The organism is Pseudomonas lactucae, assembly GCF_016937615.1.
GTDB lineage: Bacteria > Pseudomonadota > Gammaproteobacteria > Pseudomonadales > Pseudomonadaceae > Aquipseudomonas > Aquipseudomonas lactucae.
Genome location: NZ_JAFHKI010000083.1, coordinates 1 through 46512, shown reverse-complemented (window position 1 = coordinate 46512; position 46512 = coordinate 1). Strand labels below are relative to the sequence as shown.

At 58.0% G+C, this 46512-nt stretch carries 37 protein-coding genes, 1 tRNA gene and 8 pseudogenes; 14 read left to right on the top strand and 32 right to left on the bottom strand.

What is annotated here, in order from left to right; genetic code table 11:
• Positions 1-49: 49 nt before the first annotated feature.
• Positions 50-817, bottom strand: coding sequence for a sulfite exporter TauE/SafE family protein (locus tag JWR98_RS16280; protein ID WP_078734562.1), 768 nt, complete (start codon positions 815-817; stop codon positions 50-52).
• Positions 818-916: 99 nt separating this feature from the next.
• Between JWR98_RS16280 and JWR98_RS16275 the strand changes: the two genes are divergently transcribed.
• The 4 genes and pseudogenes from JWR98_RS16275 (at position 917) to leuA (ending at position 6022) form a co-directional block, all read left to right on the top strand.
• The gene (locus JWR98_RS16275) at positions 917-1807 is read left to right on the top strand and encodes a LysR family transcriptional regulator (protein ID WP_078734563.1); all 891 of its coding nucleotides are present in this window, start codon (positions 917-919) and stop codon (positions 1805-1807) included.
• A gap of 10 nt (positions 1808-1817) precedes the next feature.
• Positions 1818-3196, top strand: a pseudogene (xseA, locus tag JWR98_RS16270) (exodeoxyribonuclease VII large subunit).
• A gap of 3 nt (positions 3197-3199) precedes the next feature.
• Positions 3200-4020, top strand: a pseudogene (locus JWR98_RS16265) (peptidoglycan DD-metalloendopeptidase family protein).
• Between the two features lie 323 nt (positions 4021-4343).
• Positions 4344-6022, top strand: a pseudogene (gene leuA / locus JWR98_RS16260) (2-isopropylmalate synthase).
• Positions 6023-6156: 134 nt separating this feature from the next.
• Here leuA and JWR98_RS16255 read toward each other — a convergent pair.
• The 21 genes and pseudogenes from JWR98_RS16255 to trmJ form a co-directional block, all read right to left on the bottom strand.
• Positions 6157-6987, bottom strand: coding sequence for an amidohydrolase (locus JWR98_RS16255; RefSeq protein WP_078734567.1), 831 nt, complete (start codon positions 6985-6987; stop codon positions 6157-6159).
• Complete coding sequence (locus JWR98_RS16250) at positions 6975-8123, bottom strand: pyridoxal phosphate-dependent aminotransferase (protein ID WP_205490542.1); 1149 nt, start codon at positions 8121-8123, stop codon at positions 6975-6977. Before JWR98_RS16250 ends, JWR98_RS16255 begins: the two co-directional genes overlap by 13 nt.
• 196 nt (positions 8124-8319) lie before the next feature.
• Positions 8320-9789: a ribosome biogenesis GTPase Der gene (gene der, locus JWR98_RS16245; protein ID WP_003175948.1), complete on the bottom strand. Its 1470-nt coding sequence runs from the start codon at positions 9787-9789 to the stop codon at positions 8320-8322.
• A gap of 134 nt (positions 9790-9923) precedes the next feature.
• Entirely contained in the window at positions 9924-11075 is a 1152-nt protein-coding gene (gene bamB, locus JWR98_RS16240; RefSeq protein WP_078734569.1) for an outer membrane protein assembly factor BamB, read from the bottom strand.
• The gene (locus JWR98_RS16235; protein ID WP_078734570.1) at positions 11068-11709 is read right to left on the bottom strand and encodes a YfgM family protein; all 642 of its coding nucleotides are present in this window, start codon (positions 11707-11709) and stop codon (positions 11068-11070) included. The genes bamB and JWR98_RS16235 overlap by 8 nt, the downstream gene beginning before the upstream one ends.
• Before the next feature lie 41 nt (positions 11710-11750).
• Positions 11751-13039 (bottom strand): annotated as a pseudogene (gene hisS / locus JWR98_RS16230) (histidine--tRNA ligase).
• A 21-nt stretch (positions 13040-13060) separates the two neighbouring features.
• A complete protein-coding gene (gene ispG, locus JWR98_RS16225; RefSeq protein WP_003175952.1) occupies positions 13061-14170 on the bottom strand; it encodes a flavodoxin-dependent (E)-4-hydroxy-3-methylbut-2-enyl-diphosphate synthase in 1110 nt (369 codons plus the stop codon).
• A 2-nt stretch (positions 14171-14172) separates the two neighbouring features.
• Positions 14173-15153 (bottom strand): RodZ domain-containing protein, encoded by a 981-nt coding sequence (locus JWR98_RS16220; RefSeq protein ID WP_078734571.1) that lies wholly within the window; start codon positions 15151-15153, stop codon positions 14173-14175.
• Positions 15153-15911, bottom strand: a complete 759-nt coding sequence (gene pilW, locus JWR98_RS16215; protein ID WP_078734572.1) for a type IV pilus biogenesis/stability protein PilW — start codon at positions 15909-15911, stop codon at positions 15153-15155. The genes JWR98_RS16220 and pilW overlap by 1 nt, the downstream gene beginning before the upstream one ends.
• Before the next feature lie 25 nt (positions 15912-15936).
• A pseudogene (rlmN, locus tag JWR98_RS16210) lies at positions 15937-17072 on the bottom strand (dual-specificity RNA methyltransferase RlmN); the annotation flags it as partial.
• 29 nt (positions 17073-17101) lie between these two features.
• A complete protein-coding gene (ndk, locus tag JWR98_RS16205; protein WP_003175956.1) occupies positions 17102-17527 on the bottom strand; it encodes a nucleoside-diphosphate kinase in 426 nt (141 codons plus the stop codon).
• Between the two features lie 88 nt (positions 17528-17615).
• A complete protein-coding gene (iscX, locus tag JWR98_RS16200) occupies positions 17616-17816 on the bottom strand; it encodes a Fe-S cluster assembly protein IscX (RefSeq protein WP_078734574.1) in 201 nt (66 codons plus the stop codon).
• Positions 17817-17829: 13 nt separating this feature from the next.
• On the bottom strand, positions 17830-18171 hold the full coding sequence (gene fdx, locus JWR98_RS16195) for an ISC system 2Fe-2S type ferredoxin (protein ID WP_003175958.1): 342 nt from the start codon (positions 18169-18171) through the stop codon (positions 17830-17832).
• 3 nt (positions 18172-18174) lie between these two features.
• On the bottom strand, positions 18175-20037 hold the full coding sequence (hscA, locus tag JWR98_RS16190; protein WP_205490540.1) for a Fe-S protein assembly chaperone HscA: 1863 nt from the start codon (positions 20035-20037) through the stop codon (positions 18175-18177).
• A 53-nt stretch (positions 20038-20090) separates the two neighbouring features.
• Positions 20091-20612, bottom strand: a complete 522-nt coding sequence (hscB, locus tag JWR98_RS16185; protein ID WP_205490538.1) for a co-chaperone HscB — start codon at positions 20610-20612, stop codon at positions 20091-20093.
• A gap of 8 nt (positions 20613-20620) precedes the next feature.
• Entirely contained in the window at positions 20621-20944 is a 324-nt protein-coding gene (gene iscA, locus JWR98_RS16180) for an iron-sulfur cluster assembly protein IscA (RefSeq protein ID WP_003175963.1), read from the bottom strand.
• 28 nt (positions 20945-20972) lie between these two features.
• On the bottom strand, positions 20973-21359 hold the full coding sequence (gene iscU, locus JWR98_RS16175) for a Fe-S cluster assembly scaffold IscU (RefSeq protein ID WP_003175965.1): 387 nt from the start codon (positions 21357-21359) through the stop codon (positions 20973-20975).
• A 99-nt stretch (positions 21360-21458) separates the two neighbouring features.
• The gene (locus JWR98_RS16170; protein WP_078734577.1) at positions 21459-22673 is read right to left on the bottom strand and encodes an IscS subfamily cysteine desulfurase; all 1215 of its coding nucleotides are present in this window, start codon (positions 22671-22673) and stop codon (positions 21459-21461) included.
• 50 nt (positions 22674-22723) lie between these two features.
• Positions 22724-23215: a Fe-S cluster assembly transcriptional regulator IscR gene (iscR, locus tag JWR98_RS16165; RefSeq protein WP_042945252.1), complete on the bottom strand. Its 492-nt coding sequence runs from the start codon at positions 23213-23215 to the stop codon at positions 22724-22726.
• Between the two features lie 306 nt (positions 23216-23521).
• The gene (gene cysE, locus JWR98_RS16160) at positions 23522-24304 is read right to left on the bottom strand and encodes a serine O-acetyltransferase (protein WP_205490537.1); all 783 of its coding nucleotides are present in this window, start codon (positions 24302-24304) and stop codon (positions 23522-23524) included.
• A 2-nt stretch (positions 24305-24306) separates the two neighbouring features.
• Positions 24307-25077 carry a tRNA (cytosine(32)/uridine(32)-2'-O)-methyltransferase TrmJ gene (gene trmJ / locus JWR98_RS16155; RefSeq protein WP_205490536.1) on the bottom strand — a complete coding sequence of 257 codons (771 nt, stop codon included), beginning with the start codon at positions 25075-25077 and terminating at the stop codon, positions 24307-24309.
• A 145-nt stretch (positions 25078-25222) separates the two neighbouring features.
• Between trmJ and suhB the strand changes: the two genes are divergently transcribed.
• Positions 25223-26038, top strand: coding sequence for a type III secretion system regulator SuhB (gene suhB, locus JWR98_RS16150; RefSeq protein WP_003175971.1), 816 nt, complete (start codon positions 25223-25225; stop codon positions 26036-26038).
• A 207-nt stretch (positions 26039-26245) separates the two neighbouring features.
• Here suhB and JWR98_RS16145 read toward each other — a convergent pair whose 3' ends face one another.
• The 6 genes from JWR98_RS16145 to queA all read right to left on the bottom strand — a co-directional run bounded on the left by JWR98_RS16145 (position 26246) and on the right by queA (position 32320).
• Entirely contained in the window at positions 26246-26788 is a 543-nt protein-coding gene (locus JWR98_RS16145; protein ID WP_078734580.1) for a glycine zipper 2TM domain-containing protein, read from the bottom strand.
• Between the two features lie 124 nt (positions 26789-26912).
• Positions 26913-27827 carry a protein translocase subunit SecF gene (gene secF, locus JWR98_RS16140; RefSeq protein WP_078734581.1) on the bottom strand — a complete coding sequence of 305 codons (915 nt, stop codon included), beginning with the start codon at positions 27825-27827 and terminating at the stop codon, positions 26913-26915.
• 9 nt (positions 27828-27836) lie between these two features.
• Positions 27837-29705 (bottom strand): protein translocase subunit SecD, encoded by a 1869-nt coding sequence (gene secD, locus JWR98_RS16135; RefSeq protein ID WP_078734582.1) that lies wholly within the window; start codon positions 29703-29705, stop codon positions 27837-27839.
• A gap of 62 nt (positions 29706-29767) precedes the next feature.
• Positions 29768-30106, bottom strand: a complete 339-nt coding sequence (yajC, locus tag JWR98_RS16130) for a preprotein translocase subunit YajC (protein WP_003175975.1) — start codon at positions 30104-30106, stop codon at positions 29768-29770.
• A 43-nt stretch (positions 30107-30149) separates the two neighbouring features.
• Positions 30150-31265 (bottom strand): tRNA guanosine(34) transglycosylase Tgt, encoded by a 1116-nt coding sequence (gene tgt / locus JWR98_RS16125; protein ID WP_003175976.1) that lies wholly within the window; start codon positions 31263-31265, stop codon positions 30150-30152.
• Positions 31266-31270: 5 nt separating this feature from the next.
• A complete protein-coding gene (queA, locus tag JWR98_RS16120; protein ID WP_078734583.1) occupies positions 31271-32320 on the bottom strand; it encodes a tRNA preQ1(34) S-adenosylmethionine ribosyltransferase-isomerase QueA in 1050 nt (349 codons plus the stop codon).
• Positions 32321-32428: 108 nt separating this feature from the next.
• Here queA and JWR98_RS16115 point away from each other — a divergent pair.
• Positions 32429-32512, top strand: a tRNA-Leu gene (locus JWR98_RS16115).
• A 163-nt stretch (positions 32513-32675) separates the two neighbouring features.
• Positions 32676-34013: a tyrosine-type recombinase/integrase gene (locus JWR98_RS16110; protein WP_225908736.1), complete on the top strand. Its 1338-nt coding sequence runs from the start codon at positions 32676-32678 to the stop codon at positions 34011-34013.
• Between the two features lie 1507 nt (positions 34014-35520).
• On the opposite strand, the gene JWR98_RS29480 is transcribed toward JWR98_RS16110, so the two are convergent.
• The 4 genes and pseudogenes from JWR98_RS29480 to JWR98_RS16095 all read right to left on the bottom strand — a co-directional run bounded on the left by JWR98_RS29480 (position 35521) and on the right by JWR98_RS16095 (position 38871).
• Positions 35521-35877 (bottom strand): TonB-dependent receptor domain-containing protein, encoded by a 357-nt coding sequence (locus tag JWR98_RS29480; protein ID WP_341869739.1) that lies wholly within the window; start codon positions 35875-35877, stop codon positions 35521-35523.
• Positions 35784-36941, bottom strand: a pseudogene (locus JWR98_RS29990) (TonB-dependent siderophore receptor). Before JWR98_RS29990 ends, JWR98_RS29480 begins: the two are co-directional and overlap by 94 nt.
• Before the next feature lie 657 nt (positions 36942-37598).
• Positions 37599-37793: a low molecular weight phosphatase family protein gene (locus JWR98_RS29985; protein ID WP_341869737.1), complete on the bottom strand. Its 195-nt coding sequence runs from the start codon at positions 37791-37793 to the stop codon at positions 37599-37601.
• A gap of 307 nt (positions 37794-38100) precedes the next feature.
• A complete protein-coding gene (locus JWR98_RS16095) occupies positions 38101-38871 on the bottom strand; it encodes a helix-turn-helix transcriptional regulator (protein WP_205490535.1) in 771 nt (256 codons plus the stop codon).
• Between the two features lie 414 nt (positions 38872-39285).
• On the opposite strand from JWR98_RS16095, the gene JWR98_RS16090 reads away from it, so the two are divergent.
• From JWR98_RS16090 to JWR98_RS16065, 7 genes and pseudogenes are all read left to right on the top strand, one after another.
• Entirely contained in the window at positions 39286-40530 is a 1245-nt protein-coding gene (locus JWR98_RS16090) for an OprD family porin (protein WP_205490534.1), read from the top strand.
• Between the two features lie 33 nt (positions 40531-40563).
• Complete coding sequence (locus JWR98_RS16085; protein WP_205490533.1) at positions 40564-41865, top strand: MFS transporter; 1302 nt, start codon at positions 40564-40566, stop codon at positions 41863-41865.
• A gap of 297 nt (positions 41866-42162) precedes the next feature.
• Positions 42163-43131, top strand: coding sequence for a PDR/VanB family oxidoreductase (locus JWR98_RS16080; protein ID WP_205490532.1), 969 nt, complete (start codon positions 42163-42165; stop codon positions 43129-43131).
• Positions 43132-43156: 25 nt separating this feature from the next.
• On the top strand, positions 43157-44266 hold the full coding sequence (locus tag JWR98_RS16075) for an aromatic ring-hydroxylating oxygenase subunit alpha (protein WP_205490531.1): 1110 nt from the start codon (positions 43157-43159) through the stop codon (positions 44264-44266).
• A gap of 159 nt (positions 44267-44425) precedes the next feature.
• A pseudogene (locus JWR98_RS29470) lies at positions 44426-44647 on the top strand (GFA family protein); the annotation flags it as partial.
• A gap of 977 nt (positions 44648-45624) precedes the next feature.
• A pseudogene (locus JWR98_RS30255) lies at positions 45625-45774 on the top strand (transposase); the annotation flags it as partial.
• A gap of 206 nt (positions 45775-45980) precedes the next feature.
• Complete coding sequence (locus tag JWR98_RS16065) at positions 45981-46418, top strand: GNAT family N-acetyltransferase (protein ID WP_205490527.1); 438 nt, start codon at positions 45981-45983, stop codon at positions 46416-46418.
• Positions 46419-46512: the final 94 nt, after the last annotated feature.

Genomic DNA, 46512 nt, shown 5'->3' with positions numbered 1-46512 from the left:
CCCCGATGGCGCCCTAGAGGCTGGCAGCTTAATCCCTGCCTCACACAGGTCAAGTGCTCAAGTACCGCCCGATCAACGCAATGCCACTGGCCAACACCAACCACGTCACCAAGCGCACAAATGCTTCACGGGACAGGCGCATCGTCAACCTGCGCCCACACCACAAGCCCAGGGCCATCGCCGGCAGCAGGCACAGCGCCAGCATCAACAGTGGCAAATCAGCATACACCCCGGCAATCAGGAACAAACTCAGACGCACCACCGTGCTGCAACTGATCAGCGCACTTTGCGTGGCCCGCGCCGCGTCCTTGGGCAGACGACTGTTCAGGTAGATCGCATATAAAAAGCCACCACTGCCGAACAGCGCCCCAAACAGCCCGCCGACGGTGCCCATGGGGATTGACCAGCCTTTGGCGAGCTGCGAAGGACGGGCTTTTACTGCCAGGCTGTAAACCGCGTAGGCACTGATAAACAGGCCCATCAATAACAGCAACAGGTCCGAATGCAGGTTGAGCAAAAACACCACACCCAGCGTGCAGCCGATGGCCATGCACGGCAGCAGTCGCAGCAGTTCCGGTTTGTTCACATCCCGTCGTGTTTGCAGCAGGCCGCCAAAGGCTGCGACAAAATCCAGCAACACCAGCAACGGAATGATCTTCGACAATGGCATGAACAGAATCAGCACAGGCCCGGCTACCAACGCCGTACCGAAGCCGGCGATGCCGAACACGATGTACGCCACCACCACACCCACGCCGATCACCAGCCAATCCACAACGCCAAATGACCACTGGCTCATCAGTTCAATCGGGCTCATGAACGTTTCCTTGTAAAAGACAGCGTTCACTTTAGCCATCGACGAGAGATGCGACTAATATCTTCAAAGCCCTACACCTATCTCAAAAAGGCATGACGCGTGATTTCCACTCGCCAACTGCGCTACTTCGTTGAAATCGCCGACAGTGGCAGCTTCAGCGCCGCCGCGGAACGTTTGTTCGTGGCGCAATCGGCCTTGAGCCGGCAGATCAAGGAACTGGAAGCCCGGTTGCAAACCCCGCTGTTCGAGCGCACGGCGCGCCAACCGAGGCTGACAGCCGCCGGCGAAGCCTTTTATCCGCGCGCGCGCAACCTGCTGAGTGAATTGCTCAAGGCCAGTGAAATGGCCACCCAAGTCGGTCATGGCCAGCTCGGTACGCTGCGCTTGAGCCATTCGAGCACCGTGCCGATGAGTGGCCGCTTGCTGCAAGGTATCAGCACGTGGCTGGAGTGCTGCCCAGGGGTGTCGGTGGATATTGCCAAACTGTCTTCCGAAGACCAGTTGGAGGAAATCGCCGAGGGACGCCTGGACGTCGGGCTATTGCGCTTGCCGGTGTTGTGCCAGCGCGAAGGGGTAAGCGTGCGGCCTTTATATAGCGAACCCATGTTGCTGGCGGTGCCGTCGAATCATCCGCTGTCACGCCGTGATACGCCCGTCGAGCTGGAGCAGCTTAAGGATGAGGCGTTTATCTCGATCCCTCATCCACAGCGTGGCGGCCTGAGTTATCTGTCGGCCGAACTGTGCATGCGCGCGGGATTTTTCCCCAAGGCGGCGCGCGTCATGTCGCGCAAGACCACGCAGCTGCAATTGATCCAGGCCGGCTTCGGTATAGCTTTGTTACCAAAATCCATGCAGGACATCGCGCCTGCCAACGTGCGCTTTTTACCCCTGGCCAACCCGGACTGCCTGAGCAGCGTGGCGTTGGCCTGCCAACAGGCGCCGCAACCGCTGGTGGCGCAATTCTGCCAAACCTTGCACGAATGCCTATAAACTGCCGCCCATGATTAAAGACCCTTTTGCCCGCCTGGGCCTGGACCGCGAAGTCCTGACTGTCAGCCAGCTCAACGGCCGCGCGCGGGTGTTGCTGGAAGACGTGTTCACCAATATCTGGGTCGAAGGCGAGATCTCCAACCTCGCCCGCCCGGCCTCCGGCCATGTGTATTTCACCCTCAAGGACAGCGGTGCGCAGGTGCGCTGCGCGCTGTTTCGCAATAACGCCGCGCGGGTGCGCCAGGCGCTGAAGGACGGCCTGGCGGTGAAGGTGCGCGGCAAGGTCTCGTTGTTCGAAGGCCGGGGTGATTACCAACTGATCCTCGATACCGTGGAGCCGGCCGGTGACGGCGCGCTGCGCCTGGCCTTCGATGCGCTGAAGGAAAAGCTCAGCGCCGAAGGCCTGTTCAGCGCCGAACGCAAGGTGCCGCTACCGGCGCACCCTCGGCGCATTGGCATTATCAGTTCGCCGACGGCGCGGTGATCCGCGACATCATCAGCGTGTTCCGCCGCCGCGCGCCGAACATTGAACTGACCCTGATCCCGACCGCCGTGCAAGGCCGCGAAGCGATCCCACAGATCGTGCGAGCGTTGAAACTCGCCGATGCCCGAGGTTTTGACGCGCTGATCCTGGCCCGTGGCGGTGGCTCGCTGGAAGACCTCTGGTGTTTCAACGAAGAAGCCGTGGCGCGGGCGGTGGATGCATGCGTGACACCCATCGTCAGTGCCGTCGGCCATGAAACCGATGTGTCCATCAGCGACTTTGTCGCGGACGTGCGCGCCCCTACTCCCTCCGCCGCTGCTGAACTGCTGGCACCGGACGCCAGTCATCTGGTGCGCCAAGTTGAAAACCTGCAGCGCCGCCTGGTGATGCTGATGCGCAACCGACTGAGCCACAGTCGTCTGCGCCTGGAAGGCATGGCCCGGCGCCTGCGCCACCCCGGCGAGCGTCTGCGCCAGCAGGCCCAGCGCCTGGATGACCTGGACATGCGCTTGCGCCGCGCCTTCGAGCGCAGCCTCAATACCCGTCGCGAACGCCTGATCCGCCTGGAAACGCGCCTAGCCGGCCAACATCCGGGGCGTCAACTCGCGCTGCTGCGCCAACGCCTGGACAGCCTTGCCGAACGCCTGCCCCGCGCCATGCGTGAAGGTCTCAAGGCACGGCGCCTGCAATTGCAGAGCCAGGTGCAGACGTTGCAGGTGGTGAGCCCGCTGGCAACCTTGGGGCGTGGCTACAGCATCCTGCTGGATGAACGTGGCCAGGCCATTCGCAACGCCGCGCAAACCCACACCGGCCAGCGTCTGACAGCGCGCCTCGGTGAAGGCCAATTGCAGGTGCGGGTGGAAGACAACCACCTCACACCCGTCACCCTTTCGTTACTGGATTGATCGATGCCTCGTTTCTTAAGCTTGTGGATGCTGCTGTGCCTGGCCTTTAACGCTCACGCCGACAGCTACGTCAGTCGCACCTTGAATAAACCGGTGCCAGGCGGTGTGGCGGTGGTCGAACTCGGCCCTTCGGCCACGGCGCCCAAAGCCTCCTACCAAGGCAAACCGGTGCTGGTGGTCAAGGAGCAGGACAACTGGCTGGCCATTGTCGGCATTCCGTTGAGCGTCAAGCCCGGTAATGAACGCATCAGCAGCGGTGGCCATACATTGCCGTTTATCGTCGGCTACAAGAAATACCCCGAGCAGCGCATCACCTTGAAAAACAAAAGCCAGGTCAACCCCGAGCCCGCGCAACTCAAGCGCATCGAGGCCGAGCTGGCGGTTCAGATCAAGGCCTACCGCAGCTTCAGCCCCAACCTGCCGAGCAATCTGGTGCTGGACAAACCGGTGAACGGGCCACTGTCGAGCAAGTTCGGCGTACGTCGCTTCTTCAACGGCGAGGAACGCAATCCGCACTCAGGCCTGGATTTTGCCGTACCGGCCGGTACGCCGATCAAGACCCCGGCGAACGGCAAGGTCATTCTGGTCGGCAACTACTTCTTCAACGGCAACACCGTGTTTGTCGACCATGGCCAGGGCTTTATCAGCATGTTCTGCCATATGTCGAAGATCGACGTGAAGGTGGGCCAGCAACTGGTGCGCGGCGCAGTCGTGGGCAAGGTCGGCGCGACAGGCCGCGCCACCGGGCCGCATATGCACTGGAATGTCAGCCTGAACGATGCACGGGTCGACCGGCGATTTTCATCGGCGCCTTCCAGCCTTGAATGACGCGATTGCGCGCCTGATAACGGGCGCGCAATTTAATCTAGCCTGAGCACTATTCCCAACCATAAAATCCCGTTTCATACGCAGATAAAAGAACTTCTCTCAATTTTTAGCGACTGCTTGCCATCTTTCACCCCTGAGGTTAGGGTTGGACTTATGAAAACCTCTCACACCCTCATTCAGCTCCGCCAGCACCGCAGCCTGTGCCTCGTCAGCGCACGACTGCCAGGCTGAATCGATCTGCCTCGTCTTCAAGCTTTATCCCCAAAACAGTTCTACGGCAGGCCGCCTTTTCTCGGCCCCTACAACAAAGGATTTCCCGATGAGCATGCTCAAAGACCCGTCTTCGAAGTACCGCGCGTTCCCGACCATCGATATCCCGGACCGCACCTGGCCATCCAAAACCATCACCACCGCGCCGATCTGGTGCAGTTCCGACCTGCGTGATGGCAACCAGTCGCTGATCGAACCGATGGACGCGGCGAAAAAGCTGCGTTTCTGGAAGACCCTGGTTGCCGTCGGGGTCAAGGAAATCGAAGCCTCGTTCCCCGCTGCGTCGCAAACCGACTTCGACTTCGTGCGGACCCTGATCGAAGACAACCACATCCCCGAGGACACCACCATCCAGGTGCTGACCCAGGGCCGTGAAGACTTGATCGCGCGTACGTTCGAATCCCTGCGCGGCGCCAAAAAAGCCATCGTGCACTTGTACAACGCCACGTCGCCGTCGTTCCGCCGGATTGTGTTCAACCAGGACAAGGATGGCATCAAGGCCATCGCGGTCAACGCCGCCAAGCTGTTCGTCAAATACGCCGCCCAGCAGCCGCAAACCCAGTGGACCTTCGAATACTCCCCGGAAACCTTCAGCGCCACTGAGCTGGAATTCGCCAAGGAAGTCTGTGATGCAGTGATCGAGGTGTGGAACCCGACGCCTGAGCACAAGATGATCCTCAACCTGCCGGCCACTGTCGAATGCGCCACGCCGAATATCTATGCCGACCAGATCGAGTGGTTTGGTCGCCATATCAACCGTCGTGACAGCGTGATCATCAGCTTGCACACCCACAACGACCGTGGCACCGGCGTCGCCGCCACCGAGCTGGGCCTGATGGCCGGCGCCGACCGTGTAGAAGGCTGCCTGTTCGGCAATGGCGAGCGCACCGGCAACGTCGATCTGGTGACCGTAGCACTGAACATGTACACCCAGGGCCTCGACCCGCAGCTGGATTTCTCCGACATCGATGGCGTGCGCAAAGTCGTTGAAGAGTGCAACCAGATCCAGGTGCACCCGCGTCACCCGTACGTGGGCGACCTGGTGCACACCGCGTTCTCCGGCTCCCACCAGGACGCTATCCGCAAAGGTTTCAGCCAGCAGAAAGACGATGCCCTGTGGGAAGTGCCGTACTTGCCGATCGACCCGGCCGACATCGGTCGCAGCTACGAGGCGGTGATTCGTGTGAACAGCCAATCGGGTAAAGGCGGTATCGCCTACCTGCTGGAGCAGGAATACGACATCAGCTTGCCGCGTCGCATGCAGATTGAGTTCAGCCAGGTGGTACAGGCCGAGACCGACCGCGTGGGCCTGGAGATGACCGCGCCGCAGATCTACGCGTTGCTGCAACGTGAGTACCTGCAAGCCAACACCCCGTACGCGCTGGTCAGCCATCGCCTGCAGGAAGAGAACGGCAACAGCTTTGTCGAGGTGGAAGTCTCAGGCAAGGGCCAGGGTGAGACCAACCTGCACTGGAAAGGCAAAGGCAACGGCGCGCTGGAAGCGCTGGTGGCTGGTTTGCCGATTGGCGTGGAGATCATGGACTACAACGAACACGCCATTGGCGCTGGCACTAACGCCAAGGCGCAGCTTATATCGAGCTGCGGGTGAACGGCGAACGTCCGGTACACGGCGTGGGCATTGATGAAAACATCACCACCGCCAGCTTCAAGGCGCTGTTCAGCGCGCTGAACCGTTCGTTGAGCCAGCAGGAAGCCAAAGCGGCGTAAGCTTTATCGCCGCAATGCAAAAGGCCCCTGGATGCGAATCCAGGGGCCTTTTTATTGAGTTTCAGATTTGGGTTGCCTGACAGGGCCTCATCGGGGGCAAGCCCCCTCCCACAATTTTTGAATGTACTCACAAATCAAAGTGTGGGAGGGGGCTTGCCCCCGATAGCGGTCTGTCGGACAAACTGAAAGCTATCGGCATCCAGGTTCGCCGGGAATCTGCTGCGATAGGCAGACAACTCGGCCGCATCCAGAATCACCTGGAACACCCCGTCCGCCTCTCCCGCGCTCAGCAAGGTTTCGCCCTGGAAATCCAGCACCTGGCTGTCGCCTGTATAGGCAAAGCCTTTGCCATCCGTGCCCACCCGATTCACCGCCGCCACATAACACAGGTTTTCAATCGCCCGCGCCGGCAACAAGCGGTTCCAATGCTGACGCCGCGCGCCCGGCCAGTTGGCGGTATACAACAGCAGGTCCGTATCCTGGGCATCGCGGCTCCACACCGGAAAACGCAGGTCGTAGCAAATCAGCGGCCGAACACGCCAGCCCTTCAACTCAAACTGCACCTGGCGCTCGCCGGGGGTGTAGTGATTATGTTCACCGGCCATACGAAACAGATGACGCTTGTCGTAATGCAGCACCTCGCCATCCGGCCGCGCCCACAGCAGTCGATTGCGATGGCTACCATCGGCGGCCTGGATAATCACACTGCCGGTAACCACCGCGTTGTACTTCGCCGCCTGAGCTTGCAGCCAATGATGGGTCGGGCCGCTCTCGGGCTCGGCCAGGGTGGCCGATTCCATGGAAAACCCGCTGGTGAACATCTCCGGCAGCACGATCAGGTCGGCGCCCCTGGCCTGCTCCAGCAATGCGGCGAAGTGTTCAAGGTTAGCCTGGCGGTCATGCCATGCCAGCGTGGTCTGGACCAGGGCGATTGTCAGGTTGGGCAATGCATTCAGATCACGCATAGTTTTTCAGCCGCTTGTCTCAGCGTCTCCTCGCGTTTGGCAAAGCACAGGCGCACCAGGCGCAAGCCTTGGGGTGGTTGCTGGTAGAAGACCGACACCGGAATGGTCGCCACGCCGTGCTCGCGGGTCATCCACAGTGACATGGCGACGTCGTCCAGATCGGGGCGGATCTGTGCGTAATCCACCAGTTGGAAGTAAGTACCGGCGACCCGAGTGAAACTCAAACGCGACGGCGCCAGCAGGTCACAGAACAGGTCGCGCTTGGCCTGGTAGAACGCCGGCAGTTCGTCGACGTGTTCCGGGTGTTCGGCCATGAAGTCGGCCAGCGCGAACTGCAACGGCGTCACACCACAGAAATTGACGTACTGGTGCACCTTGCGCAGCTCAACGGTGAGCGCTGGCGGCGCAACGACATAGCCGGTTTTCCAGCCGGTCACGTGATAGGTCTTGCCAAAGGAGCTGACGACGAATGCGCGTTGATACAGTTCTTCGTGAGCCAGCACGCTGACATGGGACACGCCATCGAAAACCAGGTGCTCGTAGACCTCGTCGCTGACCAGGTAGATATCACGGTCGCGTATCAGGTCGGCCAGTTGGTCCAGCTCGGCACGGCTGATCAGCGCGCCCGTGGGATTGTGCGGGGTGTTGAGGATGATCATGCGCGTGCGCGGCGACAGCGCGGCGTTGATCTTGTCGAAGTCCAGCGCAAAGCCCTGCAGGCTCAGTTGCACATGCACGCAACGACCGCCGGCCAGTTCCACCGAAGGCTCGTAACTGTCGTAGCAGGGGTCGAATACGATGACTTCATCGCCACTGCGAATCACCGCCTGGATTGCACAGAAGATCGCAGCGGTGGCGCCGGGTGTGATGGTCACTTCACTGTCGGCATTGATCGTGGCGCCGTAACTGCGCGCGATCTTCGCCGCCACTTGCTGACGCAGCGCCGGCAGGCCGGTCATCGGCGAATACTGGTTATGCCCGCTGGCAACGTGTCTCCCCACGGCATCGAGCAAACCCTGGGGGCCGTTGAAGTCGGGAAATCCCTGTGACAAGTTGAGCGCGCCGGTTTCGGCGGCGAGTTGCGACATGGTAGTAAAAATAGTCGTGCCGACATTTGGCAGCTTGCTGGTGATCATGGGAGCCCCCTTCGGGTGAGCTGCAAGTTGTAAGCTGCAAGCAACAAGCGGGTCAAGGGGCAAACCGCCAGGCACGAAAAAGGGCTCATTCAGAGCCCTTTTTTGTACCTGGCGGTTTGAGCTGCACGTTACAAGCCTCAAGCCACAAGTGGTCCAGCTTTTACTTGCCGCTTGCAGCTTTTCACTAGCCGCTGCTTCACTTTTTATCGCGGCGCTTCTTGTCGGCCTTCTTGTGGTGAGTCATCAAACGACGCTTCTTGTTCACCTGACGGTCCGTCAGTGTGTTCTTGTTGCCTTCGTATGGGTTCTCACCACCCTTGAACTCGATACGGATCGGTGTACCGACCAGTTTCAAGACACGGCGGTAGGTGTTTTCCAGGTAACGCACGTAGGACTTGGGCACCTTCTCGATCTGGTTACCGTGGATCACGATAATCGGCGGGTTGGCACCGCCCAAGTGGGCGTAACGCAGCTTGATCCGGCGGTTGTTGACCATCGGCGGCGCGTGCTCGCCCACTGCGTCTTCCAGGATCTGGGTAAGGCGGTTGGTCGGCCAACGGGTTACCGCGGACTTGAACGAGTTCTGTACGGAGGCATAGAGGTTGCCCACGCCCGTACCGTGCAGGGCCGAGATAAAGTGGATATCGGCGAACTCGACGAAGAACAGGCGACGCTGCAGCTCAATCTTGACGAAATCGCGCTCGCTCGGCGTCATGCCGTCCCACTTGTTGATCGCGATCACCAACGCCCGACCGGCTTCCAGGGCAAAGCCCAGCAGGTTGAGGTCGTGGTCCACCACGCCTTCGCGGGCGTCCATCACGAAGATCACCACGTTGGCGTCTTTGATCGCTTGCAGGGTTTTGACCACGGAGAACTTTTCAACTTCCTCGTGGATCTTGCCGCGCTTGCGCACACCGGCAGTGTCGATCAGCGTGTACTTCTCGTCGTTACGCTCGAACGGGATGTAGATACTGTCACGCGTGGTGCCGGGCTGGTCGTAGACGATGACGCGGTCTTCACCGAGCATGCGGTTGACCAGGGTCGACTTGCCGACGTTCGGGCGACCGATGATGGCGATCTTGATACCGTCTTTTTCGCTCGGGCCAGGAATGCGCTTGGCTTCCTCACCTTCGGCAACGATCTCTTCCTCGCCCTCTTCTTCCTCGGCGTCATCCTTCGGAAAGTCGCGCAGGGCGACTTCCAGCATCTGGGTGATGCCGCGACCGTGGGCACCGGCGATCGGGATCGCGTCGCCCAGGCCCATCGGGCTGAATTCGGCGCGGGCCTGCTCAGGATCGATGTTGTCGATCTTGTTCGCGATCAAATAGGAACGCTTGTTGCGCTTGCGCAGGTGCTCGCCAATCATCTGGTCGGCAGCGGTGTAGCCCGCGCGGGCGTCCACCAGGAACAACACGACGTCGGCTTCTTCAATGGCCAGCAGCGACTGCTCGGCCATTTTTTCGTCCATGCCATGCTCGTCACCGGAGATACCTCCGGTGTCGACAATAATGTAGGAGCGCCCCTGCCACTTTGCCTCACCGTATTGGCGATCACGGGTCAGACCGGACAAGTCGCCGACAATGGCGTCGCGAGTCCTGGTCAGGCGGTTGAACAAGGTGGACTTGCCGACGTTAGGTCGGCCCACCAGGGCGATTACGGGAACCATGCGGCTCTCCACTTCGTTATTTCAGAAAATACAAAAGCCGCTGCAAGGCAGCGGCTGGTGCTCGGGGCAGCATCGTCAGATGCCGCATGCCCCGCCGAAGCAGGGCCGCCTGGGTGTTACCCCAAGCATGGTTCTTACTTGATGGTCAGGGCTTCCAGCTTGCCGCTGTTGCCATACACATAAAGCATGTTACCCACCACCAGCGGACGCGCACGCAGGCCGTCGCTGTCGATACGCTCACGACCGACAAAGCGACCGTCCACCTGGCTCAGCAGGTGCAGGTAGCCTTCGAAGTCGCCGACCGCTACGTAGCTGGAGAACACTTCCGGTGCCGACAGCTGACGGCGGGCCAGGGAGTCGTTGCTCCACAACGCAGTGGTGGAACGCTCGTCGACACTTTCAACAGTGCCGGACGCCAGGCTTACGTAGACGCTGCCAAACCCTTGGGCGACACCGGCGTAGCTGGAAGCATCACGCTGCCAGTTGACGCGGCCACTTTGCAGGTCCAGCGCCGCAACGCGGCCCTGATAGGTCGCCACGTAGAGGGTTTCACCCGACAGCAGCAAGCCGCCGTCGATGTCCACCACGCGGTCCAGCTCGGAACGACCTTGCGGGATGGCCACACGGGTTTCCCAAACCGGCACGCCGTTACGGGTGTCCAGGGCGACCACTTTACCGGTCGACAGGCCTGCAACGGCCAGATTGTTGGTCACAACCGGACCACTGGTACCGCGCAAGGTCAACACTGCCGGGGTGCTGTCGTACAACCAGCGCTGTTCGCCAGTGCTGGCGTCCAGGCCGATGACGCGGTCATCCTGGGTTTGCACCACGACGATATCGCCGTTGGTGGCAGGCGGCGCGAGGACTTCACTGGTCACGCGAGCGCGCCATTTCTCTTCACCGGTGCTGGAATCCAGCGCCACGACTTCGCCTTTGAGCGTGCCGAGCAGGACCATGCCATAACCCACGCCGACAGCGCCGGAGACGGGCAATTCGAGGTCTTTCTTCCACTTGACGTCGCCGTTCATGCGATCCATGGAGATCACCACGCCGGTCACGTCAGCGGCCACAATGTTGTCACCGTCGATTGCCGGTACCAACATGTTGTAGGTTTCGCCCTGACCGTCACCGATGGAGCGGCTCCACTGCTTTTGCAAGACCACTTCTTCCTTGAAGCTGGTCAGCTCGGCCGGAGGCAGTTCTTTTTTACTGTTGCTGCTGCAACCCGCGGCCAGAACGGCCAGAGCCAGCAATGCTGCATGTTTCCAACGGATCACGTCACGCATCCCCTTTGGCCAAGTCGTCCAGCTTGATTTGTAAGCCACCGACTGCCGCTTCATCAGACAGCGCCGCCTTGGCTTTCTTATACGCAGCATTGGCTTCGTCGGTACGACCCAATTGGACCAACAGGTCCCCCTTGAGCTCTTCACGAGTGGCTACAAATGCTTTGTCCGCATCGCCGTCGAGCAGTTTGAGTGCTTCGTCAGCCTTGCTCTGTGCCGCCAATACCTGGGCCAGGCGCTGACGTGCGATTTCACCCAGGGTCGGGTTGGTCGGTTTGTCGACGATGGCTTTAAGTTCGACGGACGCGTCATCCAGCTTGCCGGAGTCGACCGCGACTTTCGCGACAAACAGGCTGCCGTACTGGGCGTAGGTGCTACCGCCAAAATCTTTTTTCAGTTCGCCTGCCAGATACGCAACCTTGGCCGCGTCGGGCTTGCCGTCAGGCGTCAGGGTGCTTTCCAGCAATTGCTGATAGAGGATCGAGGCGCCCTGGGACTGGTTGGCCTGATACTTGTGCCAGGCTTGCCAGCCGAACACCACCACTAAAGCCAGCAGGCCGCCGGTAACCAGGGGCTTGCCATTACGCTGCCACCAGTCTTTGAAATCGGCCAACTGCTCATCATCAGTACTCGACACCCCAATACTCCTTAATCGCTAAATTCGGCTGTTCGACAGCTTCAACCCTGCACGACGCAGGTGGCCAAGTGCGCAGCAAGCGCATCGAAGGCAATGTTCTGTTGCTCGCCCTGGCCACGCAGGGGTTTGAAACCTATCACTTGCCGGGCCAACTCGTCATCGCCGAGGATCAGTGCGTACAACGCACCGCTCTTGTCGGCTTTCTTGAACTGGCTCTTGAAGCTGCCGGCGCCGGCGTTGATCTGCAGGCGCAGGTTGGGCAGTTGGTCACGCACTTTCTCGCTCAGGGCCAAGGCAGCCAGTTCAGCCGCCTCGCCAAATGCGCAGAGATACACGTCCACCTGACGGGCAATTTCTTCCGGGACCTGCTCCAGGGTTTCGAGCAGCAGGATAAGCCGCTCGATGCCCATGGCGAAACCTACGCCCGTGGTCGGCTTGCCGCCCATTTGTTCGACCAGGCCGTCGTAACGGCGCCGGCACACACGGTGCCCTGGGCGCCGAGTTTGTCGGTGACCCACTCGAATACTGTCTTGCTGTAGTAGTCGAGGCCGCGTACCAGTTTCGGGTTGATCACGTACGGAATACCGGCGGCATCCAGGCGAGCCTTGAGGCCTTCGAAATGCGTACGGGACTCGTCGTCCAGGTAGTCGGCCATTTTCGGCGCGTCGACCAGTGCGGCCTGGGTATCGGCGTTCTTGGTGTCCAATACGCGCAATGGGTTGGTCTTCAGACGGCGCTGGCTGTCTTCGTCCAACATGTCCAGGCGTGCGGACAGGAATTCCACCAGGGCTTCGCGATAGCGCGCACGGGACTCGCTGGTGCCCAGGCTGTTGAGCTCAAGCTTGACCGCATCGCGGATACCCAGCATGCCCCACAGGCGCCAGGTCAGTACGATCAGCTCGGCATCGATGTCCGGACCATCGAGGTTGAACACTTCCAGGCCGATCTGGTGGAACTGGCGATAACGACCTTTTTGCGGGCGCTCATGGCGGAACATCGGGCCGATGTACCACAGCTTTTGTGGTTGACCGCCACCGGTGAGGCCATGCTCAAGCACGGCGCGCACGCACGCAGCGGTCCCTTCAGGACGCAGGGTCAGGGAGTCGCCGTTGCGGTCTTCAAAGGTGTACATCTCTTTTTCGACGATGTCGGTCACTTCACCGATGGAGCGCTTGAACAGTTCGGTGAACTCAACGATCGGCATGCGGATCTGCTTGTAACCGTAGTTATCCAGCAGGCGCGCAACAGTGCCCTCAACGTAGCGCCACAGGGGCGTCTGTTCAGGCAGGATGTCGTTCATGCCACGAATGGCTTGCAGAGACTTGCTCACATCAAATCCTTAAATTCGTTTTCAGCCGCGCGCGATCAGCGCTGCGTCAGCCGCGACCTTTTCGGCCGCTTTCTCGCGGATCAGCTTTTCCAGCTCATCCACCAGATTGTCATTCGTCAGCTTCTGCGACGGCTTGCCGTCGATGTAGATCAAGTTCGGTGTGCCGCCGGTCAAGCCCACGTGAGCCTCCTTGGCTTCGCCCGGCCCATTGACCACGCAGCCGATCACCGCGACATCCAGCGGCACCAGCAGGTCTTCGAGACGCAACTCCAGATCGTTCATGGTTTTCACCACGTCGAAGTTCTGCCGCGAGCAGCTCGGGCAGGCAATGAAGTTGATACCGCGGGAGCGCAAACGCAGGGATTTGAGAATGTCGTAGCCGACTTTCACCTCCTCTACCGGGTCTGCCGCCAACGAGATACGGATAGTATCGCCAATCCCTTCGGCGAGCAGCATACCGAGGCCCACCGCAGATTTCACTGTGCCTGAACGCAAACCGCCGGCTTCGGTGATCCCCAGGTGCAGTGGCTGCACGATTTCCTTGGCCAGCAGGCGGTAGGCCTCTACCGCCATGAACACGTCGGAGGCCTTTACGCTGACCTTGAAGTCCTGGAAATTCAGGCGTTCGAGGTGTTCGACATGGCGCAGCGCCGACTCGACCAGCGCCGCCGGTGTCGGCTCGCCGTACTTCTTCTGCAGGTCTTTTTCCAGGGAGCCGGCGTTGACACCGATGCGGATTGGAATACCGCGATCACGAGCGGCATCCACCACGGCGCGCACGCGGTCTTCGCGACCGATATTGCCCGGGTTGATCCGCAGGCAATCGACGCCCAGTTCGGCCACGCGCAGAGCGATCTTGTAGTCGAAGTGAATGTCGGCCACCAACGGCACCTTGACCAACTGCTTGATGCGGCCAAAGGCTTCGGCAGCGTCCATGTCCGGTACGGACACCCGCACGATGTCCACGCCGGCCGCTTCCAGGCGGTTGATCTGGGCGACGGTGGCGGCGACATCGTTGGTGTCGCTGTTGGTCATGCTCTGCACCGCGATGGGGGCGTCGCCACCCACCGGCACCGAGCCGACCCAGATCTTGCGCGATACGCGACGTTTGATTGGAGATTCGCCGTGCATGACTATTGTCCCAACTTGAGGCGAGCGGTTTCGCCACTGGTGAACGGCGCCACGTCCACAGGCTGGCCGTTGTAGGCCACTTGCGCGCCACGGGCAAAGCCCAGACGCAGCGTCAGAGGAGGCTTGCCGCCCTGGTCGAGTGTATCTCCCTTACGCTTCAGACCGCTAAACAGCACTTTGCCATTGCCATCGGTGAGTTGCGTCCAGCAGTCAGCGACGAAGGTAATTTGTACGCGGCCGTCACCGGCGATCAATGCCGGCGTGGTAGGCGGCGAAATGGCCGGCGCCGTCGGAGCGACAGGCGCAGGTGCCGCTGGAGCCGATGCGGCAGGCGTATGAACCGGGGCGGCCGAAACTGCCGGCGCGGCCGGAGCAGGCACAGCGGCGGTTGCGGCAGGCGCCGTTTCCAATGCTGGCTGCTCAGTGGCGAGCGGCGCTTCAGGCGTGGCCTGCCCTTCGGCAACCGCCTGGTCCTCCGGCTCATCCAACGGATGGATCTGGGTAGTGCCGTCGGCGCTTTCGACTTCGACGTGCTCCATGGCGTTACTGGTCAGGTCCTTGGTGCGCTGGGAGGCCTGGTCCTGCCACCAGACAAAACCGCCGCCGATCACGGCGATCAGCAGCAACAGGCTGACAATGCGCAAAATGGTGTGGGACACCCGCACAGGCTCTTCGATACGGCCCAGGCCGTGGACATTGCTGCCCTGGGAGTCGGTACCGGTGAACTGGTCGAATTCCTGGACCAAGACGGCCTGATCGATGCCCAGCAATTTGGCATAGGCGCGGATATAGCCACGGGCGAAGGTATGCCCAGGCAGCTTATCGAACGCGCCGGCTTCCAGGTTGGCCAGCGAGGTGGTGGTCAAATTGAGCTTGAGGGCCACTTCCGCCAGCGTCCAACCATTGCTTTCGCGTGCCTGGCGCAAGGTATCGCCTGGGTTTACGCGATTAGCTGCTACAACTTCCGGGTGCGCCGCTTTCATCATTGCTCCGACAGGTATTGCTGATATTCCGGCGTACCGGGATAGAGTCGTTCGAGTTGCTGGCCAAAACGTGCGGCCGTGTCGCGTTCTTCGTGAACCGTCGCCAGGCGCGCGCCGAGCAATAGACTACGTGCATTTTGCCCGCTGAGCAGGCTAAAACGCGCGTAATAGTCACGAGCCGGCACAAAATGCCTGTCTTCGTAAGACATCTCAGCCATTTCGAGCAATGCACGAGGCTGACGACCGTTCAAGTGCAGGGCTTTTGCCAGCTGTTGGCGGGCACTGTCGCGCTGGCCGAGACGCATCGAGGTCACACCCAGATTCTCAAACACCCGCGAACGCTCAGGATAGAGGGTATCGGCGCTGGCTCGCTGGAAATAAAGAGTCGCCTGGTCGTACCGTTTCTGCTCGAACAGAAAACTGCCGTAATTGTTCAGCAGACGCGGGTCGGCAGGCCGGGTAGACAGCGCCTTGTTGAAGTATTGCTCGGCCAGTGCCGGCTCCGCCTGGGCCTGAAACACCAGGGCGAGCGCGGCATTGGCGTCGGCATCGTCTGCGTCCAGCTCAAGCGCCTTTTTCAACGGCACCTTGGCCTGCTCGCTCATGCCTTGTCGCAAATAGCCCAAGCCCAACTGCACATAGGCGACTCGCGCTTCGTCACGGCCCTTGCCGGTTTGCAAAGGGCTGTCATGGCCCGATGAAACACAACCAGCCGCCAGGCCGGTAACAAGCAGAAGCAGCGCAAGGCGCAAGGGCATAGAGATCCTCTCTCAGATTCGATTCACAGCGATTTGCGGCAGATCGTCGGCGGCGTTCAATTCACGCACGGCGATATAACGTTCGCTACGACGGGTACGGTCCATTACTTGCCCAACCAGTTGGCCACAGGCGGCATCGATGTCCTCACCACGCGTGGTGCGTACGGTGACGTTGTAGCCGGCCTGGTGCAGTTGATCCTGGAAACGGCGAATGGCGTTGTTGCTCGGCCGCTCGTAGCCAGAATGGGGAAACGGGTTGAACGGAATCAGGTTGATCTTGCACGGGGTGTTCTTGAGCAACTCGATCATCTCGATCGCGTGTTCGACCTTGTCATTGATGTCCTTGAGCAGAGTGTACTCAATAGTCAGCACGCGTTTTTCACCCAAGGTAGCCATGTAACGCTGGCAAGATTCGAGCAGCATCTTAAGCGGATATTTCTTGTTGATCGGCACCAATTGGTTACGCAATGCGTCATTGGGTGCGTGCAGCGACAACGCCAGGGAGACGTCGATGTGCTTGGCAAGCTCATCGATCATCGGTACCACGCCGGAGGTCGACAGGGTCACGCGGCGCTTGGAGATGCCGTAGCCCAGGTCGTCCATCATCAAGTGCATGGCTGAAATGACGTTGTCGAAGTTCAGCAGCGGCTCACCCATGCCCATCATCACCACGTTGGTGATGGCACGGTCGACGGTCGCCGGGACGCTGCCAAAGGATTTGTTGGCAATCCACACCTGGCCGATGACTTCGGCGGCGGTGAGATTGCTGTTGAAGCCTTGCTTGCCGGTGGAGCAGAAACTGCAATCCAGGGCACAGCCTGCCTGGGACGAAACGCACAGAGTGCCGCGCTTGCCCTGGGGAATGTACACGGTCTCGACGCAGCTGCCGGACGCCACGCGCACCACCCACTTACGGGTGCCGTCGCTGGAGATGTCCTCGCTGACCACTTCGGGGCCACGGACTTCGGCAATGGTCTTGAGCTTGTCGCGCAGGGCCTTGCTGACGTTCGTCATGGCGTCGAAATCGTCGACGCCAAAGTGGTGAATCCATTTCATTACCTGACCGGCACGGAAACGCTTCTCCCCGATTGAGTCGAAGAATTTCTCCATTTCCGGCTGGGTCAGCCCCAGCAGGTTGGTTTTAACAGTCGATATAGTCATGGATTCACCCTCACTCTTTAAGCCGATGCTTAGCGAGCGGTTACTTCAGTAGCAGCGAAAAAGTACGAGATTTCGCGAGCAGCAGCGGCTTCGGAGTCCGAACCGTGAACAGCGTTGGCGTCGATGGACTCAGCGAAGTCAGCGCGGATGGTGCCGGCAGCCGCTTCTTTAGGGTTGGTAGCGCCCATCAGCTCACGGTTCAGAGCGATAGCGTTTTCGCCTTCCAGAACCTGAACAACAACAGGGCCGGAGATCATGAAGGCAACCAGGTCGCCGAAGAAGCCACGAGCGCTGTGCTCAGCGTAGAAGCCTTCAGCTTCAGCCTTGGACAGTTGCTTGAGTTTCGAAGCTACAACCTTCAGGCCGGCTTTTTCGAAACGAGTGGTGATCTCGCCGATGACGTTTTTTGCAACAGCGTCAGGCTTGATGATGGAGAAAGTACGTTGAACAGCCATGGTGTAACTCCAGAAACGGTAATTTACGAAAAATTAAACCCGCGAATTATACGCGGGTTCAGGGGTATTGCCTAACCTGCCAGATCGATCAGTCGATTTCTTCGATCCAGAGCTGTTGGACAGCCTCCAGGACCTTCTCGCCACAACGGCCAGAGGCACTGTCGAAATCGGGAAGCTCCATGATCCAGTGCTGGAGATCGACAAAGTTAACGGTCAACGGATTCACATCCGGCTTGGCTTCGGCCAACTCTTCTGCGATGCGTTGTACATCATTCCAACCATAGCTCATGACAGTGTCACCATCAGTGCGGCGCTTCGGCCGCATGGTTAAGCGAATATTTCGGAATTTCGACAGTAATGTCCTCGGTCCCGACCTTTGCCTGACAACTTAGACGCGAAGTCGCCTCTAGGCCCCAGGCGCGATCGAGAAAGTCTTCTTCCAGCTCGTCAGCCTCTTCAAGCGAGTTGAACCCCTCGCGAATGATGCAGTGACAAGTGGTGCAAGCACACACACCACCACAAGCACTCTCGATCTCAATGTGGTTGTCATGGGCAACTTCGAGGATGGACTTGCCGGTCTCAGCCTCAACAACCATACCGTCCGGGCAATGCTCGGCGTGTGGCAGAAAAATGACCTGCGGCATTAATTATTCCTCGATTTCATTCAGGTTGCGCCCGGCCAGTGCGGCTTTCACCGTCTGGTCCATGCGCCGGGCGGCAAAAGCGTCAGTGACCTGCGACAAGCGTTTGGTCTGCTGCTCGATGGCGTAACCATCGTTGCCCTTCATCAATTCAGCCAACTCCTGCATCTGCAGATCGATGACCCCGCGCTCTTCGGCGTCAAGCAGGCGCTCGCCATCAGCGTCAAGGGCACCCTGCACCGCTTCGAGCAGGCGCTGGGCATCCACTTGTTGCTCACGCAATACACGGGCGACCTTGTCGTCGCCGGCATGCTGGAAGGAGTCCTTGAGCATCTTGGCGATTTCACCATCGGTGAGGCCGTAGGACGGCTTGACCTGGATACTGGCCTCGACGCCCGAACCCAACTCACGCGCAGCCACGTTCAACAGGCCGTCGGCGTCAACCTGGAAGGTCACCCGAATCTTCGCGGCACCCGCAACCATCGCTGGGATACCGCGCAACTCAAAACGTGCCAGGGAGCGGCAGTCGCTGATCAGCTCACGTTCACCTTGCAGCACATGAATCATCATGGCCGTCTGGCCGTCTTTGTAAGTGGTGAAGTCTTGGGCACGGGCGACGGGGATGGTGGTGTTGCGCGGGATCACCTTCTCCATCAAGCCGCCCATGGTTTCCAGGCCCAGGGACAACGGAATCACGTCGAGCAGAAGCAGTTCGCCACCCTCGCGCTTGTTGCCCGCGAGAGTATCGGCCTGGATCGCGGCACCAATGGCGACTACTTGATCCGGGTCGATTTCGGTCAACGGCTGCCGGCCAAACGCTTCAGCGACGGCCTCCCGCACACGCGGAACGCGAGTGGAACCGCCGACCATGACGACAGCGCCGACGTCTTCCAACTCGATACCGGAGTCGCGCACCGCACGGCGGCAGGCTTTCAGACTGCGAGCAACCATGGGCTCGATCAGCGCATCGAAGGCTTCGCGGGTCAGCTGGGCCGACCAGGTGCCGTAGGAAACTTCAACGGATGCGGCATCCGTCAACGCTTCCTTGGCAGCGCAGGCGGCTTGCAGCAGGTTGCGCTGCGCGCCGGGGTCGAGGTCGGCCGACAGGCCGGCGCTGGTGATGATCCAGCCCGCGATAGCGTGATCGAAGTCATCGCCCCCCAGGGCGCTGTCGCCACCGGTGGCAAGCACCTCGAAGACGCCGCCGGTCAGGCGCAGGATCGAAATATCAAAGGTGCCGCCGCCCAGGTCGTAAATGGCGACCAGGCCTTCAGCATGCTGGTCCAGGCCGTAAGCCACGGCGGCAGCGGTCGGCTCATTAAGCAAACGCAGCACGTTCAGTCCGGCCAGCTTTGCCGCATCTTTGGTGGCTTGGCGCTGAGCGTCATCGAAATAGGCCGGAACCGTGATCACCGCACCGACCAGTTCGCCGCCCAAGGTGGTTTCCGCACGCTGGCGCAGCACCTTGAGGATATCGGCCGACACTTGCACCGGGCTTTTCGGGCCCTGGACGGTGTCGATGAACGGCATATGGGATTCACCGCCGATAAAGCGGTACGGCAACTGGTCACCCAACTGCTTGACGTCGGACAGACCGCGCCCCATCAAGCGCTTGACCGAGAGCACGGTATTAAAAGGATCGGCGGACGCCGCCAGCTTGGCCGATTCGCCGACTTCGGTGCGATCGGCGTGATAACGCACAGCAGACGGCAGGATAACCTGGCCGTCGGCGTCAGGCAGCGGCTCGGACAGGCCGCTGCGCACGGCAGCAACCAGGGAATTGGTGGTGCCCAGGTCAATCCCCACCGCCAGACGACGCTGATGCGGTTGAGGGCTTTGGCCGGGTTCGGCGATTTGCAGTAGAGCCATGGTAATCAGGTCTTATCTGTCTATCAGGCGTGCATCACGGGCAGCACACTGGGTTAATCGTCGAGGCGCTCTTCTAGCTGGCGCACTTCGTAGGTGAGCTTGTCAAGGAACTGCATGCGTCGCATCAGGCGTTCGGCCTGTTCGCGTTGCGCTGCATCGTCCCAACAGGCTGCGAAGCTTTCGTTGAGCTCATCCTGGGCGGTTTTCAGACGGCGCTTGAAGACCGCGACACCCGCCAGATCGGCTTCGTCCTGCAAGTCTTCAAGTTCTTCGCGCCATTGCATCTGCTGCATCAGGAAGTCCGGATCGTGCACCGTGACTTCAAGCGGCAGCTCACCACCCTTCATCGCGAGCAGGTAACGTGCGCGCTTCGGTGGGCTTTTGAGCGTCTGATAGGCTTCGTTGAGGCTGGCCGATTGCTCCAGCGCCAGGCGTTGCTCCCGCTCGGAAGCGTCAGCGAAGCGGTCCGGATGCACGCTACGCGCCAATTCACGGTAGCGCGTGGCAAGCTGATCGAGGTCCAGCCGAAAACTCGGTTGCAGCTCGAATAAAGCGAAATGACAAGGAGTACCCACAAATAGCCTCAGATGTTGAAGCTTTCGCCGCAGCCACATTCACCGCGTACGTTGGGGTTGTTGAACTTGAAGCCTTCGTTCAACCCTTCCTTGACGAAATCGAGCTCGGTGCCGTCCAGGTAGGTCAGGCTTTTCGGGTCGATGATCACTTTCTCACCGTGACTTTCGAACACCTGGTCCTCCGCAACCACCTCGTCGACAAACTCCAGCACGTAGGCAAGGCCGGAACAGCCTGTGGTGCGTACACCCAGACGAATCCCCTCACCTTTACCGCGCCCATTCAGGGAGCGGCGAATGTGCTGCGCAGCCGCTTCTGTCATGCTGATAGCCATCGTTGACTCCTTACTCGTCGCCAAATACTTAGATCAAGCCTTTCTTCTGCTTGTAGTCGCGAACGGCCGCCTTGATGGCGTCCTCTGCGAGTACGGAACAGTGAATTTTCACCGGCGGCAGGGCCAGCTCTTCGGCCAGCTGGGTGTTGCTGATAGTGACAGCCTCATCCAGGGTCTTGCCTTTCATCCACTCGGTCGCCAGGGAGCTGGAGGCGATGGCCGAACCGCAGCCGTAGGTCTTGAACTTGGCGTCTTCGATAACGCCAGCGTCGTTGACCTTGATCTGCAGGCGCATCACGTCGCCGCACGCCGGAGCGCCGACCATGCCGGTGCCGACATCAGGATCTTCCGCGTTCATCTTGCCGACGTTGCGCGGGTTTTCGTAGTGGTCGATGACCTTTTCGCTGTAAGCCATGGTACTGAATCCTCACTCATCAGGGCCGCTCTGGAACCCTGTAGAAACGCCTGCGTTTTCCGCCACGTTCCTACAGAGCCGGGGTGGCGGCTTCTATAGTTAGTGTGCCGCCCACTCGATCTTGGAAATGTCGACACCGTCTTTGTACATGTCCCACAGCGGCGACAGAACGCGCAGCTTGTTGACGGCTTCGCAGACTTTCTGCGCGGCATAATCGACTTGTTCTTCGGTGGTGAAGCGGCCGAATGTAAAGCGGATCGAGCTGTGAGCCAGTTCGTCGTTGCGGCCAAGGGCGCGCAGTACGTACGAAGGCTCAAGGGACGCCGAGGTACAGGCCGAACCGGACGAAACCGCCAAGTCCTTGAGCGCCATGATCAGCGACTCGCCTTCGACGTAGTTGAAGCTCAAATTCAGGTTGTGCGGTACACGGGCGGTCATGCTGCCGTTGATGTACAGCTCTTCAAGGTTCTCGACCTGCTTGTAAAAACGATCACTCAACGCCTTGATACGGATGTTTTCGGCAGCCATGTCTTCCTTGGCTACACGGAAGGCTTCGCCCATGCCCACGATCTGGTGGGTCGCCAGGGTGCCCGAACGCATGCCGCGCTCGTGACCGCCGCCGTGCATGGTGGCCTCGATACGTACGCGCGGCTTGCGGCTTACGTAGAGGGCGCCGATGCCTTTAGGGCCATAGGTCTTGTGGGCGGAGAATGACATCAGGTCGACTTTCAGCTTGGACAGGTCGATGTCGACCTTGCCGGTGGACTGAGCGGCGTCGACGTGCAGCAGAATGCCCTTGGAGCGTGTCAGTTCGCCGATCGCTTCGATGTCGTTGATGGTGCCGATTTCGTTGTTTACGTGAATCACCGAAACCAGAATGGTGTCGTCGCGCAGCGCGGCTTCGATCATGGCCGGGGTGACGATGCCGTCGGTGGTAGGCTCGAGGTAGGTCACCTCAAAACCTTCACGCTCCAGTTGGCGCATGGTGTCGAGGACAGCCTTGTGCTCAATCTTGGTAGTGATCAGATGCTTGCCTTTGGTCGCATAGAAATGCGCCGCGCCCTTGATAGCCAGGTTGTCGGACTCGGTGGCACCGGAGGTCCAGACGATTTCGCGCGGGTCTGCGCCAACCAGGTCGGCGACCTGGCGACGAGCGTTCTCGACCGCTTCCTCGGCTTTCCAGCCGAATACGTGGGAACGGGAGGCCGGGTTGCCGAAGTTTCCGTCGACCAACAGGCATTCGCTCATCTTTTGCGCGACACGCGGATCAACCGGGGTGGTCGCTGAGTAATCAAGGTAAATCGGCAATTTCATGGACTTTCTCCTAAATCAGGCTGGCTGGCGTGCCGTTAGCTCTTCGGCTGTCACTCGACGGCGGACGCTTCGATCTTGTCCAGACGCGGCGCCTTAGTGTTGCAACGGCGCTGGTCCTGACGCTGGGCTACTTCTTGCACCTCACGGCGAGTCACAAGATCAGCCAAGCTGATACCACTCAAAAACTCATGGATCTGCAGGCTCAAGTCACACCACAAATGGTGCGTCAGGCAGGTGTCGCCGGCGTGGCAATCACCCAGGCCCTGGCATTTGGTCGCATCGACGGATTCGTTGACCGCATCGATCACCTGGGCCACCTGGATGCCCTGCATGTCGCGGGACAGTTGATAGCCACCACCCGGCCCTCGCACGCTGGAAACCAGATTACTGCGGCGCAATTTGGCGAACAGCTGCTCGAGGTAGGACAGGGAAATGCCTTGGCGCTCGGAGATATCGGCCAGGGACACCGGCCCAGCTTGCGCGTGCAAAGCCAGGTCGAGCATGGCAGTCACCGCGTATCGGCCTTTTGTAGTCAGTCTCATGGACAAGTACCAAGGTGTTTCAGAATGGGAGCAAGTATGCGATTCCCGAGTATTTAAGTCAACTATAAGACCTAGTACTTTAGTCAGGATTACCCGCAAAAAGGGCGCGCGAATCATAGCAGGATGGGGTTGGATCGACCAGCAGGAACGGGGCCAAACCACGAATGCGGGACCAATGGAGTTCAAAATGTAGGAGGGGGCTCGCCCCCGATAGCAGTGGATTAGTCACTATATTGGGCGCCTGACACACCTATATCGTGAGCAAGCACCCCCCTCCCACAGGAGTTTTGTGCTGATGATGAGACTTCAACCAGCCTTGGTTGCAGCTTCGTCCTTGATCTCGGCGAAGTCTTCTTCGCGCAGCTCAGGCAGATCTTTCGCACAGTAGCTGCTACCCAACTCCTTCAGCGCACCGCACATGCCATCCAGCTTGCCGTCCACTGCCTGCAGATGATCGAGCAGTTGACCGATGGCGCGGGCCACCGGGTCAGGCATGTCCTCACTGACACCATAGGCATCGAAGCCGATCTTCTCGGCCATGGCCTTGCGCTTGGCCTCCTGCTCGTCGCCGACTTCCGGCTTGACGATGATGCGCCCCGGAATACCCACCACGGTTGCGCCAGGCGGCACGGCCTTGGTGACGACCGCATTGGAGCCTACCTTGGCCCCCGCCCCCACGGTAAACGGGCCCAACACCTTGGCGCCCGCCCCGACGACGACGCCGTTTTCCAGCGTCGGATGGCGCTTGCCCTTATTCCAACTGGTGCCCCCCAGCGTCACGCCCTGATACAGCGTCACGTCATCACCGATTTCTGCCGTCTCACCAATGACGATACCCATGCCATGGTCGATAAAAAATCGACGGCCCACCTTGGCACCCGGATGAATCTCGATCCCGGTCAACCAGCGACCAAAGTTCGACACCAGCCGCGCCAGCCATTTCCAGCCCATGCCCCACAAGGCGCCGGACAAGCGGTGAATCCAGATCGCGTGCATGCCCGGATAGCAGGTCAGCACTTCAAAGGCGTTGCGCGCCGCGGGATCACGATGGAAAACACTTTGGATATCTTCTCGCAAACGCTCGAACATTTTTAATCCTTCCGCTTAAGAAGCTCGCCACGAGCCGCTTTCTGGGTTTCCGTGAGGATGCCACGCAATATATTCATTTCCGCTCGGCTGACCGAGCTGCGCCCATATAACCGACGCAGGCGCGCCATCAAGTGCCGCGGCTTTTCCGGATCAAGGAATTCGATGACCACCAGGGTGTGCTCCAGGTGCTCATAGAACCGCTCCAGTTCGTCCATGGTGGCCAACTCGCCACTTTTGGTCGATGCAACTTCTTCCTTTTCCATCTTGCTGGGCTGGCCGGCAGCCGCCAACCACGCCATACGCACTTCGTAAGCCAACACCTGCACCGCCGCCCCAAGGTTCAGCGAACTGAACTCGGGGTCTGATGGGATGTGCACGTGATAGTGACATCGCTGCAGCTCTTCATTGGTCAGGCCGGAATCTTCACGGCCGAACACCAGAGCAATTTCAGCGCCACCAACAGCCTCCTCCACCACCTTGGTGCCGCATTCACGCGGATCCAGCAGTGGCCAGGGGATACGCCGGTCACGGGCACTGGTGCCGAGCACCAGGTTGCAACCGACCAGGGCATCCTCCAAGGTGGCGACGACCTGGGCTTTTTCAAGCAGGTCGTTGGCACCGGATGCGCGAGCATCAGCCTCGTGGTGCGGGAACACGCGCGGTTCGACCAGCACCAGACGCGTCAGCCCCATGTTTTTCATGGCTCGCGCCACCCCACCGATGTTGCCGGGGTGACTGGTATTGACCAAGACGACACGAATGTTTTGCAGCAAGGGAGGCGCTCTCGGACACGTTAAAGGGGAGCAAATCTTACAGAACAGCCCAAGGTTATGCCACGAAAGCTAACGTCGTCCTTCACCTGAAGAAAGTTTCTGCTAGAATGCTCGGCTTTCTTTAACAACCTTAGGTGACCTATCCATGCAGCCCATGCTGAATATCGCGCTGCGCGCCGCCCGCAGCGCCAGTGAATTGATTTTCCGCTCCATCGAGCGCCTGGATACCATCAAGGTCGACGAAAAAGACGCCAAGGATTACGTATCCGAGGTGGATCGCGCCGCTGAACAGAAAATCATCGACGCGCTGCGCAAGGCCTACCCTACCCACGGCATCCTCGGCGAAGAAACCGGCTTGCACAAAGGCAGCGGCGAAGGCGAAGACTACCTGTGGATCATCGACCCACTGGATGGCACCACCAACTTCCTGCGCGGCATCCCACACTTTGCGGTGAGCATCGCCTGCAAATACCGCGGTCGCCTGGAACACGCCGTCGTACTCGACCCGGTTCGCCAGGAAGAATTCACTGCCAGCCGTGGCCGTGGCGCCCAACTGAACGGTCGTCGCCTGCGCGTCAGCGGCCGCACCAGCCTGGACGGCGCCCTGCTGGGTACCGGCTTCCCGTTCCGTGACGACCAGATGGACAACCTTGAAAACTACCTGGGCATGTTCCGCGCCCTGGTTGGCCAGACCGCCGGTATCCGCCGCGCGGGCGCAGCCAGCCTGGACCTGGCTTATGTTGCTGCAGGGCGTTTTGATGCGTTCTGGGAGTCAGGCCTGTCCGAATGGGACATGGCTGCAGGCGCCCTGCTGATCCAAGAAGCCGGCGGCCTGGTGAGCGACTTCACCGGCGGTCACGATTTCCTGGAAAAAGGCCATGTGGTTGCCGGCAACACCAAATGCTTCAAGGCGGTACTGACGGCAATCCAGCCGCACTTGCCGGCCTCGCTGAAGCGTTAAGCGAGCGGGCACAAAAAAGCACCCCGAGAGGGGTGCTTTTTTTATGCCTGGTTTTTGAGCCAGGCCTAAGCCTCAGTAACAACACCAATCAAATGTGGGAGGGGGCTTGCTCCCGATTGCGGTTACTCAGTTACAGACTCATTGACTGATACACCGCTATCGGGAGCAAGCCCACCTCCCACATATTGAACTGCACCAGGCCTGGAATTACTGCTGGTTCTGACCCAGGATCAGACGCCCTTCCTTGTCGACTGGAATCTGACCGCCGGGATCACGGTCCATGCGCACCGAACCTTCCTTGCCATCGAGGTTGTAACGCACGTCATACCCGACAACCTTGTCGCTGATGTCGTTCACAGTATTACAACGAGTCTGCGTGGTGGTGTAGGTATCACGGTTCTGCATGCCTTCCTGAACCTTGTTACCGGCGTAACCCCCACCGACCGCACCTGCAACGGTCGCCAGCTTCTTACCGTTACCGCCACCGATCTGATTGCCCAGTAAGCCACCGGCCAGAGCACCAACAACGGTACCGGCGATTTGATGCTCATCCTGCACCGGACGCTGCCGGGTCACCGCCACATCTTTACAGACTTCGCGAGGGGTCTTGATCTGGGTTTTCACCGGCTGCACTGCCAGCACTTGCGCATACTCAGGGCCGCTTTTTACCAGGCTGTAGGTGGCAACAGCACCCCCGGCAGTCACACCGACAGCACCCAATACCGCACCAACCAGTAACGACTTGTTCACGTTGAACCTCCTGACCATCACAAACGGATCGAAAGATCCGCGCTATACCCAGCCTTGGAGCAAAAAAAAAGGCGCGAGTTCAATACTCGCGCCTTTCTTGTTACAGCCGATCAACAATCTCCCTTCAAGGGCGATCGTCGACCTCCTTGCCAGTACTGGCCGGAGGGATCAAGTCTTCGCTGTTGAGGTTCAACCAGATCAGCACCACGTTCGCGATATAGATCGACGAGTAGGTACCCGCCAGAACACCGATAAACAGCGCCAGGGAGAAGCCCCACAGGTTGTCGCCACCAAAGATCATCAGCGCAGCAATCGCCAGCAGGGTGGAGATCGACGTGGCCATGGTCCGCAGCAGGGTCTGGGTGGTGGAAATGTTGATGTTCTCGATCAACGTCGCCTTGCGCAGTACGCGAAAGTTCTCACGAACCCGGTCGAAGACCACGATGGTGTCGTTGAGGGAGTAACCAATGATCGCCAGCACAGCCGCCAGCACCGTCAGGTCGAAGGTGATCTGGAAGTAGGCCAGGATGCCGACAGTTACGACCACGTCGTGGATCAGCGACACAATGGCGCCGACACCGAACTTCCACTGAAAGCGGAAAGCCAGGTAGATCATGATCCCGACCAGCGCCATCAGCATGCCGAGGCCGCCCTGGTCGCGCAGCTCTTCACCGACCTGTGGCCCCACGAACTCGACACGCTTGACCGACGCCGGGTTGTCGCCGCCCACTTTTTGCAAGGCTTCGGCTACCTGGTGACCCAGTTGCGGGTCTTCGCCAGGCATGCGCACCAGGAGGTCGGTGGTCGCACCGAAGCTTTGCACGATGGCCTCGTGATAACCGGCCTTGACCAGTTCGTTGCGCACCAGGGTAACGTCGGCCGGCTTCTCGTAGGTCAGCTCGATGAGCGTACCGCCGGTGAAGTCCAGACCATAGTTCAACCCCTTATGGAACCAGCTGAACAATGCCAGAACGGTAAGGAGCACGGTGGCGCCGAACGCAATGTTGCGAACGCCCATGAAGTTGATTGTACGTAACATGGCAGCCCCTTAAATCCACAACTTCTTGAAGTCACGTCCGCCAAAGATCAGGTTGACCATTGCGCGGGTCACCATGATGGCCGTGAACATCGAGGTAAAGATACCGAGGGACATGGTCACCGCAAAACCTTTGACCGGGCCTGTGCCCATGGCAAAGAGAATCCCGCCGACCAACAGGGTGGTCAGGTTGGAGTCGAGGATCGCGGTAAATGCCCGGCCGAAGCCTTCGTTGATAGCACGCTGTACGGTCATACCCGCCGCGATCTCTTCACGAATCCGCGAGAAGATCAGCACGTTGGCGTCCACCGCCATCCCCATGGTGAGCACGATACCGGCGATACCTGGAAGGGTCAGCGTAGCGCCCAACAGCGACATCAGAGCCAGCAGCATCACCATGTTGCCCGCCAGGGCCACGGTGGCGATGACGCCGAAGAAGCGGTAGATGGCGATGATGAACAGCGACACGAACAGCATGCCCCACAGGGCGGCATCCACACCCTTGGTGATGTTGTCGGCGCCCAGGCTCGGGCCGATGGTGCGCTCTTCCGCGAAGTACATCGGCGCGGCCAGGCCACCAGCACGCAGCAGCAGGGCCAGCTCCGAGGATTCACCCTGACCGTTCAGGCCAGTGATGCGGAATTGAGCACCCAGCGGCGACTGAATGGTCGCGAGGCTGATGATCTTTTTCTCTTCCTTGAAGGTCTGTACCGGCACGTCTTTCTCGACGCCGTTGACCATCTGTTTGGTGTAAGTAGTAACAGGACGCTGCTCGATGAAGATCACCGCCATGCTGCGACCGACATTGCTGCGCGTGGCGCGGCTCATCAGTTCGCCGCCGTGACCATCCAGACGGATGTTCACTTCAGGGGTACCGTGCTCGCCGAAACCCGCCTTGGCATCGGTCACCTGGTCACCGGTGATGATCAAGCCACGCTCGATAAGCGCTGGAGGACGGTTGCCTTCGCGGAATTCGAATTCCTCGGACGTCGCGCGGGAAGCACCCGGCTCGGCCGCCAGGCGGAACTCCAGATTGGCAGTCTTGCCGAGGATACGCTTGGCTTCAGCAGTGTCCTGCACGCCCGGCAGCTCGACCACAATACGGTTGGCGCCTTGGCGCTGCACGATCGGCTCGGCCACACCCAGCTCGTTGACGCGATTGCGTACCGTGGTCAAGTTCTGCTTGATGGAGTATTCGCGGATCTCCGCGATCTTGGCCGGGCTCATCGCCAAGCGCAGTACCGCCTGACCATTCAGGTCGGCGGGTACGATGTCGAAATCATTGAAGTTTTTGCGGATCAGCGCACGGGCCTGTTCGCGGGAGGCTTCGTCAGCAAAGCCCAGCTGGATGGCACCGTTAAGCTGCGGCAGGCTGCGATAACGCAACTTCTCTTTGCGCAGCAGGCTCTTCACGTCGCCTTCGTAGACTTTCAGGCGTGCGTCGAGAGCCTTGTCCATGTCCACTTCCAGCAGGAAGTGCACACCACCGGACAAGTCCAGACCCAGCTTCATCGGGTGCGCGCCAATGCTGCGCAGCCATTGTGGCGTGGTTTGTGCCAGGTTTAACGCGACAACGTAGTCATCACCCATGGCCTTGCGCACGACATCTTTGGCCGGCAATTGGTCTTCTTGCTTGGTCAGGCGCAACAAACCGCCCTTCGAACCAGCTGCCAAGGTTGCCGCTTTAACCTGGATACCCGCGTCGTTGAGGGCTTTGCTCGCACGCTCCAGGTCAGCCTGATTGACCTGCAGCGAAGTGCTGGCGCCAGATATCTGGATCGCAGGGTCATCAGGATAGAGATTGGGAGCGGAATAAATAAAACCGATCGCCAGCACCGCCAGGATCAGTACGTATTTCCACAGAGGGTATTTGTTCAGCATCACGCCGCCCGCTTATAACGCGGGGCGCCTTGCGCGCCCCGTCGATTGGTAAAGGTTGTTACTTAGATCGCTTTGAGCGTGCCTTTTGGCAGCGTGGCGGCGATGGCGCCCTTCTGGAATTTCATTTCCACGGTGTCGGAGACTTCCAATACCACGAAAGCATCGGAAACCTTGGTGATCTTGCCGGCGATACCGCCAGTGGTCACCACTTCGTCGCCTTTCTGCAGGCTGCCCAGCAGGTTTTTCTGCTCTTTGGCACGCTTGGCCTGTGGGCGCCAGATCATCAGATAGAAGATGACCAGGAAGCCGACCAGGAAAATCCACTCGAAACCACCGCCCATAGGGCCGGCAGCAGCAGGTGCGGCGGCGTCGGCCATGGCGTTAGAGATAAAAAAGCTCATTTAGCACTCCAGTTGCAAATAGTGAATCTTAGGGTCGGAAAACTCAGTCCAAGGGCGGCACAGGGAGCCCGCGCTTGGCATAGAAGGCATCGACGAAGGCGGCCAATGTACCCTGTTGAATAGCCTCGCGCAAACCAGCCATCAGGACTTGGTAATGACGCAAATTGTGGATGGTATTCAACATGCTACCCAGCATTTCCCCGCACTTGTCCAGATGGTGCAGATAGGCACGGGAGAAGTTCTGGCAGGTGTAGCAATCACAGGTGGGATCCAGCGGCGAATCATCATGGCGATGGAACGCGTTACGGATCTTGAGCACGCCTGTATCAATGAACAGATGCCCATTGCGGGCATTACGGGTTGGCATCACGCAATCGAACATGTCCACACCGCGGCGCACACCCTCTACGAGATCTTCCGGTTTGCCAACGCCCATAAGGTAACGAGGTTTGTCAGCGGGCATCAGGCCCGGCAGGTAATCCAGCACCTTGATCATCTCGTGCTTTGGCTCGCCTACCGACAAACCGCCGATGGCCAGGCCGTCGAAACCGATCTTGTCGAGGCCTTCGAGCGAGCGCTTGCGCAGGCTTTCATGCATGCCGCCCTGCACGATACCGAACAACGCGGCGGTGTTGTCACCGTGGGCGTTCTTCGAACGCTGAGCCCAACGCAACGACAGCTCCATGGAAATCCGCGCCACGTCTTCATCGGCTGGGTACGGCGTGCATTCGTCAAAGATCATCACGATGTCGGAGCCCAGGTCACGCTGTACCTGCATTGACTCTTCCGGCCCCATGAACACCTTGGAGCCGTCCACCGGCGAGGCGAAGGTCACGCCCTCCTCCTTGATCTTGCGCATGGCACCCAGGCTGAACACCTGGAAACCACCAGAGTCAGTAAGGATAGGGCCTTGCCATTTCATGAAGTCATGCAGGTCGCCATGCTTCTTGATCACTTCCGTGCCAGGACGCAGCCACAGGTGAAAGGTATTGCCCAAGATGATCTCGGCACCGGTGGCGACGATGTCGCGCGGCAGCATGCCCTTGACGGTGCCATAGGTACCGACCGGCATGAACGCCGGGGTTTCCACAGTGCCGCGCGGGAAGGTCAGGCGCCCCCGACGGGCTTTGCCGTCGGTAGCGAGCAATTCAAACGACATACGACTCATAGTTGTTCCTCTGGGCCGCGTGGCGCCGGGTTGCGGGTGATAAACATCGCATCACCGTAACTGAAAAAACGGTACCCGTTATCGATGGCTGCTTGATAGGCAGCCATGGTTTCCGGGTAACCGGCAAATGCCGACACCAGCATCAATAGCGTGGATTCCGGCAAATGGAAGTTAGTCACCAGGCAATCGACCACATGGAACGGCCTGCCCGGGAAAATGAAAATATCGGTGTCGCCACTGAAAGGCTTGAGCACACCATCACGTGCCGCGCTCTCCAGGGAGCGCACACTAGTCGTACCCACCGCCACCACTCGGCCTCCACGCGCCTTGCACGCTTGAACAGCGTCCACGACGTCCTGGCTGACCTCCAGCCATTCGCTGTGCATATGATGGTCTTCGATGTTATCCACACGCACCGGCTGAAACGTACCGGCCCCCACGTGCAGAGTCACATAGGCGGTCTCGACGCCCTTGGCGGCAATCGCATCCAGCAGCGGCTGATCGAAATGCAAGCCGGCAGTCGGCGCGGCCACCGCACCGAGGCGCTGCGAGTAGACCGTCTGATAGCGCTCACGATCCGAGTCTTCATCGGGGCGATCAATGTAAGGAGGCAGCGGCATATGACCCACGCGCTCCAACAACGGCAGTACTTCTTCGGCGAACTTGAGCTCGAACAACGCGTCATGACGCGCCACCATCTCGGCCTCACCACCGCCATCGATCAGGATGCTCGATCCCGGCTTAGGCGATTTGCTGGAGCGCACATGCGCAAGTACGCGATGGGTATCCAGCACCCGCTCCACCAGAATCTCCAGCTTGCCACCGGACGCTTTCTGGCCAAACAGACGCGCCGGAATTACCCGGGTATTGTTGAATACCATCAAGTCGCCCGGCCGCAAATGCTCAAGCAAATCAGTGAATTGACGGTGTGCGAGGGCGCCGCTGACCCCGTCCAGGGTCAGCAGTCGACTGGCGCGACGCTCGGCCAAAGGGTGGCGAGCAATCAGCGAATCAGGCAGTTCAAAAGTAAAGTCAGCAACGCGCATGATGGGGTTCGTCTAGCAGGGCCGGGAAGTCTAGCGGAAATAGTGAAAATTGACCATGAAACGTGATTGACCAACGGTAATCTCATCTCTATACTTCGCCGCCATTGAGCCCTGATGGCGGAATTGGTAGACGCGGCGGATTCAAAATCCGTTTTCGAAAGGAGTGGGAGTTCGAGTCTCCTCGGGGCACCATTTGCAGCACATAGACGATTACCAACGTCTACTCAACACCTCTAAAGCCCGCTAACTGCGGGCTTTTTGGTCTCTGGGGTTCCACCCCCATCTCTTGCAAGCCAGCCTCTTTTTGGTACATTTTCTGTACATATTCCAGTTCGAGAACCGGAGGTATACAGCGATGCCATTGACCGCCTTGCAAATCAAAGCGTCCAAGCCTGCCGACAGACCGTTCACCTTGAGTGATAGTTCGGGTCTTGCCCTGCTGGTGAAACCCAACGGCAGCAAGTACTGGCACTTCCGGTACACCTATCAGGGTCGGGCCGCGCGCATGTCACTGGGCGTGTATCCGCATATCTCCTTGCAGGAAGCTCGTGAACGAGCCGCAGAATGCCGCAACCTTCTCAAGCAAGGCACCAACCCCGGCACCAAACGTCGCGATGACAAACTGCGACAGCAGGAGGCCGGGCTCAACACCTTCAAGCGAGCCGCGGAGTACTGGTACCAATTCAAAGCGGACTCCGGCCGCAGCAGCGCGACGCTGAAGAAGATCCGCGACTATCTCGATAAGGATCTACTGCCCGCTCTCGGCGAGAAACAACTGGAACTCATCACTCGAAGCGACTGCGCAAAACTGCAGGCCTGCATCGAAAAACGAGGCGCCTTCAATGTTGCGGACAAGACCCGAACCTGGCTGAAACAGATTTTCAGTCAAGCCATTGCACGCGGCCTGTGCGAACACAATCCAGCCTCCGAACTCCATGCCATTGCGATAGCTCCACCGCCCACTCAACACTACCCACATCTGCACGAACACGAACTACCTGAGTTTCTCCGAGCCTTAAGCAAGACCACCAGCCGGCTACCAGCGAGGATTGCATCATGGATGACAATTCTGACGGCGAGCCGCCCCGGCATGGTTCGCTATGCAAAATGGGAAGAGATCGATTTCGAAGAAGGGATATGGACCATCCCGGCCGCTCGCATGAAGATGCGCAGAGATTACGTCAGCCCTCTACCTCATCAATTGATTGCCATGCTTACCAAACTGAATCAAAGCACTGGACGCAGCCGGTATCTATTCCCAGGCAATGGTGAAAAGCAGCCAGTCATCAGTGAAAACACGATCAACTTGGTGTTCGCCAAGATCGGCTATAAAGGACGACTCGTCAGCCATGGCACTCGTCATACCGCAAGCACGCTGCTGCGCGAACATGGCTGGCTGAAGGATCATGTCGAAAGCCAGCTGGCTCACGTCGAGGGTGGCATCTCTGGTGAGTACAATCAAGCCTTATACCTGCCGCAACGTCGGATCATGATGCAGTGGTATGCAGACTATCTCGATGCCCTCAAAGAAGGCATTACAGCCAACCTTCGCGATCAATTCGATACTCGCGTTAATCAGTTCCTCGCACGCCCTTCTGCACCGTCAATTACAGCACGCCCGGCACACCAAGATGATCCTCCCCAAAATGCAGCCTATCGAGACAGACTCAACGGCGACTCAGTGATCACTTAATACCTCACGAATTCGACCCGCTCGACGACAACATCGTCGCCTTGCAAAACTACCGTGGCGCATTCCAACACTGGTAAGCCGGTGAGATCTCCACAACCCAGCCTTCCACGCGGGTCCATCCAAGCAGGGCTGCAAAGCCGCCCTCTTGGATGACCTCACTTAAAAAATCTAAAGCCCACGCAACTATCTGTGGAAAACCACTGATTTCCACCGTTGGATAATTTCATCCACAGCCGCAGAACTCCCGAAAATTCGAGCCTTGACCCGAATTATCCACAGGCGTAGAAAAGATCGGGCAAAGCGCTGTCATTGACAGCAACCCAGGTAGCCAGAACCTTTAAGGCTACGCCACCCCGTGGTGGTTCTCCCAAAGTGCGATTAGCGTCCGGCAGCTCGCACGGTCACAGCGATGTGATGGATGCCTTCTTTTACCAGTGTGCCTACTGCGGCAACTCATACCCTTTCATAGCTGCTCTGCAGCAACCTATCCGCTTGGCCATTTCCTTGCGCCAACCTGTGCCCGTCTCTTTCTCCCGGAAAGAGACGGGCGCTCGTACCACTGCTGCAAGCCACGTCGTACAAGGCTTTGCGGCATTCCCCCTCGTGACAATCAGCGTGACAAACACAGAAGTCACCAGCAACAGCGATGCAGATGATGGTGCCGCAACCCAAGAAATGGACTGCACCTGACTGACAGTCAGGCATGCCCCGGTGATCGCATCACTGCTTTTACCTGACTCAGGATCTCGCGGCGTTGGTTTCGTCAGCCGATGCAGCCCCCACCCGCCCGCTTCCTCGGAAGTGTTCAGGAGGCCAGGTCATGAGATGCCCAAGCTCCCGGTCGTAAAGAGCCGCCAGTCCCGCGTTAGTGGACAACCCTCGCAGGTCGCAGGGGCCTTGATCCCTGATAACACTCAACATTCTTGGCGGGATGACGTGAGGAAGGTTTTAAAATTTTTGGCTTCATGAGGAGTTCGAAAATGGCACTACTAGTACGTCAACGTGACGGGCGCAATTTTGGCTATGGCCGGCAACAAGCATTTGGCGTGGTTCCTAAATTACCACGTAAACCAACCCGCTGAATCGACGCGATATTACTATGCTACTGACCGTGCATTTGCTCACTCTTCGCTTAGGAAAATCCGGGCAATTCAACCTCTAGCTGAAGGTCAACAACCGGCCGATTCTATTGAAAAAGTCGGCTTCGGTCTCCATAGCAGAAAAGTACGCATCTGAGATTGAAATCTGTGTTTTGCGCCGAAGGTTCAGGATTCGGATTTCACGTGGCTGCGTGTAAAAGAGGTGTTTCACCCATCAATATTCGAGCGTTCAGGGCAAACCGACCTTTTCAACAGAATCGTCCAGAAGCGGCCCTTCGCGGAGGGCAGCTATTGGCTGATTGATTTCGATAACGGAAACGGCAAATCGGCCTAGGAGCACACTCTGAAACGCCGTGTACGGAATCTTATGAGAGGACTGCGGATGTATATCCGCCTTCTGATAGATCTTAGAACTTGGCCCGTAGCGCAAGGTTGAAGTTGCGGGGTTCGCCGTAGAAGTTCCAGTAGTTGGTGTTGCCCGTGGTCTGGATGTACTTCTTGTCGAAGACGTTGTCCAGATTGTACTGCACTTCCAGGTTCTTGTTGATCTCGTAGATCGCGTGCAGGTTGGTCAGGGTGTAGCCACCTTGCTGGATTTTGTAGGTTTCGCCCACTTCGGTCTGGGTCATCTTGCTTTGGGCAAAGATGCTGCCGCCCACGCGTGTTTTGTTCAGCACGCCTGGCAGACGGTAGTCCGTGGCGATCTTGAACAGATGGCGCGGGGAGGAGGCCGAGAAGTCATCACCTTTCTGTTCGCCCGAGATGTATTTGGACTGGGTGTACGTGTAGCCACCCGATACGTTCCAGTCGACGTCAGGGCTCCGTTGATCTCCAGGTCGATCCCACGGTTGCGGACTTTTTCCGAGGCGCGGTAGCAGCCATTCGGGCAAATGATCTCTGCTTCGCTTTCGCTGACGGCCTCTGCGCGTCCTGTCTGATCGGACTGGAACAAGGCAATGGCCGTGGTCAGGCGCTTGTCGAGAAACTCGCCCTTCAAGCCCAACTCATAGTTGGAACCGGTCATTGGCTTGAGCGTCTTGCCGCTGGCGTCGAGGTTGCTCTGCGGTTTGAAAATCTCGGTGTAGCTGGCATAGGCCGAGAAGTTTTCATTCAGCTCCTGCACGAGCCCGGCGTACGGTGTGATCTCGCCCTTCTTGGTTTATTCCCCGCGGATGGGCCGCGTCACATTGGTCAGGCTTTCCGATTTGAACCAACTGGCCCGGCTGCCCAGGATCAATTTGGTCGAGTCGGTCAGGCTGAAGCGGCTCGCCGCATACACGCCGGCCTGTTTCTGGGTCTGGTTGTACTTCCACTTGCTGGCGTTCAACGCGGTTGGCTTCGGTGGGTCGAAAGCATTTGGGTTGTTGATGTCGAAAACGTAGTTGTAGGAGGTGTCGTTACCGCCGTGATAGTCGAAATCATCGACGCGCACGTTACTCCCGACGACGAAGTCATGCTGCTTCCCCAGGAACTGGAAAGGGCCTGACAGGTACATATCCACCCCAGTCTGGGTGTCGTCGTAGCGGAAGTGTCGTGGTTGCAGGCGGAAGCTGTCATCCGTACCGCTCACACGCTGGGTAAAGTTGCCGAGGAAGTCGGATTTGGCCCACGTCTGGTTGGCGGAGACTATCAGTTTCCAATCGTTGTCAAAGTAGTGTTGGATATCGGCAAAGATCGTGGTGTTGCGCTTGTCCAGGTGGTTCCATTTACCGGTCAGTGACGTGGAGCGCGACAGTGGATAGAAACCACCGTCTGCTCGCGTTGGCAAACCCGACCAGTCATAACCGGAGTTGCGGTCCTTCTGGTAGGTGAACCCCAGGGTCGCCATGGTGTTTTCCGCCAGGTCGGCTTCCAGGATGCTGTAGAACACCTGGTTTTCTTTTTTCGCCGTGTCCATGTAGCTGTTGGCGTTGTTGTAGGTCAGTACGGTACGCCCACGGAGTGTGCCTTCCTGGTTCAGTGGGGAAGACAGGTCGACCATGGTCTTGTAGTCATCCCACGAGCCTACGGATGTCTCGATCAGGGCCTGGGGCGCTGCCGTTGGGCGTTTGCGCACGAGGTTGATCGCCGCTGACGGGTTGCCTGCGCCCTCCATCAAACCGGTTGCGCCGCGTACGATCTCTACACGGTCATAAATATCTGTAGTCGGTTTGGAGATGGCATCCATGGAATAGGCGTTGCTGATGTTAGTAGGCAACGCTCAGAAGCCTTTTCCTCCTAAATGTCGATACGTCTAAGTTTTTGGATCACTCTCAGCAGCACTTGACGTCACAGGGGCTTCGTTACCAAAACTGAACGTCTGTGCATTGCTCCATTAAAAGCTGCCACTGCGTATGGTGGCTGTCACTGCGAACGCGTACGGCCGACAAAATCGACCAGCTTGTGGCCTACACCGACACCGCGAGTCCAACATCACGGTCTTGTCTTCACTGTGACGTACATTTTGATGCGGTCGTGAATCTCTTGAAGTGCATGGCGGAAAGGCTCATGTTTTTTCACTGGTGGTCGGGTCTTCAAAACTCCACACGATCACCTCACTGGAAGTCGGCATTCGCGAAGCTTCTTCGGAAGACTTGTCACATAGCGTGATGACGTAGTGAAACTTCTGCCCCTCGAATTCATCGATCGACTTGCTGCGCAGGCTGCCGGTCTCGATACCAATGTGTTCGAGCGATTCCACCGTCCGAATATCAATCTCAGTGGGTTCAAGGCAGGCACTGAAGTGCTTCGAAATCCGATGGGGCTGCTCGGACGGTTACCGTTATCCGCTTACAACATAACTTACTGATGGTCTCCTGAGGATCGAGAGCCGAGAAGGAATGATTCCAAAACAGGGCATCGAACACTAGTCGAACTCTATTTTTGCAGGCTGAGAAGGGGTCAAAATCTCGTTTCCCTATTCAACACCCGCCCAACCGAACTCACAAATGATGACCCCGTGAACATGACTGCCTAAATGCATGACGTTCGAGTTCTCATCGAACGTTTCAACTCGTCGCTGAGAACAGCGCAAACAACTGGCTGCGGAAGTGGATCCCGAGTCGATCAAACGCCCGATTACGGTAGGTTTTCACAGTGCTTTCCTTTATTGCCAAATCAGCCGCGATACCTGCATGAGACATTCCTCGAAGCAATCGGCTGCAGATATTCAACTCTTGCGTCGTGAGGTCAGGGCAGCGCTGGAGCAATTGCTGGTGGTGATCGACTGTACAGCTCAAACCAGTAAGCGCCAGATGACCACGCAGTAATTGCAATAACGAAGGGTTGAGCGACTCGCACATCTCCAGCTCACCATCGCTGAAGAAACCCTGATCGCGGTGCCGGTAGAGATTGAACAACACCGGCCGCGCTTGTTCGTCCAGGTACAGGCTCGATAGGCGCTCAATCATGCCATTGCGCTGATAGATCGACTCTCGATACGGCATAAAGCGGATATCCTGGGCCAGCAGATGGCCAACTTGGCCTGGGGCCGCAAGCAACGGCTCGAACAAAGGGTCGTACCGATAGTAGCGCTCGATATAGGCCTTACCACAGCGCAGCACCAGACTGGCGTCCTGGTGTCGAGTGCCGGAAGACAGCAATTGCGGCCGCTGGCCATCCATGCGCAGGACTGAAAAATGCTGACAGTTCGCCCATTGGCCAAGGTAATCCAACAGCGCAACGGGAAATTCCGGGGTGCCTAAGCGACTGGTCAACTCAGCGAAATGACGGACTCCCTGGGGCAAGGTCGAAACCTGCGGGGTACTAAGACGGATCATGGCGGCTACCTGATAATTATCATTGTTAGGTGTTAGGTCTATTGGAAAAAAGCCAGATAGTTAACTTATTAACCAATAGAATGCCGACGATCATCATGCCTGTCCACCTCCCGGAGGACAGCTTCGCCCTGCAGGCCCAGTAAGCTGACAAGGACAACAACAATAACTGGGATCACCGATGAACCGTCACCCATCTGAACGTGCGTCTCCCCCTTCCCCCCGTCAGCGCGGCAGCCTTTCAATCCAGCATTTCCCTTAGAGAAGTACTGACTGTGTTGCTGCACCTGTGGATGACGAACCTTAACCATGTACGACGGCTAGAGGATTGAGGTTGGCGGCTATCTAACTATCGCTGAACGTCAGCGATTCAGTGTGCGACGGCGAATTCCGTAAAACAATAATAAAGGACACAAAATGCTCAAACCTGAACGAGGTACCATCTGCCTTGCGCTGGCGACCGGGCTGGCGTTGCCAGTGCTGGCCCACGCCGATTTCATCGCCGATAGCCAGGGTAGCCTTGAACTGCGCAACTTCTACCAAAACCGAGACTATCGCCAAGCAGGTGCGGCCAAGTCTCAAGTCGGTAACTGGTCACAAGCCTTCATGTTCCGGACGCAATCGGGGTTCACGGAAGGGCCTATCGGCTTTGGCCTCGACTCACTGGGCCTGCTGGGAGTCAAACTTGACTCAGGGCGAGGCCGCAGCGGCGACGGCACGCTGCCGTACGGTCCTCAGTCGGGCAAGCCAGTAGACAACTTCAGCCATATGGGCGTTACCGGTAAGGTGCGGTTTTCCGAGACCCGGCTCGATGTCGGTATTCTGACACCCACCCTGCCAGTCGTTTTCCGTGATGACATGCGCCTGATGCCGCAGACCTTCGATGGCGCCTTGGTCGAGTCTCGGGAAATCCCGAAACTAACCCTGACCGCAGGGCAACTCTGGCGCTCACGAACGCGTGAATCGTCCGGCAGCGACCGTATGTACCTGGCCGGACGCAGTGCCGACTTTGACAGTGGCGCCTTTAATATATTTGGTGCCAGCTATGACGTCGGCCATGGTTTAACCGCTAGTGTCTTTCGCGGAGAACTGAGCGACGTCTACCGCCAGGACTTTTACGGTTTAGTCCATAAGTTGCCACTGGGCCCGAACATCAAACTGCTCACAGATCTGCGTTTCTTTGACAGCGACAACGCTGGTTCAACCAAAGCCGGTAATATCGATAACCGCAACTTCAACGTAATGAGCACGCTGAATGTTGGCGCACACAAGTTCGGGCTCGCCTACCAACGCATGTACGGCGCTGACGCCTTCCCCACCCTTAACGGCTACACCCCTCCCTACACAGCTAACCTTGTGACTATCGGCACCTTCACTAATGCCGAAGAAATTTCCTGGCAAGTCCGATATGACTACGACTTCGTGGCCCTTGGTTTACCCGGTCTGAGTTTTATGACCCGTTATCTGCGCGGCGATGAGATTCAAACCAGCAATGGTCGCGGCCATGAATGGGAACGCGACACCGACCTCGCCTACGTCATTCAGAGCGGCTCGCTTCAGGGCCTGGGTCTGCGTTGGCGCAACGCCATCTATCGCACGAGTTACGCCAGCGATATGGACGAGAACCGCGTGATCCTCAGCTATACCCTGAAAATCTGGTGATTCCCTTCACGTTTATCCTAAGAGGTATGCTTCATGAGCCAGATCATTGAGTCCCTGCAATTATCTCAGGTCCAAGCAAACACCCATCGCCAGATCATCTGGCGGCTGATGCCGTTGCTACTCGTCAGCTATGTCTTCGCCCATCTGGACAGGATCAACATTGGCTTCGCCAAACTTCAGATGAGCGCTGACCTGCAATTCTCCGACACTGTTTATGGCCTCGGAGCTGGTCTGTTTTTTGTGGCCTATGCACTGTTCGGCGTACCAGCCAATATGGTGCTGGACAAGCTGGGACCAAGACGCTGGATCGCCCTGATGATGGTGACGTGGGGTCTTCTTTCCAGTTCGATGTTACTGATTGAAAGCGCTCACGGTTTCTATGGCCTGCGCTTCGGCCTAGGGGTGGCAGAAGCCGGTTTCTTCCCGGGCATCCTCGTCTACCTCAACCGCTGGTTCCCAAACGAACGCAGAGCCTCGGTCACTGCCCTGTTCGCCATTGCTGTCCCAATGGCCGGTGTAGTCGGCGGCCCACTGTCGGGATGGATTCTCGAAAACTTTCAAAACATCGCTGGGTTGAGGGGTTGGCAATGGATGTTCCTCATTGAAGGCCTGCCGGTGGTATTGCTGGGCCTAGTGGTACTGAACCGACTGGACGACCGAGTCGAGGACGCTCGCTGGTTAAGCGATGACCAGAAACACGCTTTGCGACAAGCACTGGCGCGTGAGGAAGAACGTAAACAGATCAATTCCTGGCGCAGCATCTTGATCACCCCTCAGGTTTGGTTACTCGTGGCTATCTATTTCGCCGTGATGTTGGCCGTAAATACCTTGGCGTTCTGGATGCCGACCCTGATTCACGGTACAGGTATTGCTCATGACAGCCAGATTGGTATGCTCAGCGCCCTTCCCTACCTGACAGGATGCTTCTTCATGATCGCGGTTGGTCGCTCCTCCGACCGCAGGAAGGAACGTCGCTGGCACCTCTGCGTGCCTATTCTGATGTGTGCGCTGGGTTTGACCTTGACCGGGCTGAAACCAGAGTCTGCCATCTTGGTCATGATTGGCCTGTCTATCGCGGGCATGGGCGCCAGCAGCGCGCTGCCGATGTTTTGGCAGTTGCCGCCGGCTTACTTGGCCGGTCCAGTTCTTGCGCCAGGGCTTGCCCTGATCAGCTCCCTGGGCAGCGTCGCGGCGTTCGTCGCGCCCTACCTAATTGGATGGATGCGTGACACCACCCACAGCGCCAGCCTCGCGCTGTACATGTTATCCCTCGTGATTGCTCTTGGTGGCCTGTTAGTGCTGCGCATCCAGGCCAAAGTTGTCAATCCGCATTAAGCGATGCAACTGAAAGAACTTGTGACAGGATCCAATGGTCTGAGGCTGCCTGCTGCGGCTGCGTAGCTAGATCCCACGACGGCAAACGCCACTTATGGCCTCTATCAACCAGCCGAAATACAACGTCCGGACCGACCATCGTAGTTCTCTCCAGACGCATCAAACTCGGCTGCCCACCTGTCCTCCTCTGGGTGGACTGCAAGCAATACCCATGCTACGTAAGCTTATTCAGGTCAGACAGCCGGCTGGCGACGCATTCATTGCGGTCGCGGCCAAGTACCTCAGGACCCTAAAACAATGACCCAGCCCAGCCTGAATTTACGAGTCACCCAATTCGTGGCGGAAGCCAAAGAGGTGGCACTGATAGAACTACAAGCCCCCGATGCTTGGGAGCTACCGATATTCACGCCTGGAGCGCACCTCGAAGTGCGCCTGGAAAACGGTCAAATTCGACATTACTCGCTGCTCAACGATTCCAGTGAGCGACATCGCTATGTCATCGCGGTCGGCTTGGCTCCGGCCAGTCGCGGCGGCTCGCGCTTAATTCACGCAAACGTACGGCAGGGTGACATGCTTCAAGTCAGTGCTCCGCGCAACAATTTCCCTTTGGATGTCAACGCCAAGCGCTACTGTTTTGTGGCCGGTGGCATTGGTATTACCCCCATTCTGGCGATGATCCGCTGGTGCATGGCGCAGGGTAAGAACTGGCGACTTTTTTATACTGTGCGCAACCGCCAACGGGCTGCGTTCTACGAAACGCTGCAGGGTCTTGACTCGGAACGAGTGCACTTTCACTTCAACGATGAGTGCGCCGGTCAGTTCCTAGATATCGAGACTCTCGTGAGTTCGCTGCAGGACGACGAACATGTCTACTGCTGTGGCCCTACCCCCCTGATGCAAGCAGTCAAGGCCGGCACCGCAGACATTCCGACGCCGCGTATTCACTTCGAGTGGTTCTCGGCCCCCGAACCTGCCAGTGACGCAAATCCGCAAGCACTCGAGCGCTTCAACGTAACGCTGCAACGCAGTGGCCTGGATATTGAGGTAGGCCCAGATCAGAGCATTCTCGAAGCGTTGGAAGCCCATGGCATCGACGTACCTTTTTCCTGTCGTTCCGGTATTTGTGGTACTTGCGAAACCACGATTTGCAGCGGAGTACCTGATCACCGTGATTACGTCCTCTCCGACGCCGAGCAGGCGAGCGGTGAAACGCTGATGATTTGCGTGTCCCGCGCGCGCACCGAGTCGATAGTGTTGGACCTGTAAACCCTGAATAACAAGGAGCCTATGCATGAGCCTGCCTATCAATAACATCATTGCCAATTCGCGCAAAGCCATGAGTCCACTTGCTACCCGCGACACCTCGTTCATCTTTAACGAATGGTACGTAGCCGCTTTCGGTAATGAAGTTACACGGGAGTTGCTATCGCGAAAACTACTCGGCAAGCGCGTAGTGTTGTATCGCAGCGAAGCCGGCAAAGCCATTGCACTTGAAGACCGCTGCGCTCATCGTTCCTATCCGCTTTCACGTGGTCATCTAGAGGGCGATACCCTAGTCTGCGGCTATCACGGCTTTCGGTATGACACTCAAGGCAACCTGATCAACGTGCCGTCACAGCGAAGCTGCCCACGGGGTATCGGTGTACGCGAATACCCCGTGCTTGAGCAAGGCTCACTATTGTGGATCTGGATGGGTGATCCAGAACTTGCAAACTCCAGACGCCCTCCTGAATTGCCCTGGACCGAGACACGCAGCTGGGAATGTTCCTCCGGCTATTTCCATCACCCAGGCAATTACGTAAGCATGCATGAAAACCTGATGGACCTGACCCATCTAACCTTCCTGCACGCAGCCACTATTGGCACGCCAGATTATGCCAGCGCCCCGTACGAACTTGATCTCAAAGAGGGACATTACAAATTGATGCGCAATGTAGTGCCCACCACTCTGTCTCCGGTATGGGCCAAAACCACTGGCCTGGACGGTTGCAGTACCGCTGCACGCATCGCTACTTCCGAGTTCCTGTCACCCGGGCTGCATCAAGTCAGCGTCACATTCTACGACTCGGCGATAGCGCCGTTAGATCGCAAGGAGTTTCACATCTGCACTGCCCATATTCTGACCCCGGAAACTCACAGCACCATGCATTACTTCATTGTCCACGGTCGTGACTTCGCCCAGGATGACGAGGCGGTTGGTGAGTTCATGCATGAGCAACTGTTCGCCGCCTTCAATGAAGATGTTGAGGGCTTGGGCGCGTTGGAGGATGTACTCGGTGATGTAGATGATCACTCCTACGAAATATCTGTTGCCAGTGATGCCCCTGCTGTCGCCATGCGCCGCCACCTTAAAAAACGTGCCGACGACGAAGCTAACGAAACGCTCAACCGCAACGCATAATCCTGCCTGTTGGCGCCGAAGCGGAATTGCCCCTAGTTGCCGAAATGTCACTGACCCAGTCTGACTCCTCACAAACGAATGCCTGTTCTACACGGGTGCCATTTGAGGCGGGTCAGTTTTAAATCGGCACTAGGGCCAATTCGGCGTCGGCGTCAACACTATGCTTCCTCCGAGAGGGTAATACGCGAGTTCTGCGCGCAGTGCGGTTCGACCTTGTTCTGGTCACGATCACAAGGTGAAGCGCTGGCCACATTGGATACACCTTTCCTGCCTCAAAAGCAGAAGCACGTTCATGTCGAATCCGCAGCCCCTTGGTACACACCATCCAACCCATGTCCTCAGATCGACCGACAGCTTCGGGTCGACTGCGGCCCTTTATGACTGGCAGCAATCGAATGTGGATGCCCCCTTCTCCCGGCGTCCTTCCGACCATGCGTAACCCTACCGAGGTCAGTAATCCCCCTGCTAGGCTGAAAATTCCACGGAGGATTGCACAATGCCAAACTCAGACTGACTCCCTTCCCCGCGATTTAAGATCAACGAAAACCTGCTCGCCCTGGAGGCCGCTATCATGGAGCTTTCAAACTGGGTAGAGATACCCGGATCGGCGGATGTCGCCGGCAATGTTCGGAGCGCCCTGGACACGATTGATCGAACTGAGGAGTTTCATCAAGATAAGTTTGCTGAGCTCATGCCGCCCGACTAATCGCGAAAGTCCGCCATGTGTCAATTCGGAATTTTTTGGCAGACCAGGGAGCCTGTCCGTAACTAGTTTTTTGTCGATATTATTCACAGTTCGTCGGAAATTGGATGGAGAAATCCGATCAAGCTTCCATCCACACCAGTCCTTATTGGAGACAGGCAGGGTGTACACTTTACGGTACAACGTGGAGGTGTACATATGCAAAAAACCATTTTAATTATATAGTTATACTATTATTCGAGTCTCCCTCGGGCACCATCTTAAAAAAAGACCTTGAATTTCAAGGTCTTTTTTTTCGCCTGCAGAAAAGTGCCAACCTCTCTCCGGGAGCCTGAAGGGCACCCAGAAAGCAAGTAGCAGCCTCCAACCCCACATGGAGCTGTAACGGCGATCAAAACCCTGTGAGGCGCTCTACAGGCCGCTGGAGCCTTATTCGCGAACCATCTACTTGGAGTAACTGCTGTACAGCGGAGCCACCGGGGGCTGAAGTTTGGAAGGTGTGTTGACGGAGAGTTCGACGCCGTCCGAATTGGAGTAGGTCGCTTGTATCAGGGAGTAGGCGGATGGCGAACACACCCACCGAACTCCAGTATGCCGGACGATGATGTCCGCGTATTTTTAAGCGGACGCGTTCACCCTTATCGCCAGGATTTCCATGCGTCAGCGCAGCTCTTACCCCAAACCGTTCAAAGCCCAGGTCGCCCAGGAATGCCTGCAATCTGGAGCGACAATTTCCAGCGTAGCCATCCATCACGGCATCAATGGCAACGGGATCCGCAAGTGGCTACCGATTTACCGGCATCAATCTCCTGCAACCTTGCCGGCTTTCGTTCCGGTAAAAGCGGTACCAAGACGAGCAACTCACTCACGAAATCGCCATTCTCACACGCCACAAGTTCGCCAAGCGCAGCGAGCAAATCAGCCCGGTGCAAGTATTAATGGATTTCGTAGCGTGATAGCCCGGATATGTAAGGATGCTTTCATCACACGGATAGAAATAAGGAAGATGCCATGGACGCAGTAATCCGGCTTGCCAAACTTGCCGATATTGATGCGATTTTTAAGATTCGAACCAGTGTTCGGGAAAATCACTTATCTCAAGATCAGTTAACGGAGATAGGCATAACGCCTGAAGCTATAAGTCAGGCAATTTCAGAGACTCCGTGCGCTTGGGTCGCGGAGGTCAATGGTGTTCCAGTCGGTTTTTCGATGGTCGATATTGAAGATGGTTGCGTATTTGCGGTCTTCGTCTTGCCAGAATTCGAAGGGTACGGGTTGGGGCGCAATCTGATGCACAAAGCAGAGTCTTTTCTATTTCAACGCCATCAGAAGATATGGTTAGAAACCGCTGAAGCAAGCCGTGCGAGCGGATTCTATAGAAACCTTGGCTGGCAGCCCGTGAAGAACCTACCGGAAGGTGACATTCGTTTTGAGAAGCAACTGAAGTAAAACGAGAATAGAGGTATCGAGACGGTTAGATGGGCGCCCGGCCAATTGCGCAAGGTGTGTTTGACGGACGCTTACCAACGGCAGTCTGGAGAGT

Bases quoted from the DNA above. Each gene is read 5' to 3' on its own strand.
- secD (WP_078734582.1), bottom strand. From the start codon at position 29,705: ATGCTGAACAAATACCCTCTGTGGAAATACGTACTGATCCTGGCGGTG.
- JWR98_RS16170 (WP_078734577.1), bottom strand. From the start codon at position 22,673: ATGAAATTGCCGATTTACCTTGATTACTCAGCGACCACCCCGGTTGAT.
- JWR98_RS16085 (WP_205490533.1), top strand. From the start codon at position 40,564: ATGAGCCAGATCATTGAGTCCCTGCAATTATCTCAGGTCCAAGCAAAC.
- JWR98_RS16110 (WP_225908736.1), top strand. From the start codon at position 32,676: ATGCCATTGACCGCCTTGCAAATCAAAGCGTCCAAGCCTGCCGACAGA.
- cysE (WP_205490537.1), bottom strand. From the start codon at position 24,304: ATGTTCGAGCGTTTGCGAGAAGATATCCAAAGTGTTTTCCATCGTGAT.
- bamB (WP_078734569.1), bottom strand. From the start codon at position 11,075: ATGCGTGACGTGATCCGTTGGAAACATGCAGCATTGCTGGCTCTGGCC.
- iscU (WP_003175965.1), bottom strand. From the start codon at position 21,359: ATGGCTTACAGCGAAAAGGTCATCGACCACTACGAAAACCCGCGCAAC.
- fdx (WP_003175958.1), bottom strand. From the start codon at position 18,171: ATGCCGCAGGTCATTTTTCTGCCACACGCCGAGCATTGCCCGGACGGT.
- JWR98_RS16220 (WP_078734571.1), bottom strand. From the start codon at position 15,153: ATGAAAGCGGCGCACCCGGAAGTTGTAGCAGCTAATCGCGTAAACCCA.
- iscX (WP_078734574.1), bottom strand. From the start codon at position 17,816: ATGAGCTATGGTTGGAATGATGTACAACGCATCGCAGAAGAGTTGGCC.
- JWR98_RS16080 (WP_205490532.1), top strand. From the start codon at position 42,163: ATGACCCAGCCCAGCCTGAATTTACGAGTCACCCAATTCGTGGCGGAA.
- hscA (WP_205490540.1), bottom strand. From the start codon at position 20,037: ATGGCTCTACTGCAAATCGCCGAACCCGGCCAAAGCCCTCAACCGCAT.
- iscR (WP_042945252.1), bottom strand. From the start codon at position 23,215: ATGAGACTGACTACAAAAGGCCGATACGCGGTGACTGCCATGCTCGAC.
- JWR98_RS16095 (WP_205490535.1), bottom strand. From the start codon at position 38,871: ATGATCCGTCTTAGTACCCCGCAGGTTTCGACCTTGCCCCAGGGAGTC.
- ispG (WP_003175952.1), bottom strand. From the start codon at position 14,170: ATGCACGGCGAATCTCCAATCAAACGTCGCGTATCGCGCAAGATCTGG.
- JWR98_RS16255 (WP_078734567.1), bottom strand. From the start codon at position 6,987: ATGCGTGATCTGAATGCATTGCCCAACCTGACAATCGCCCTGGTCCAG.
- yajC (WP_003175975.1), bottom strand. From the start codon at position 30,106: ATGAGCTTTTTTATCTCTAACGCCATGGCCGACGCCGCCGCACCTGCT.
- queA (WP_078734583.1), bottom strand. From the start codon at position 32,320: ATGCGCGTTGCTGACTTTACTTTTGAACTGCCTGATTCGCTGATTGCT.
- suhB (WP_003175971.1), top strand. From the start codon at position 25,223: ATGCAGCCCATGCTGAATATCGCGCTGCGCGCCGCCCGCAGCGCCAGT.
- JWR98_RS16250 (WP_205490542.1), bottom strand. From the start codon at position 8,123: ATGATCACCAGCAAGCTGCCAAATGTCGGCACGACTATTTTTACTACC.
- ndk (WP_003175956.1), bottom strand. From the start codon at position 17,527: ATGGCTGTTCAACGTACTTTCTCCATCATCAAGCCTGACGCTGTTGCA.
- JWR98_RS16280 (WP_078734562.1), bottom strand. From the start codon at position 817: ATGAGCCCGATTGAACTGATGAGCCAGTGGTCATTTGGCGTTGTGGAT.
- iscA (WP_003175963.1), bottom strand. From the start codon at position 20,944: ATGGCTATCAGCATGACAGAAGCGGCTGCGCAGCACATTCGCCGCTCC.
- JWR98_RS16075 (WP_205490531.1), top strand. From the start codon at position 43,157: ATGAGCCTGCCTATCAATAACATCATTGCCAATTCGCGCAAAGCCATG.
- tgt (WP_003175976.1), bottom strand. From the start codon at position 31,265: ATGTCGTTTGAATTGCTCGCTACCGACGGCAAAGCCCGTCGGGGGCGC.
- JWR98_RS16090 (WP_205490534.1), top strand. From the start codon at position 39,286: ATGCTCAAACCTGAACGAGGTACCATCTGCCTTGCGCTGGCGACCGGG.
- JWR98_RS16065 (WP_205490527.1), top strand. From the start codon at position 45,981: ATGGACGCAGTAATCCGGCTTGCCAAACTTGCCGATATTGATGCGATT.
- pilW (WP_078734572.1), bottom strand. From the start codon at position 15,911: ATGCCCTTGCGCCTTGCGCTGCTTCTGCTTGTTACCGGCCTGGCGGCT.
- der (WP_003175948.1), bottom strand. From the start codon at position 9,789: ATGGTTCCCGTAATCGCCCTGGTGGGCCGACCTAACGTCGGCAAGTCC.
- secF (WP_078734581.1), bottom strand. From the start codon at position 27,827: ATGTTACGTACAATCAACTTCATGGGCGTTCGCAACATTGCGTTCGGC.